This is a genomic window from Cyanothece sp. BG0011, from assembly GCF_003013815.1.
GTDB lineage: Bacteria > Cyanobacteriota > Cyanobacteriia > Cyanobacteriales > Microcystaceae > Crocosphaera.
The window spans coordinates 57,672-107,890 of record NZ_PRLH01000092.1; the positions used below are offsets into that span (position 1 = coordinate 57,672).

At 38.3% G+C, this 50,219-nt stretch carries 52 protein-coding genes and 1 tRNA gene; 30 read left to right on the forward strand and 23 right to left on the reverse strand.

Going from position 1 to position 50,219, the window contains the following annotated elements; all coding sequences use genetic code 11:
- The first annotated feature begins 102 nt into the window (after window positions 1–102).
- The 12 genes from C4E06_RS10990 to scyF all read left to right on the forward strand — a co-directional run bounded on the left by C4E06_RS10990 (window position 103) and on the right by scyF (window position 14,560).
- Window positions 103–1,965, forward strand: a complete 1,863-nt coding sequence (locus tag C4E06_RS10990) for a thiamine pyrophosphate-binding protein (RefSeq protein WP_107668091.1) — start codon at window positions 103–105, stop codon at window positions 1,963–1,965.
- A 113-nt stretch (window positions 1,966–2,078) separates the two neighbouring features.
- Window positions 2,079–3,128 (forward strand): tryptophan dehydrogenase ScyB, encoded by a 1,050-nt coding sequence (gene scyB / locus C4E06_RS10995; protein ID WP_107668092.1) that lies wholly within the window; start codon window positions 2,079–2,081, stop codon window positions 3,126–3,128.
- Window positions 3,129–3,133: 5 nt separating this feature from the next.
- Window positions 3,134–4,105, forward strand: coding sequence for a scytonemin biosynthesis cyclase/decarboxylase ScyC (scyC, locus tag C4E06_RS11000; RefSeq protein WP_107668093.1), 972 nt, complete (start codon window positions 3,134–3,136; stop codon window positions 4,103–4,105).
- 383 nt (window positions 4,106–4,488) lie between these two features.
- Window positions 4,489–5,841, forward strand: coding sequence for a hypothetical protein (locus C4E06_RS11005; protein WP_157951146.1), 1,353 nt, complete (start codon window positions 4,489–4,491; stop codon window positions 5,839–5,841).
- A gap of 63 nt (window positions 5,842–5,904) precedes the next feature.
- Complete coding sequence (locus tag C4E06_RS11010) at window positions 5,905–6,645, forward strand: EboA family metabolite traffic protein (protein ID WP_107668095.1); 741 nt, start codon at window positions 5,905–5,907, stop codon at window positions 6,643–6,645.
- A 49-nt stretch (window positions 6,646–6,694) separates the two neighbouring features.
- Window positions 6,695–7,609, forward strand: a complete 915-nt coding sequence (locus C4E06_RS11015; RefSeq protein WP_157951147.1) for a TatD family hydrolase — start codon at window positions 6,695–6,697, stop codon at window positions 7,607–7,609.
- Window positions 7,610–7,663: 54 nt separating this feature from the next.
- On the forward strand, window positions 7,664–8,578 hold the full coding sequence (eboC, locus tag C4E06_RS11020; protein WP_107668097.1) for a UbiA-like protein EboC: 915 nt from the start codon (window positions 7,664–7,666) through the stop codon (window positions 8,576–8,578).
- A gap of 268 nt (window positions 8,579–8,846) precedes the next feature.
- Window positions 8,847–9,500 (forward strand): DsbA family oxidoreductase, encoded by a 654-nt coding sequence (locus C4E06_RS11025; RefSeq protein ID WP_107668098.1) that lies wholly within the window; start codon window positions 8,847–8,849, stop codon window positions 9,498–9,500.
- Window positions 9,501–9,565: 65 nt separating this feature from the next.
- Window positions 9,566–10,771, forward strand: coding sequence for a 3-dehydroquinate synthase (locus C4E06_RS11030; RefSeq protein WP_107668099.1), 1,206 nt, complete (start codon window positions 9,566–9,568; stop codon window positions 10,769–10,771).
- A gap of 146 nt (window positions 10,772–10,917) precedes the next feature.
- Window positions 10,918–11,769 carry an NAD(P)H-binding protein gene (locus tag C4E06_RS11035; protein ID WP_107668100.1) on the forward strand — a complete coding sequence of 284 codons (852 nt, stop codon included), beginning with the start codon at window positions 10,918–10,920 and terminating at the stop codon, window positions 11,767–11,769.
- A 206-nt stretch (window positions 11,770–11,975) separates the two neighbouring features.
- Window positions 11,976–13,403: a ScyD/ScyE family protein gene (locus tag C4E06_RS11040; protein WP_107668101.1), complete on the forward strand. Its 1,428-nt coding sequence runs from the start codon at window positions 11,976–11,978 to the stop codon at window positions 13,401–13,403.
- A 116-nt stretch (window positions 13,404–13,519) separates the two neighbouring features.
- Complete coding sequence (gene scyF / locus C4E06_RS11045; protein ID WP_198648542.1) at window positions 13,520–14,560, forward strand: scytonemin biosynthesis PEP-CTERM protein ScyF; 1,041 nt, start codon at window positions 13,520–13,522, stop codon at window positions 14,558–14,560.
- 594 nt (window positions 14,561–15,154) lie between these two features.
- On the opposite strand, the gene C4E06_RS11055 is transcribed toward scyF, so the two are convergent.
- Window positions 15,155–15,931, reverse strand: a complete 777-nt coding sequence (locus tag C4E06_RS11055; RefSeq protein WP_107668102.1) for a sulfite exporter TauE/SafE family protein — start codon at window positions 15,929–15,931, stop codon at window positions 15,155–15,157.
- Between the two features lie 32 nt (window positions 15,932–15,963).
- Complete coding sequence (locus tag C4E06_RS11060) at window positions 15,964–16,425, reverse strand: hypothetical protein (protein ID WP_107668103.1); 462 nt, start codon at window positions 16,423–16,425, stop codon at window positions 15,964–15,966.
- 238 nt (window positions 16,426–16,663) lie between these two features.
- Between C4E06_RS11060 and C4E06_RS11065 the strand changes: the two genes are divergently transcribed.
- Entirely contained in the window at window positions 16,664–18,724 is a 2,061-nt protein-coding gene (locus tag C4E06_RS11065; RefSeq protein WP_107668104.1) for a thioredoxin domain-containing protein, read from the forward strand.
- A gap of 9 nt (window positions 18,725–18,733) precedes the next feature.
- On the opposite strand, the gene C4E06_RS11070 is transcribed toward C4E06_RS11065, so the two are convergent.
- The 4 genes from C4E06_RS11070 to ndhL form a co-directional block, all read right to left on the reverse strand.
- Window positions 18,734–19,195, reverse strand: a complete 462-nt coding sequence (locus C4E06_RS11070) for a DUF29 domain-containing protein (protein ID WP_107668105.1) — start codon at window positions 19,193–19,195, stop codon at window positions 18,734–18,736.
- Window positions 19,196–19,379: 184 nt separating this feature from the next.
- Complete coding sequence (gene trpA, locus C4E06_RS11075; RefSeq protein WP_107668106.1) at window positions 19,380–20,174, reverse strand: tryptophan synthase subunit alpha; 795 nt, start codon at window positions 20,172–20,174, stop codon at window positions 19,380–19,382.
- Between the two features lie 91 nt (window positions 20,175–20,265).
- Window positions 20,266–20,565, reverse strand: a complete 300-nt coding sequence (locus C4E06_RS11080; RefSeq protein WP_107668107.1) for a DUF3007 family protein — start codon at window positions 20,563–20,565, stop codon at window positions 20,266–20,268.
- Between the two features lie 40 nt (window positions 20,566–20,605).
- Window positions 20,606–20,863 (reverse strand): NAD(P)H-quinone oxidoreductase subunit L, encoded by a 258-nt coding sequence (gene ndhL / locus C4E06_RS11085; protein WP_107668146.1) that lies wholly within the window; start codon window positions 20,861–20,863, stop codon window positions 20,606–20,608.
- A gap of 184 nt (window positions 20,864–21,047) precedes the next feature.
- Between ndhL and C4E06_RS11090 the strand changes: the two genes are divergently transcribed.
- Window positions 21,048–21,581: an NYN domain-containing protein gene (locus C4E06_RS11090; RefSeq protein WP_107668108.1), complete on the forward strand. Its 534-nt coding sequence runs from the start codon at window positions 21,048–21,050 to the stop codon at window positions 21,579–21,581.
- Window positions 21,582–21,649: 68 nt separating this feature from the next.
- Here the strand turns inward: C4E06_RS11090 and C4E06_RS11095 are convergent, their stop codons facing one another.
- The 4 genes from C4E06_RS11095 to C4E06_RS11110 form a co-directional block, all read right to left on the reverse strand.
- A complete protein-coding gene (locus C4E06_RS11095) occupies window positions 21,650–22,654 on the reverse strand; it encodes a 2-hydroxyacid dehydrogenase (RefSeq protein ID WP_107668109.1) in 1,005 nt (334 codons plus the stop codon).
- Window positions 22,655–22,762: 108 nt separating this feature from the next.
- A complete protein-coding gene (locus tag C4E06_RS11100) occupies window positions 22,763–23,335 on the reverse strand; it encodes a sugar O-acetyltransferase (protein ID WP_107668110.1) in 573 nt (190 codons plus the stop codon).
- Between the two features lie 74 nt (window positions 23,336–23,409).
- Window positions 23,410–25,818, reverse strand: a complete 2,409-nt coding sequence (locus tag C4E06_RS11105) for a phosphoketolase (protein WP_107668111.1) — start codon at window positions 25,816–25,818, stop codon at window positions 23,410–23,412.
- Window positions 25,819–26,091: 273 nt separating this feature from the next.
- On the reverse strand, window positions 26,092–26,706 hold the full coding sequence (locus tag C4E06_RS11110; protein ID WP_107668112.1) for a Uma2 family endonuclease: 615 nt from the start codon (window positions 26,704–26,706) through the stop codon (window positions 26,092–26,094).
- A gap of 499 nt (window positions 26,707–27,205) precedes the next feature.
- On the opposite strand from C4E06_RS11110, the gene gap reads away from it, so the two are divergent.
- The gene (gene gap / locus C4E06_RS11115; RefSeq protein ID WP_107668113.1) at window positions 27,206–28,243 is read left to right on the forward strand and encodes a type I glyceraldehyde-3-phosphate dehydrogenase; all 1,038 of its coding nucleotides are present in this window, start codon (window positions 27,206–27,208) and stop codon (window positions 28,241–28,243) included.
- A gap of 161 nt (window positions 28,244–28,404) precedes the next feature.
- Here the strand turns inward: gap and C4E06_RS11120 are convergent, their stop codons facing one another.
- Together C4E06_RS11120 and C4E06_RS11125 are read right to left on the reverse strand one after the other, a co-directional pair.
- Window positions 28,405–29,688, reverse strand: coding sequence for a serine/threonine-protein kinase (locus C4E06_RS11120; RefSeq protein WP_107668114.1), 1,284 nt, complete (start codon window positions 29,686–29,688; stop codon window positions 28,405–28,407).
- Window positions 29,689–29,700: 12 nt separating this feature from the next.
- Window positions 29,701–31,203, reverse strand: a complete 1,503-nt coding sequence (locus C4E06_RS11125; protein ID WP_107668115.1) for a serine/threonine-protein kinase — start codon at window positions 31,201–31,203, stop codon at window positions 29,701–29,703.
- 143 nt (window positions 31,204–31,346) lie between these two features.
- Here C4E06_RS11125 and C4E06_RS11130 point away from each other — a divergent pair, with 143 nt between their 5' ends.
- Window positions 31,347–32,339 (forward strand): saccharopine dehydrogenase-like oxidoreductase, encoded by a 993-nt coding sequence (locus C4E06_RS11130; protein ID WP_107668116.1) that lies wholly within the window; start codon window positions 31,347–31,349, stop codon window positions 32,337–32,339.
- Window positions 32,340–32,424: 85 nt separating this feature from the next.
- On the opposite strand, the gene C4E06_RS11135 is transcribed toward C4E06_RS11130, so the two are convergent.
- Window positions 32,425–32,497, reverse strand: a tRNA-Glu gene (locus C4E06_RS11135).
- Between the two features lie 346 nt (window positions 32,498–32,843).
- Between C4E06_RS11135 and C4E06_RS11140 the strand changes: the two genes are divergently transcribed.
- Together C4E06_RS11140 and C4E06_RS11145 are read left to right on the forward strand one after the other, a co-directional pair.
- Window positions 32,844–33,443 carry a hypothetical protein gene (locus tag C4E06_RS11140; protein ID WP_198648543.1) on the forward strand — a complete coding sequence of 200 codons (600 nt, stop codon included), beginning with the start codon at window positions 32,844–32,846 and terminating at the stop codon, window positions 33,441–33,443.
- Between the two features lie 76 nt (window positions 33,444–33,519).
- Complete coding sequence (locus tag C4E06_RS11145) at window positions 33,520–35,256, forward strand: NFACT family protein (RefSeq protein ID WP_107668118.1); 1,737 nt, start codon at window positions 33,520–33,522, stop codon at window positions 35,254–35,256.
- A 168-nt stretch (window positions 35,257–35,424) separates the two neighbouring features.
- Here the strand turns inward: C4E06_RS11145 and C4E06_RS11150 are convergent, their stop codons facing one another.
- Together C4E06_RS11150 and C4E06_RS11155 are read right to left on the reverse strand one after the other, a co-directional pair.
- A complete protein-coding gene (locus C4E06_RS11150) occupies window positions 35,425–35,721 on the reverse strand; it encodes a helix-turn-helix domain-containing protein (protein ID WP_107668119.1) in 297 nt (98 codons plus the stop codon).
- Window positions 35,714–35,899 (reverse strand): hypothetical protein, encoded by a 186-nt coding sequence (locus tag C4E06_RS11155; protein ID WP_107668120.1) that lies wholly within the window; start codon window positions 35,897–35,899, stop codon window positions 35,714–35,716. Before C4E06_RS11155 ends, C4E06_RS11150 begins: the two co-directional genes overlap by 8 nt.
- Window positions 35,900–35,985: 86 nt before the next feature.
- On the opposite strand from C4E06_RS11155, the gene C4E06_RS11160 reads away from it, so the two are divergent.
- The 4 genes from C4E06_RS11160 (at window position 35,986) to C4E06_RS11175 (ending at window position 38,371) form a co-directional block, all read left to right on the forward strand.
- Window positions 35,986–36,204 carry a type II toxin-antitoxin system HicB family antitoxin gene (locus C4E06_RS11160; RefSeq protein WP_107668121.1) on the forward strand — a complete coding sequence of 73 codons (219 nt, stop codon included), beginning with the start codon at window positions 35,986–35,988 and terminating at the stop codon, window positions 36,202–36,204.
- Window positions 36,204–36,422: a type II toxin-antitoxin system HicA family toxin gene (locus C4E06_RS11165; RefSeq protein ID WP_107668122.1), complete on the forward strand. Its 219-nt coding sequence runs from the start codon at window positions 36,204–36,206 to the stop codon at window positions 36,420–36,422. The genes C4E06_RS11160 and C4E06_RS11165 overlap by 1 nt, the downstream gene beginning before the upstream one ends.
- 246 nt (window positions 36,423–36,668) lie before the next feature.
- A complete protein-coding gene (locus C4E06_RS11170; protein ID WP_107668123.1) occupies window positions 36,669–37,316 on the forward strand; it encodes a type IV pilin protein in 648 nt (215 codons plus the stop codon).
- 413 nt (window positions 37,317–37,729) lie between these two features.
- Window positions 37,730–38,371 (forward strand): type IV pilin protein, encoded by a 642-nt coding sequence (locus C4E06_RS11175; RefSeq protein WP_107668124.1) that lies wholly within the window; start codon window positions 37,730–37,732, stop codon window positions 38,369–38,371.
- Window positions 38,372–38,449: 78 nt separating this feature from the next.
- On the opposite strand, the gene C4E06_RS11180 is transcribed toward C4E06_RS11175, so the two are convergent.
- Both C4E06_RS11180 and C4E06_RS11185 read right to left on the reverse strand, forming a co-directional pair.
- Complete coding sequence (locus tag C4E06_RS11180; RefSeq protein ID WP_107668125.1) at window positions 38,450–38,776, reverse strand: type II toxin-antitoxin system PemK/MazF family toxin; 327 nt, start codon at window positions 38,774–38,776, stop codon at window positions 38,450–38,452.
- Window positions 38,766–38,978, reverse strand: a complete 213-nt coding sequence (locus C4E06_RS11185; RefSeq protein ID WP_107668126.1) for a hypothetical protein — start codon at window positions 38,976–38,978, stop codon at window positions 38,766–38,768. Before C4E06_RS11185 ends, C4E06_RS11180 begins: the two co-directional genes overlap by 11 nt.
- A gap of 87 nt (window positions 38,979–39,065) precedes the next feature.
- On the opposite strand from C4E06_RS11185, the gene C4E06_RS11190 reads away from it, so the two are divergent.
- Window positions 39,066–39,410, forward strand: coding sequence for a toxin-antitoxin system HicB family antitoxin (locus C4E06_RS11190; RefSeq protein WP_107668127.1), 345 nt, complete (start codon window positions 39,066–39,068; stop codon window positions 39,408–39,410).
- Here C4E06_RS11190 and C4E06_RS11195 read toward each other — a convergent pair.
- Window positions 39,390–39,680 carry a hypothetical protein gene (locus tag C4E06_RS11195; RefSeq protein WP_107668128.1) on the reverse strand — a complete coding sequence of 97 codons (291 nt, stop codon included), beginning with the start codon at window positions 39,678–39,680 and terminating at the stop codon, window positions 39,390–39,392. The two genes, C4E06_RS11190 and C4E06_RS11195, sit on opposite strands and share 21 nt — an antisense overlap.
- A 363-nt stretch (window positions 39,681–40,043) precedes the next feature.
- Here C4E06_RS11195 and C4E06_RS11200 point away from each other — a divergent pair, with 363 nt between their 5' ends.
- Window positions 40,044–42,752 carry a tetratricopeptide repeat protein gene (locus tag C4E06_RS11200; protein ID WP_107668129.1) on the forward strand — a complete coding sequence of 903 codons (2,709 nt, stop codon included), beginning with the start codon at window positions 40,044–40,046 and terminating at the stop codon, window positions 42,750–42,752.
- Window positions 42,753–42,858: 106 nt separating this feature from the next.
- Here the strand turns inward: C4E06_RS11200 and C4E06_RS11205 are convergent, their stop codons facing one another.
- Complete coding sequence (locus C4E06_RS11205; RefSeq protein ID WP_157951148.1) at window positions 42,859–43,590, reverse strand: FkbM family methyltransferase; 732 nt, start codon at window positions 43,588–43,590, stop codon at window positions 42,859–42,861.
- Between the two features lie 434 nt (window positions 43,591–44,024).
- Between C4E06_RS11205 and C4E06_RS11210 the strand changes: the two genes are divergently transcribed.
- From C4E06_RS11210 to C4E06_RS11225, 4 genes are all read left to right on the forward strand, one after another.
- Entirely contained in the window at window positions 44,025–44,495 is a 471-nt protein-coding gene (locus tag C4E06_RS11210; protein ID WP_107668131.1) for a PIN domain-containing protein, read from the forward strand.
- A complete protein-coding gene (locus C4E06_RS11215) occupies window positions 44,482–44,676 on the forward strand; it encodes a hypothetical protein (protein ID WP_107668132.1) in 195 nt (64 codons plus the stop codon). The genes C4E06_RS11210 and C4E06_RS11215 overlap by 14 nt, the downstream gene beginning before the upstream one ends.
- 250 nt (window positions 44,677–44,926) lie before the next feature.
- Window positions 44,927–45,199 carry a ribbon-helix-helix domain-containing protein gene (locus C4E06_RS11220; RefSeq protein WP_198648549.1) on the forward strand — a complete coding sequence of 91 codons (273 nt, stop codon included), beginning with the start codon at window positions 44,927–44,929 and terminating at the stop codon, window positions 45,197–45,199.
- On the forward strand, window positions 45,199–45,540 hold the full coding sequence (locus tag C4E06_RS11225) for a type II toxin-antitoxin system PemK/MazF family toxin (RefSeq protein ID WP_107668134.1): 342 nt from the start codon (window positions 45,199–45,201) through the stop codon (window positions 45,538–45,540). The genes C4E06_RS11220 and C4E06_RS11225 overlap by 1 nt, the downstream gene beginning before the upstream one ends.
- Here C4E06_RS11225 and C4E06_RS11230 read toward each other — a convergent pair.
- Window positions 45,537–46,244: a response regulator transcription factor gene (locus C4E06_RS11230; RefSeq protein WP_107668135.1), complete on the reverse strand. Its 708-nt coding sequence runs from the start codon at window positions 46,242–46,244 to the stop codon at window positions 45,537–45,539. The genes C4E06_RS11225 and C4E06_RS11230 overlap by 4 nt on opposite strands.
- A gap of 72 nt (window positions 46,245–46,316) precedes the next feature.
- Here C4E06_RS11230 and C4E06_RS11235 point away from each other — a divergent pair, with 72 nt between their 5' ends.
- Entirely contained in the window at window positions 46,317–47,090 is a 774-nt protein-coding gene (locus C4E06_RS11235) for a Uma2 family endonuclease (protein ID WP_107668136.1), read from the forward strand.
- A gap of 377 nt (window positions 47,091–47,467) precedes the next feature.
- On the opposite strand, the gene C4E06_RS11240 is transcribed toward C4E06_RS11235, so the two are convergent.
- From C4E06_RS11240 to C4E06_RS11250, 3 genes are read right to left on the reverse strand one after another with little or no spacing between them, the layout of a single operon-like run.
- Complete coding sequence (locus tag C4E06_RS11240) at window positions 47,468–48,319, reverse strand: oxaloacetate decarboxylase (RefSeq protein WP_107668137.1); 852 nt, start codon at window positions 48,317–48,319, stop codon at window positions 47,468–47,470.
- 8 nt (window positions 48,320–48,327) lie between these two features.
- Entirely contained in the window at window positions 48,328–48,873 is a 546-nt protein-coding gene (rfbC, locus tag C4E06_RS11245) for a dTDP-4-dehydrorhamnose 3,5-epimerase (protein ID WP_107668138.1), read from the reverse strand.
- 28 nt (window positions 48,874–48,901) lie between these two features.
- Complete coding sequence (locus tag C4E06_RS11250) at window positions 48,902–49,555, reverse strand: L-threonylcarbamoyladenylate synthase (protein ID WP_107668139.1); 654 nt, start codon at window positions 49,553–49,555, stop codon at window positions 48,902–48,904.
- 4 nt (window positions 49,556–49,559) lie between these two features.
- Here C4E06_RS11250 and larC point away from each other — a divergent pair.
- On the forward strand, window positions 49,560–50,219 hold a 660-nt coding region (gene larC, locus C4E06_RS11255), incomplete at its 3' end, for a nickel pincer cofactor biosynthesis protein LarC (RefSeq protein ID WP_107668140.1).

Genomic DNA, 50,219 nt, shown 5'->3' on the forward strand with positions numbered 1-50,219 from the left:
TTTGCAACCAGCTAAGCAAACCGCCATTTTTCTCAATCCTACGCTCTAGTCGTTAAGCTCCAGCTTTCTCTCACCCTAAGTAACTGACAAGTCTATAAGAAAATGACACAAAACTACTCTCAACCAACTTCTCCTAAAGCAGTCTCTGCTAAAACTAACAGCAACAGGAATCATCACAGCGAGCAACTTATCGCAAAACGGATTGTATTTCAGCCTTCCTCTAAGGATGGCCAAAAAAAGGATGATGTTGTTTCACTAACGGTTGCTCAGGCCATTGTCAAAGTCCTAGAAGATATCGGTGTACGCCAAGCTTTTGGGGTTTCTGGTGGCGCAATGGCAACCTTGTGGGCTGCGCTTTCTAATAGTCCGTTAATTGATGTCATTCACTGTCGCCATGAAGGAGGAGCCGCCTTTGCTGCAACAGAAGCTTACTTTAGTAGTGGGCGTCCGGTGGTAGTTTTCACCACTGCTGGCCCTGGCATTACTAATGCCCTCACCGGACTGTTAGCAGCACGGGATGAAGGGGCTAAAGTGATTCATCTTTCTGCTTGTACCTCGGCCCCTCAACGGGGACGTTGGGCAATCCAAGAGACGAGTAGTTACACCTTACCTACGGGGGGAATTTTTACCTCTGGTGCGCTGTTTCACTACGGGACAGTTGTGGAGTCTCCTAAAGAACTCCCTCAAATTGCTCGGAGACTAGGGTTAGGGTTAGCTCAACCTGGTGGTTTTGTCGCTCATATTAGCATTCCGACACGAATGCAATCAACACCGATTGAAACCCCTTTACCCCTGGTTAATAGTGCTGTTGCTTTGCCTGTTCCTAGCCAACATACCGTCACGAAAGTTGCCGAACACCTCTGTGAAGGGCCTTTCGCCATCTGGGTTGGCTTTGGGGCGCGTCATGCGGCGGATTCCATTCGTCAACTGGCTCAGAGAACAGGGGCAGCGGTGATGTGTTCCCCTCGGGGTAAAGGGATTTTTCCAGAAACTCATCCCCAGTTTATCGGGGTCACAGGATTAGGGGGTCATGACTCGGTGGCTACCTATATGCAGCAGCATCGTCCTTTACGAACCTTGGTTTTAGGGACTCGTTTGGGTGAGCCAACTTCTTTTTGGAATGAAAAGATGATCCCTCCTCAAGGGTTTATTCATGTTGACGTTGACCCGAAAGTGCCTGGGGTGGCTTATCCTTTTGCCCCAACCCTTCCTATTGTTGCTGATGCTGATATTTTTGTGAAAGCATTGTTGGAGGTACTTCCCGAAACTTCAGGGCAAACTATTAATTATCCTAATCCTGAATCTATCGAAGTTGAAGGAGAGTCCGACAATGGCGTTCGTCCTGAAATTTTGATGGAAATGGTTCAAAAGGTGGTGATTGATGGCAGTGATGCTGTGGTTTTGGCTGAGTCGGGTAACTCTTTTACCTGGTCTACCCATTTATTGCGCTTTAATGAGGCTAAGCGTTACCGTGTGAGTACCGGAGTGGGTTCGATGGGACACAATGTTACGGGTGTTATTGGTGCAGCCATGGGACGAAAAGGCAAGGCGGTTACTATTGTCGGTGATGGAGCGATGTTGATGAATAGTGAAGTCAGTACGGCGGTTAAATACCAAATTCCGGCGGTTTGGATTGTGCTAAATGATGCCCGTTATAATATGTGCTATCAAGGTATGTCAATGCTCGGTTTGACCGGGGCTGATGCCATGTTTCCTCAAACGAATTTTAGGGCGATCGCTAATGGCATGGGTGCAAAGGGTATTACTGTCGAAACAGAGTCTCAACTTGAAGAGGCACTTAAAGGTGCAATGGCCTTGGATGAACCGGTTGTCATTGATGTCTATATTGATGCGACGCGACTGGCTCCTTCTAAAGGACGAAATAAGGGGTTAGGAGCGCAAGGGGTCAAATTTCGCCGTCAAGAGCCGAAAAAAGGATCTCAAGTTTCTTTTCCTTTAGTTTAGTTCGAGACTGGAGGACTGGGAGAAAAAAAGCCATTAATTGACTTTTTCCATGGGTGCTTGTTTTATCACCCTGTCACCCCAAAATATATTTTTTAACATTGAGGAAAGCAAGAGTGAAGCTTTTTGAAACAGTCACGCAAATGGGTCATGAGCAAGTGCTTTTTTGCCATGACAAAGATCACAATCTTAGGGCAATTATTGCCATTCATAATACAAATTTAGGGGCAGCCATGGGAGCAACCCGTTTGTTCCCTTATCAGAGCGATACAGATGCTTTAAATGATGCTTTGCGCTTAAGTCGAGGCATGACTTATAAGGCGGCTTGTGCCAATCTTCCTGTGGGAGGAGGGAAAGCGGTTATTATTGCCCATCCTCAAGATAAAACTAAGGATTTATTACGAGCTTATGGACGATTTGTTGATCGTTTAAATGGTCGTTTTATTACGGGTCAAGATGTTAATTTATCCCCTGATGATGTCCGAGAAATTAATAAAGAAACGTCCTATGTTGTAGGAACCCAAGAAAGATCAGGGGGACCGGCTCCAATTACGGCTAGAGGGGTTTTATTAGGGATTAAAGCGGCGGTTTCTCACCGGTGGCAACAGGAAAATTTACAGGGTTTAAGGGTTGCTGTACAAGGGTTAGGCAATGTGGGCAAAAATCTTTGTCAACATTTACATGATCACGGTGCAAAACTTTTTGTCTGCGATCTTGATCCGAAGAAAACGGCTGAAATGAAACGTCTTTATGGGGCAACAATTGTCGAACTAGAAAAGATTTATGGTTTGGATGTGGATATTTTTTCTCCTTGTGCTATGGGGGGAATTTTAAATGAGTTTACTATTCCTCAGTTACAAGCTTCTATTGTAGCTGGAGCAGCGAATAATCAGCTTAAAAATGAAGGGTTAGATAGTTGTTTATTACAGGAAAAAGAGATTCTTTATTGTCCCGATTATGTGATTAATGGAGGAGGTTTGATTAATGTTTATAATGAGATGATTGGTTACGATGAGATCAAAGTTTTTCAACAATTGAATAATATTTATAACAGTTTGTTGGAAATTTTCAATATTGCTAAAACTGAAAAAATCACTTCTTTTGAAGCGGCTCAGAAATTAGCAGAAAAAAGAATCATGAATGTCAAAGTTAAACAAGTAGCGTAAAAAAAATGGAAGAAAATACTTTTGCAACTTCAGCTTACATTGCAAATTCACCCGAAATCGTTTTTAATTATCTCTGTAGCCTGGAAAATCTCAATGATTGGACGCTTTACAGTCGCATGATTGAAAAAATTGATGATCAGACTTGGTTAGGTACAGCTTCAGGCTATCAAAATAATCTTTATTATCACGTTCGACCCATTGAAAATGCTTCTTTTCGGGGCATAGAATGGCATTGTGGGTTTGAATATCAAAAATATTTTCAAGTTTATCCTGTGTTACTATTTCCCCCTGAGTATATTGAACCAGGTACGGAGGAAAAAGGGGTTTACTTCCATTGGTTGAGTTTTATTGACCCAAAACGACGGACACCGATGATTATGCAAGGTATTGAAACGGTGCATACATCTGAATGTCGCTCTCTTAAAGCTATTTTAGAACGTCAAGCAGGACAAACTCAAGCTATCTCAGGACGTTATCGTATTGAAACTGATACGATATATGTTAATGCACCGGTAGAATTAGGTTTTGAGTATCTCAAAGATTTACGTAATATGGACGACTGGGCGCATTTATTACGGGCTAAGGGTAAGATAAATCCTACTCAGGGGACATTTTTGGATGAATATGACCAAATTGTCGAAGTTGAGTTCATTAGTCACGATTTAAACAATTATTATTTAATTGAACAAAATTTCTTTTATCCTCAACAGAACTTTATGCAACGTTGTCCGACGCTCTTAGTTCCTTGTTTCTATGCGTTTGGTGATGATGATGCACAAGGGTTTATTCAACACCGTATTACTTTCTGGCCGATAGGTCAATCTTTCTCTCATGGAAAGTTGCAAATTCAGGATTATGGTGCAGAAAGCATGAATATTAAGCGATTGTTGGAAGCAAAAGCAGGAAATACGGACAGTTTTGCTAAAGGAATGAGCTATCAGCTTGAATCTCCCTCTCCTTCTTTGGCTTCTGTTTAGTGACTCCCTTCCTTTACCCCCCTCTTAAAGGGGGAATAACTCTCTAACTTATCAATATGTACAACTCATATCTTGCACCTTCGATAACACCCCCCACACCCCCCTTTATAAGGGGGGCAGGGGGGGTAGGCAAGAGGCAAGAGCGGTGAGACCCCGCGCCTTCGCATCTGCGCAAGGAAACGCTCACCAAGACAGGCAAGAGTGTTTTATTTTGACGCTAACTTATTACAAATTGATTGCCTTCTCGGTAATTATTAAGTTTACTTGTTCTGGTGCAAGATGTCAGTTGTATTGATTGTTAATTAATGTTAGTTAAAACAGCAAAAAATTTAATTTTTAATTGTGAAATGAAAAAAAGGATCAAAAGGTTATTTATTGTTTGTTTGACTTCTAGTTCAATAATATTAGCACCCGCTTCTCAAGTAACGGCACTTAATTTTACTTATTCTCAAACGTTTGATAGAAATGAGCAAGGACAACTTGAAATTAAATCAAATTTAGAGATTAATAATGCTAGAAATATTTATATTTTAGATGGGATTAACAACAGCGTTGAAATCTTTTCTCAAGTTGATGAGTTAAAGGCTTTTCAATCTAATTTTTTATCAACTAATGATAAAATATTTAGTGATTCTGAAAATAATGTCTATCTCATTGACGGAATTAATAACAGTTTAATTGTTAATCCAATAGCCAATAATAATCAAGGGGTTAATGGTGGGGGAAATATCTACTATATTAATGGTTTTAATAATTATTTAGGGGAGATTAGTTTTAGTGAAAGTTCAGGGGGGGTTATTGAGACATTTAACTGGTCTAAAAACTTAGTATCTGGACAATCTTCTCAGCCTTATTGGTCTAGCGAAATGGCAACAGAAGGAGCTAATAATATCTATGGAGTTGATGGGATTCATAATCGATTACAAGGAATTTCTTTTTCTTCTAATGAAACAGGAAACTTTTATGTTGTCGATGGATTAAATAATTCTTTTAATGTTTTTAATTCTTATCAAGGATTGAATAGAGATGGACAATTAAATTGGAATAAAAATTTAGTCTCAGATGGCGAAGGTAATCTATCTTGGTTGAATGAAGTAACGTCTAATGCTACAAAATCTCTGTTTCAACTTGATGGTATTAATCAAACTGTTCAGCGTTCTCTACTTAACCAAAATTATGATTATCTCTATTCTTTAGATGGCATTAATAATCAACTACAAATTTTACCGCCTGAGCCTTCTCTTTTTTCTTTATTTAATATTTTAAATCAAAATAATGATAATCAATGGCAATGGTTTACTGATGAAGAAGTTCCTGCTTGGGATGCAGGGAATGAATCAGAATTTGAAGTTGAGCCTTCTTTGATCTCTTTTTTCTCAAATTTTGCTAGTAATAATCAATCTATTTCTTTTCCTGAAAATTTAAGTTTAGAAGAATTAGAAACGATTTTCGGTAGTGCTTTCGGGGAAGAAAATTCTTTTAATTTACAATTTTTTGAGTTACTTACATTACTGTCTAATAATGAACAATTGAGTTTGACAGATTTTTTGAATAATGATTCGTTATCATCCTTTAATTTTAATGATATTTTTATCACTGAAGAAACTCAGAATTCTCCACCACAAACATTGGTGTCTGTGCCTGAACCATCCTTTAATTTTGGCTTAGGATTTTTCGGATTACTCAAACTAATTTATCTTTTTAAAAAATACCATGAACCCAATCAAAAAACATAAAATACTTGGCTTTTAACACAAACAAAATCTTCTAAAACTTTTGAAAAATTTGAGAGAATAAACATGGACAAATCTACTGAAAATGTGATAAATTTATTAGAGTATTGGTTATCACAACAACTAGAATTTGATAGCTGGCAATGGCTTAACCAAAAAAGACAACAAATTACTAAAGGTGTCTCTAAAAAAATCTTATTTTTGACCTTTAGTTCTGTGTCTCGTTATATTGGTAAAACAGATTTAAAATTATTACCCAACGATTGGCAAGCCATAGAAAAGGTTCGTTTTGGATGGTTTCCTGGACATTGGAGCCTTGATCAAACGGCTCGAACCCTGTTAATTTTATCTTTTGCTCATGAAAGTCCCCAAGACTATTTTTACACCCTTGAGCAAATCTTTAACACGGCTGATATGGAGGAATTAGTAGCTCTTTATCAAGCTTTACCCCTTGTTCCCTATCCTCAACAGTATCGTCTTCGTGCTGCAGAAGGGCTACGATCTAACATGGTTGCTGTTTTTAATGCAGTAGCTTTACATAATCCTTATCCTGCCGAATATTTTGATGATTTAGCTTGGAATCAAATGGTCTTAAAAGCCCTCTTTGTTGAAAGTCCTTTGCGCCTTATTAATGGTTTAGAGCGTCGTGTTAATCCTCAACTGTTGCAAATGTTAATTGATTATGCTCACGAACGTCTAGCAGCGCAACGCTCTGTCTCTCCTGAACTGATACATTTAGTCAAAAAGTTTGGAAATTCAACGATGATGGCTGATTTAGAGCAGAATTTTTCCACTGTCAGCCACTAACCAACCTCAAACATTAAAAAACTTTTGATCACTCACCCATATTAATGTCATGATGTATATCGATCCTCATATTCATATGTCTTCTCGCACCACTGATGATTATCAAGCCATGCAAAAAGCGGGAATTGTAGCCGTTATTGAACCTGCTTTTTGGTTAGGACAACCGCGCACTAGCGTTGACTCTTTTCGAGACTATTTTAGTAGTTTAGTGGGTTGGGAAAGATTTCGCGCTGGACAGTTTGGTATTCGCCACTACTGCACTATCGGACTCAACTCCAAAGAAGCGAATAATGAAGCCTTAGCTGAGGCGGTGATGGAACTGTTACCCCTCTATCTCTGTAAAGAGGGAGTCGTCGCTATTGGAGAAATTGGCTATGATGATATGACCCCCACAGAAGATAAGTATTTTCGAGCGCAACTCGAACTCGCCAAAGAAACCGATATGCTGGTTCTGGTACATACCCCTCACCGCAACAAAAAAGCAGGGACTAGCTACAGCATGAATGTTTGTCTCGAACACGGTTTAAAGCCTTCTCAAGTGATTATTGACCACAATAACGAAGAAACTGTTCAAGAAGTCCTAGATCGTGGCTTTTGGGCTGCTTTTACCATTTATCCCCATACCAAGATGAGTAATGCTCGCATGGTTGAAGTGGTGCGTCATTATGGTTGCGATCGCATTATTGTTGATAGTAGTGCTGACTGGGGAGTTAGTGACCCCTTAGCGGTTCCCAAAACTGCACAATTAATGATTGAGCGAGGCATTCCTAAAACCCATGTGCAAGCGGTGTGTTATCAAAATGCGTTAACCGCTTATGGTCAAAGTGGTCAGATAAAGGAACAAGACTGGTTAAACCCTCCGGCTGTGGACCAACGTCAGCTATTTAGTGGTAACTCGGTATTACGGGGACAAACGCCAGTAATAAGCAATGAACAGCCTCGTAACCCTGTTTTAATTGAATAGCCTTTTTATTTAATCTTTCTCCCTCTGCTCACGTCTGATTTCTAAATGATAAACATGATACAACTATCAACGACAAGGGAAACATTAAAGTTCCCTCAGAAAATTTTAGCCTATGTGCAGTTAATGCGTCCTGCTAATATTGTGACGGCATGGGCTGACATTTTAGCAGGATTAGCGGTTTCTGGCATTTTATTTGATGATTTTGCCATTTTAGCTTGCTTAATGATAGCGACAACTGGACTTTACGGCGGCGGAATTGTTTTTAATGATGTATTTGATGTCAAACTTGATTCCCAAGAACGTCCCGAACGTCCTCTTCCTAGTCACCGCGCTTCTTTGGGGGGTGCCATTACCCTTGGGTGTTCTCTATTTTTGTTAGGTATTGGGGCAACAGTATATGTATCTTTTATAAGCACAATTTTAGCGGTTTCTGTTGCCGTCTTAGCCCTCATTTATGATACTTGGGGCAAACATCATCCTCTACTAGGCCCTTTGAACATGGGTTTATGTCGCGGTGGTAATTTATGGTTGGGCATGAGTGCATCTGTTTCTATTGTGCAAGAGAAATGGTATCTGGCCTTAATTCCTATTACCTATATTGCGGCCATAACGGCTATCTCTCGAGGAGAGGTTAAAGGAGGTCAACGAATCACTGGAATTGTCTCTTTAGGACTGTTAACAGGGGTTTTAGGGGGATTACTTAGTTTAAACTGGATTTTTGCAGATTATTCTTTAGCAATGTTGCCTTTTTGGGTTCTTTTCGCTGTCATGCTCTTACCTTCTTGGATAAACGCAATGAGTCATCCTGATGCTGAGAATATTCGCCGAGCGGTCAAAATGGGGGTTATTTCTCTGATTATTCTCAATGCCACCATTGGGGCCATATTCGGTGGTCTGACGGCAGGATTATCAATTTTGCTATTATTTCCCCTTTCTAAGTCCCTTGCACAGTTATTTAGTGTTACCTAACGTCTTTTACCCATATCTTGCACCTTCGATAATCCCCCCACACCCCCCACACCCCCCTTTCAAAGGGGGGCAGGGGGGGTAGGGGGCAGGGGGGGTAGGGGGCAGGGGGGGTAGGCAAGGGTTCTCCCCCTCACAAAAGGGGGAGTTAGAGGGGGTGGCAAGAGTATTTCATTTTGACGCTAACTTGTTCACAATTGATTACCTTCTCATGATTATTAAGTTTTCTTGTACTGATGCAAAATGTTACTTTTACCGAGTTTAAAAAACGATGATTGTTGATATTTTTTATGATACTGCTTGCCCTTGGTGTTGGATTAGTTTTCAACATTTATTGACGGCACTACAACAATGGCAAGGTGAACCTATTACCTTACAATGGCATCCCTATCTACTTAATACTAAGATTTCCCCTAAAAAACCTGAATTTCATCAACTAATGAAAAAACGAAAAATACTACAAACAGAAGAACTGAATCAATTATATAAGTGTTTGCAACAACAAAAAATATCAAGGAGAATCAGAGTTGATTTTAATAAAATTCGGTTAGGGGTTAATACAAAACTGTCTCATCAATTAGTTATTTTAATGCCAGAAGAAAAAAAAGCGAGCATGGTTAAAAAGATTTACCGATCTTTTTTTGAAAAGGGGTTAAATATTGGAGATCGTGATATTCTACTGTCAATTGCCGAAGACTTTGGACTGAATATTGATGAAGTGAAAAGAAGTTTATTCAATCAAGAACTTGAAAAACAAATTATTAAAGATACTACCTTAGCTCGTCTCAGGGGTATTATGAATGTTCCCTTTTTTATCATCAATAAGCAGTTTAAAATATATTTTTCTCAATCTCCTAATATTTTTATTCGTTCCTTAAATCGAGCGTCTTTCATTTCTTCTTTAAACCCTCCTTACTATCATTAATTATTGATACCTGTTCAACCAAGTCTCTTAATCTATCCTCTAGAAAATTACTTTTTTTAAAACCGATGACTTTCAGCATTTCTTCTAATACCCAAAAAAGCAATAGTTTTCCTGCTATTCAACAACAAATTCCCGTAACCTTTAAGTATGCAGTTCATTTTACCCAAGATATTTTTAATATCAAAAATCCTTTATTAGCCCAAACCATTGCCGCAGACGGAACCGCAACCGTTAAAAAAGCGATCGCAGTGGTAGATTCTGGATTATTATGTCATTGTCCCCAACTGCTTAACCAAATTAAAGACTATGCTCAGTGGTATCATCAAGATATACGGCTCTCCTTAGACCCAATTCCAGTAACAGGAGGAGAACAAGCAAAAAATGAAGCAAAATTTGTTGAAAATCTGCACGCTTGGATAGAACGCGCTCACTTATGTCGTCATTCTTACATTTTAGCCATTGGTGGGGGTGCTATCCTAGATATGGTAGGTTATGCTGCAGCAACAGCCCATCGAGGTATTCGACTGATTCGTATTCCAACAACAGTATTGGCTCAAAATGATTCGGGTGTTGGGGTGAAAAATGGCATCAATGCTTTTAATAAAAAGAACTTTTTAGGGACCTTTGCTCCTCCTTATGCAGTGATTAATGACTGCAATTTTTTGACAACCCTCGATGAGCGAGACTGGCGTTCTGGCATTGCAGAAGCGGTCAAGGTGGCCTTAATTAAAGATAGGGCTTTCTTTGAGGAGATTAAAACTTATGCTGAGCAACTCGCTGAGCGTAACCTAGTCATCATGCAAAAAATTATCTATCGTTGCGCTCAGTTGCATTTAGCCCATATTGCCAAGGGAGGCGACCCTTTTGAAATGGGTTCATCCCGTCCCCTTGATTTTGGACATTGGGCAGCCCACAGATTAGAGTATCTCACAGATTATCAATTACGTCACGGGGAAGCGGTGGCTATTGGTATTGCTTTAGATAGTACCTATTCTTATTTACTGGGTTTACTCTCTTGGAAAAAGTGTCAGCAAATTATCAATACTTTAAAAACTCTAGGATTTGAGATTTCTATTCCTCAATTAGCGTTAAATAAAGAGACTGATTCTTCTATTAGTTTATTTCAGGGGTTAAAAGAATTTCAAGAACATTTAGGGGGAGAACTTACCATTACTTTATTACAAGATATTGGCCAGGGATTAGAAGTTCATGAAGTTGATATTTCTTTGTATAAACGGGCAGTTTCTTTGTTACAAAATTGGGATAATTAATCGTTAATTATTTATTCACTCATTTTCAGTAGATCACAAAGATCCTCGTCTCCCTGCTCCCCTGCCCCCTGCTCCTCCGCAAGCTTTTATCAGTAAGTTTTCGATCTACTCATTTTACAATATTTATTTGATGCCTAAAAATTAAAATGTTAGTCATTGGTGCTACCGGAAATGTCGGACGAGAAGTTATTAAAACTGCCTTGAACCAAGGACTCAAGCCAGTCGCTGCCGTGCGAAATATTACCAAAGCAAAGAAAGACTTTGGTGAGGATTTATCAATGGTAAAATTTGACTTCTATGACCGTAACACCTGGTTTAAAGCCCTCGAAGCACAAAAATTCCTATTTCTACTACGACCTCCCGCCATTTCAGAGGTTGAGGAGACGTTAAACCCGTTTATTGATGTTGCTAAACAAGCAGGCATTGAACATATTATCTTTTTATCCGTTGCCGGAGCCGAAAAAAATAAATTTATCCCACATCGCAAAGTTGAGGATCATCTTATCTCCCTTGATGCTCATTATACTATTCTCAGACCAGGCTTTTTTGCTCAAAACCTCCAAGATGCCTATCGACTCGATATTATAGAAAGCGATCGCATTATGGTTCCTGCTGGCCATACTCCCGTCAACTGGATAGATGTGCGGGATGTGGCCGAGGTAGCCACATTAATCTTGAGAAACCCCTTTGCTCATGCTGGAAAAGCCTATACTCTCGCTGGGCCAGGACCCGTCCTCTGGGAAGAGGTTGTAGAGAGCCTCAGTGACGTTTTAGGGCGCGATATTCAATACCAAGCCGTTTCTATCCCTCGATATATTTTTCACCTGAAAAAGCGGGGGTTATCAAGGGGTGCGATCATCGTTCAAACGATTATTCATGTTTTACTACGATTGGGTCAAGGTGCGATAGAAGATAATACCCTTGAGCGTCTACTGGGTCATCCTAGCCGAACTATTGAAACTTATATCCGCGAGAATGCAGAGATTTGGCAAATTTAATCACTAATTTTTCTAATAACTAAAAAATCGTCACCCCAAACCAAAAATAGTTCATAGTTTTTTAACTTTTATATCTTCTATCCTATTTTAAGAAGCTGATGATTTGGCTACTAAAATCCACTTTTAACAAGAAAAAACTTAAATTTCTTTTGTTAGTTTGTGGTAATTGCAATTAAAAGATCCAGATATATTTAGTCAAGGGACGAATGAAACTTAAGCAATTTATTTTTACATTTTTGTCAGGTTGTGTGGCGATGGTTTCGGGAACTCAGGTAGCACAAGCTGCGAGTTTTGAAATATTAGCCAGTAATCTTAACAACCCCAGAGGACTCAGTTTCGGCGCTGATGGTAGTATCTATGTCGGAGAAACAGGAACAGGAGGGAATGGTAAATGTCAGCCCTCTCCGAGTACCATGTTTGCTGAGATTTGTGCAGGAAACACAGGTTCTGTTACCAAAATAGGTATTGATGGAACTGTCTCGCGAGTTGTCAATAACTTTGATTCTCTCGCCCTTCAACCGACTCAAGAACAAGGGGCAGGACCACAACAGTTACAATTTGATTCTGAAGGCAATGCTTATCTGTTAACTGGTTATGCTGGTTTTCCGGGCAACCGTGACTTAGAACTTAACCAACTCTCCCAAGGTTTAGAACTGCCCCCCGATCAAGCCTTTATTGCTCCACCTTCAGATCCAGAGGACGTTTTAGGAGCAGACAACTTAGCTAAATTATTTCGCGTTGATCTCGCCACCCAAGAATTGACAGAAATCTTCGATTTTGGTGAATACGAAATATTAAACAATGTTGATGGGGGAGATTTTATCACTAATCCCTACGACTTAGAAATTGCTAACAATCGAGCTTATGTCGTTGATGCGGGTGCTAACGTCATTTACGACTTTAGCTTAGATGGCACCGATGTCAATGCTGTGGCCTCCCTCACTCAGCTTGTGGAAGATGTCGAATTTCCCCCTGGAACAATGATTCCCCCAGAGGAGTTACCGGAAGGAAACCCTGGGGGTATGTCTCCTGATGTGAGAGACTCTGAACCCTTACCAGGGACAATTCTACCAACGACCTTAGAATTACAATCAGTTCCCACAGGGGCAACTATTGGCCCTGATGGAGCTTACTATTTCGGCGAACTCACAGGTTTTCCCTATCCTGAAGGAGAAGCAAGGGTTTTTCGTCTCAATGAAGAGGGGGTTCCTGAAGTCTTTGCCGAAGGATTTACCCAAATTGCTGATATTGTTTTTGACCAAGACGGCAACTTATTAGTCTTACAGTTTGCCGACCTAGCCCAATGGCGGGAAAGTGTTAATGGTAGTTTAGCGGGTTTACCGGGTTCAATTCTTCAAGTCACCCCAGAAGGGATGATTTCTACCTTACTTGATGAAAATATTTTCTCTGCCACTGGGATAGAAGTCGATAATAACGGAGACATTATTTTAGTCAATAACGGGGTAGGAACTCAAGGTGAGGTAGTTCGCGTGACTATGACCCCACCGCCAGGGATAGAGCCTGAATCAGTTCCTGAACCCACTTCTGTGTTGAGTTTGGTGGCATTTGGTGTCGGCTCTCGTTTCCTTTTTAAAGGTAAAAACAAGCAAGTCAGTGACAAAGATTCAGCTTAGTTACCTTTTTTGTGTCGGGTATTGGGTGTGTTCTTATTTCTTTTTATCACCCAATTCCTAATCTCTATTAAAAATTAAATTTCAATCTTTATTAACTGACTTAATTTAGAATTATCATGATCAAAATAGCAAAAGGTTTGTTAGTCGTTTTAGCCAGTGTTGGTTTTTTAGAGATTACCTCTGATGAGAAAGTTCACGCATTATCCTTAGAGTTTGACCGTCAAATTGGTACCCCCGGTTTTGGGCCAGGACAGTTATTTGTGCCTCAAGGTATTGCGGTGCAACCAGGAACTGAAAATGTTTTTGTCAGTAATGGTCGAGGTCTTAACCCTGATGGTTCGTTTAATCCTAATTTAGGCAACCGCATTGAGGTTTTTAGTAATGATGGGATGTATTTACGGTCTGTAGGCAGCGGTGTCTCAGGGTCTCGAGGTGAGGGGTTAGATGAACCAGCTGATATTAAATTTGACCCTATAACCGGAAATGTTTATGTTGGAGACGTTTTCAACAGTGAAATTGATGTCTATAATCCTAATACTGGGGAATTTGTCACCTCGTTTGGCTCTTTTAGTGATCAAGGCCCTGGAGATATTTTCTTTGGCCCAGGGGGTATGGATTTTGATGCAGAAGGCAACCTCTATGTAACTGATTTTAGTGGTGACTTTGTTAATATTTACAACCGAGAAGGGGAATTAGTTGAAGTCTTAGGGGAACTGGGAACCGAATTAGGTCAGTATAATGGCCCTGCTGGAATTGCGATTTCTCAAAATACTGGCAATATTTATATTAATGACCAGTTTAATAATCGGATTCAGGTACTCGACTCAGACCATAATCCTTTATTTGCTTTTGGAACCGAAGGAACCGCTCCTGGACAGTTTAACGAACCTATTGGTATCGATGTTGATCAGTTTGATAATATCTATGTGGCTGACTCCCAAAATAACCGTATTCAAGTTTTTGATGCTCAAGGCAACTTATTGACTATTTTTGGAGACCCTGTTGCCCAACCTGGCCCCCCAATGCCTGGAGATTTGCCTTTTTCTACGAACCCTGCTGATCTTGAACCTGGCGTGTTTAATTGGACTGCGGGGTTAACTTATGTCGAGGGTGAAATCTATGTGGGGATTTCTTTACGGGTCGAGTTCAAGTTCTAGAGGTATCAGAACAACAAGAACAGATCCCCTCTACCCCTGAACCTTCTACTATCTGGGGTTGGGTTTTGCTGGGATTAGGCGTTGTTGTTAACCGATGGAGAAACATGACTGAAACGTAATACTTATATCTTGCACCTTCGATTACACCCCCCACACCCCCCTTTGAAAGGGGGGCCGGGGGGTAGGCAAGAGGCAAGAGGCAAAAGTATCTTATTTTAAGACTAACTGCTTGAACATTGACTGTCTTCTTTTTAGCTATTAAGTTATTTTGTAAGGCGTGCAAGATGTCAGTAATAGTTACCGCGCCCTTTCGGGCAAAGTAAAAAGGCTTTCATGCAAAAATTTAGCCCGAAAGTGAGGTCTAAAGTCTCTTCAAAAAATCCTTTTTTATAATTAAAGGACTTTCCGTTATTCCTCGGTTAACATATTCTATAAAGGAGTCTGACTTAATATGAGGAAGTATCTGACTAGATTTAAGGACAATATAACTATTATTCTCTAAATAAGTGTAGTTTGGCTAAAAATATGTATAGTTAATTAGTTAATCTATGATACTTATTTTTCAATGACGATGTAACTATTTTTTTCTAAATATTAATTGGTGTTATAAATATTCCAAGCTTCCCAAAAGGTATAAACCGATAAGATAGCTAACATGAAATAGAAGCAAAAACGAACAACTTTATCTGGTAATCTGGGTAAAAATCTAGCACTAATTTGCACCCCAATTAATCCCCCCAACCCTAAAATAATTCCCACTAACCACAAAACATTATTATTTAACGCATGACCCACACAAGAGGAAATAGAGGTAATTACAATCACTCCTAAACTGGTTTGAATGGCAACTTTTATCGTTTCTTTTAACAATAACATTTGCAAAGGAACCATAATTACACCCCCTCCAATACCAAATAAACCGGCTAAAAATCCCCCGATTCCTCCTGTACATAAACAAGCTATTTTTTCAGATAATCGACTGCCAGATTCTAGATGAGATGTCGTAACTAATTGACGACGAACATTACTTAAAAAGATATTAAAAATCAATAAACAACCAAAGGCAGTTAATAACACAAATTCAGGAATATAATTAGCCACAATCACGCCAAATTGTGCCGTTATAATAGCAGGAATTCCTAATAAAATAACTCTTTTAAAATCTAAATATCCCATGCGCCAATTTTGAATACTTCCCGAAGAAGAAGTAATAACAATGGCTAAACTACTGGTAGCAACTGCTTGTAATGGCGTATAGTTTAAAATCAGTAAAAGAGGCACTAAAACAACCCCTCCTCCAATACCTAAAATACCTGCTAGTAGTCCCGAACCTAAACCACTAGCAATTAAGATTAAAATTTGATCTAACATAGTTGATTCATCATAAATTTTCCTCTAATCTTTTAGTTTGTTTCCCCATTAAAAGGTTCAACCTCGATAGGAATTCCCACATAACCCTCTTCTCCAGACGGAACAGAATTATCTACATTAACATCAGGTTTTTCTTTAGGAATACGAGACAATTCTTCAACGGAAATAAACTGACTATCGGATTCAACACTTTCTCCTACAGAAGATGTATTATCTTTGAGTTGAGAATTTTCAGGAAGTAAAGTTTCAGCAGATTTAGCATTTAAGGAGGGTTGGGGTTCTACTTTCTCTTGATGATTAGAATCGCTATTTTTGGTCACTTCTTGATTTAAGATAGAGTCATCTTTATTGGGTGAGGTTGACTTAATTTCTGGTGCATCACAAGCAGCAGACACTAACCCTAAATAACATCTAAATTCTTCTCTAGCTAAAGACACGCCAATTCCTGCTACAGACACCATTAACGCTGTCATGGATAGAAAATATTTAAACATACTGACCACTCCTCCCCAGTACCAGAAAGTTAATTCTTACCTATGTTATCTTAACCCAATCTGAAACGGTTTTCTTATTAGTCTGTTACTTTATCGGTTCATAAGGGAGCAAAAAATAGAGAGTAGAGATATTTTCAGCTTTAAGGATTATGGTGATCTGATTTTATATTTCATTTAGAAACAGGACATAAAGAAGATGATAGGATAAAAAAAGTTAGATTTTTATCAACTAAACATCATGCCCAATCGTCTGGCCAATACCCAAAGTCTCTACCTCCGTAAACACGCTGAAAACCCTATAGATTGGTGGTATTGGTGCGAAGAAGCCCTAGAAATTGCCAAAAATGAAAATAAACCCATTTTCTTATCTATTGGCTATTCTAGCTGTCATTGGTGTACGGTGATGGAAGGGGAAGCTTTTTCTAATCCGGCCATTGCCACTTATCTGAATGATCATTTTTTACCCATAAAAGTAGACCGAGAAGAACGTCCGGACCTCGATAGTATTTATATGTCTTCTCTACAAATGATGGGAATACAAGGGGGTTGGCCGTTAAATATTTTTCTCACACCAGGAGATTTAGTTCCTTTTTATGGAGGAACCTATTTTCCTGTTGAACCCCGTTATGGTCGTCCGGGTTTCTTACAAGTCTTACAATCAATTCGTCGTTTTTATGACGTAGAAAAAGAGAAATTAAACGGGTTTAAACAAGAAATTTTAAAAGGGTTACAACAGTCCGCCACTCTACCTATGAGTGAAATTGATGTTAATAATCCTCAATTAATTTATCGTGGCGTTGATGTTAATACAAAAATTATTCAAGTAACGGCTGAAGATTTTGGCCGTCCTTGTTTCCCCATGATTCCATATAGTAACTTAGCCTTAGAAGGGACTCGTTTTTTATTCGGAGAACCGAAAGAACGGGAAACATTAGTAATACAAAGGGGACAAGATTTAGCCTTAGGGGGAATTTTCGATCACGTCGGGGGTGGATTTCATCGTTATACGGTAGATTCGACGTGGACGGTTCCCCATTTTGAAAAAATGCTCTACGATAACGGGCAAATTGTCGAATATTTAGCTAATCTATGGAGTAAGGGACAACAAGAACCGGCTTTTGAACGAGCGATCGCTTTAACGGTACAATGGTTACAACGGGAAATGACCGCCCCGGAAGGTTATTTTTATGCAGCCCAAGATGCAGATAGTTTCCTAACCAAAGAAGAAAATGAACCGGAAGAAGGGGCCTTTTATGTGTGGGACTATCAACAGTTAGAACAGTTATTAACCCCCACTGAATTAGAAGCAGTAACGGAAGTTTTTACCATCACATCAGAGGGAAACTTTGAAGGAAAAAATGTTTTACAACGACGCAATGGCGGTGAATTATCTGATAGCATCGAAAGGATTTTAGATAAATTATTTAGGGAAAGATACGGTACATCTAGAAGTCATTTAGACACATTTCAACCGGCCAAAAATAATCAAGAAGCGAAAGAAATTACCTGGCCAGGACGCATTCCAGCAGTAACAGATACTAAAATGATTGTGGCGTGGAATGGCTTAATGATTTCGGGTTTAGCCAGGGCTTATGGCGTTTTTAACAACCCTTTATATTGGCAATTAGCTTGTAATGCGGTTCAATTTATATTAGAAAAACAATGGGTTGATAGGCGATTACACCGTATTAATTATGAAGGAAATCCTTCAATTTTAGCCCAATCCGAAGACTATGCTTTTTTCATTAAAGCCCTTTTAGATTTACAAGCAGCTAATCCTCAAAACAGCCAATGGTTAGATAAAGCCATCGAAATTCAACAGGAATTTGACGAATTATTCTGGAGTATAGAAATGGGAGGTTACTATAACAATGCAGGGGATAATAGTGATGATTTATTAGTTCGTGAACGAAGTTATATTGATAATGCTACCCCTTCGGCCAATGGTATTGCTATTAGTAATTTAGTGAGATTAGCGAGATTAACCGATAATTTAAACTATTTAGATAAAGCAGAACAAGGATTACAAGCGTTTAGTCACGTTTTAAGCGAATCTCCTCGCGCTTGTCCGAGTTTATTAACCGCTTTAGATTGGTATCATTTCGGCTGTTTAGTCAGAACAAATCCAACCCTATTACCTCAATTAATAACTCAATATTTTCCCACCACAGTTTATCGTTTAGATGATAATTTACCCCATAATGCTGTGGGTTTAGTCTGTCAAGGTTTATCTTGTTTAGAACCAGCTACCACCGAAGCAAAATTATTGAGTCAAATCGTAGAAATTGGTCAAATTTAACTCATATATTTAATGGTTAAGCCAATTTTTATCGACAAGTTCTTCTAATGAATAACAACATTTTTCAGGTAAGACAGATTTATTTAATCCAGTTTTCTCAATAACAATAAAAACAGCATCTTGATAAATACTTTCTAATTCTTCAGACAGATAGTTTTTTAGATTCGTTGTTAAATATTTATTGAGTTGCACCCTAAAAGTTGCGATTTTTCCTCGCCAATGTCGATAATTATAATCATATTCTTCTGTCCAATACTGCAATAATAAAAGATGGATAATAATTTGTCTTAAGAAACTTTCGACTCTCTGTTTATCTCGTCTCCCCAAACTTTCTAACTCCTCAATTAAATTCTCTAAATCTAAATCCTCTAAACAGTTTTCTCTTAATAATCTGATTGTTTCTTCTAACCAGAGATTTTCATCAGTTTCGTATAGCTGTTTTAGCTGTATCTTTGTCTTTATATTAACCATCTTCAAAAAAAGAAAATTTTGGGCTTGACAAACTCGCTCTATTTATTTTATTGTAGATAATGAAATATGTTTCATAATGGAAATCTTGACTCAAATTAAAAAATTGCACGAATTATCATCATGAACCTTACTTTTTACATTTTATTTTTATAAGGCAGGATTTGTCAATCCTTGTTTATTAATCTTATTGAATTGCTTGTTTGAGACTTTGACAAAACGCTGCAACCGCTTTTAACCCTTCTTCCGGGGTTCCTTCTGCCAAGCGTTTAACGCAAGCACTGCCTACAATAACCGCATCAGACCCCCAATTTTTGACCTTTAGGGCTTGTTCAGGGTCAGAAATGCCAAATCCTACCCCAATGGGCTTATCCGTTGTGCTACGAAGATTTTTGAGTAAGTCTTCCACTCTCGTGCCCACTTGGGTTCTCATCCCCGTTACCCCTGTGACACTGACGAGGTAAATAAACCCTTGAGACTGATGAGCGATCGCCTTTATCCGTTCCATGGGACTGGTTGGGGCCACCAATAGGGTCACTTCGATCCCTATCTCAGCAGCCGGTTTAAGCAACGTTTCGGCTTCTTCGAGGGGTAAGTCAGGAACCACTAACCCTTGCACTCCGGCGGACTTAATTTGTTGCAAAAAAGCTTCTACCCCCCGATAAAAAATAGGGTTATAGTAAGTAAATAAGATAATCGGGGCTTTAATCTCCGGTTGAACCTCTTTAACGATGGTTAAGACATCCTCTAACTTGACCCCTCGACGTAACGCACGAGTAGCGGCCGCTTGAATGACTGGCCCATCGGCCAAGGGATCAGAATAGGGAACCCCTAACTCAATCATATCAGCCCCTGACGCATCAAGAACCCGCAACGCCTTAGCAGTGGTATCGAGATCCGGATCACCTGCTGTAATGAAGGGAATAAGGGCGCATTGGTTGCGATCGCGTAGGGATTGAAAACACTGAGAAACCGATGTCATTATTGTCAGACTCAAGCTAGATTACCATATCTCAATTTACCCTGAGTTGGACTTGATTGGCTGATCTTTAAGATTTATCCCCATTTTATAATTATTGTTCTTCTTGAATTTCTTGTTGTAATTTTTCGAGTTCTTCGGGGGTCATTTCCTCGAGGCGTTTTTGTAACACTGCATCTTCGTAGTCTTTCAGTTGTTGATTGTAGGTCATATCTTTGTTCGCCACCCGAAAGAGATATGTGAAAGTCCAACCTAAGACAACCACTACTAATAAAGCTTGACTCCACACCCCTGCCGAGAGGCCATCAAACCCAATGGCTTGAAATACAAGGTACATAATGCCCCCGGTTGCAAATATTCCTAAGCTAATGGTGATAACATCAATTCGTCTCATGATGGCCTATTGGGTGTTCGTATGTGTATTTTAAACGGATTTAAGAGTTAACGGTACGGCGTTTGGGGCGAAAGTTCAAAAAGGGACTCAACAGAAGAACCCCAGGGAAGAAGAAGAACATGAGAAAGTACATAAAGGCCCGTTCAAAGGAACTGGCCACATACCAACGACTATTCAGGTAAAAATAGACCACGCCAGGGATAATTAAGAGATAGAGAAGACTTAACCCCAAATATAAAACAGCCACAATGAGGGTGTCTTGAGGGAGTGAGGCGATCGCGTCAATAATTTTATCCATAATATCAGTCATAAGTAACGATGCAAGGTTTCTGCTTTCTATAGTAGAGGGTTTCCCTAAAATAAGAAACCAATGAGTTTCATGAGATCATCATTTTTAACTTCCCATTAACGTAAATTTTTTGTTAAAATCATGAAATGTTTGCCTTAAAAATGTTAACAATCTATGATCACTCTTAAGAAAAATGTCTTCTCCTATTACACCCTTATTACTCGTCGACGGCTATAATATCATTGGTTCCTGGTCTCCCCTGAAAAGTACCCGCGATCGCCACGGTTTAGAACAGGCGCGGTACGAATTAATAGAGACGTTAATCAACTACACCGTCCATAAAGGCTTCAAGACTCAGGTTGTCTTTGACTCTCAATACCAAAAGACTCCCTCTTCAGTCGAACATCATTCCACTCATCTGTCTATTTGTTTTACGGCTTGGACCCAGACGGCAGATACCTACATAGAAAAGGTTTGCGCTACTTTTTTCCGTCGTCAACAAATCAATCATAATCGTATTATTGTGGCCACATCGGACCGAGATCAATATTTAACGGCCATGGGTTATGGTGCAGAATGGATGTCAGTAGAAGTCTTAGCCAAAGATATCGAATCTTCTCGTTCCCAAGTGAAACGCAAACAACGCAGTAATAAACGGAGTCGAGGCCGTTTATTATTCAACTGTCTTGACGCTCAATCTCAAGAAAAATTAGCCCGTTGGTTATGAATTTTACCTACAATTTTCAACATTAACCCATAGGAAATTGATCCTATGGGTTATTAATATTGATCGTGTTACGAACGTTTCACTTCATTATTTAACTCATTCCCTTGTTCCCAATTGGTAATATTAGTGATAGTGGTTTGAGCAATGGAGGTCAACGCTTCTTGGGTAAAAAATGCTTGATGAGCGGTAATGACTACGTTTTGAAAAGATTGTAATAATTGAAACGTATCGTCTTGGATAACATTGTCAGAATAGTCTTCAAAAAACAGATCATCTTCTTCTTCATAGACATCTAAACCGACATAACCAATCTTACCGGTTTTGATCTCATCAATCACCGCGCGAGTGTCTACTAATTGCCCCCGACTGGTATTAATTAACATCACACCTGGTTTCATTTGTTCGATGGTGTCTCGATTAATTAAATGATAAGTTGAGGGAACTAAAGGACAGTGAAGAGAAATGATGTCAGACTTCGCCAATAATTCTGGTAAATCCACATATTTAGCCCCTGGTATCCCTGCAAATTCATCATTCGGATAAACATCATATCCTAATAAATGACAACCAAACCCTTTCATAATTTGAGAAAAAATAGTGCCAATGTTTCCCGTACCAATGACCCCTATAGTCCGTTGATGTAAGTCGAATCCTAATAAACCATCTAGGGTGAAATTATCGTCTCTAACGCGATTATAAGCTTTATTTAATTTGCGATTTAACATCAAGATTAAACCCACTGCGTGTTCTGCCACTGAGTAAGGAGAATAAGCAGGAACTCTAACAATTTTTAACCCGAATTCTTCGGCTGCTTCGAGATCAACCATATTATAGCCAGCGCAACGTAGGGCAATTAATTTAGTTCCTTGTTCGGCTAACTTTTTTAAAGTGGCTGCATTGGCTGTGTCGTTAACGAACATACAAACACAAGGAAATCCCTCAGCTAAAGGGGCTGTTTTGTCATTTAATTTGGTTTCAAAGTATTCTAAATCGTGGGGAGAGTTAGCAGCTATATTCGCACGGTCTAGAAATTTACGATCATAGGAACGGGTACTAAAGACAGCAACTTTCATAATAGATAAAGTTAAAAATTAGTTGATAGCAATCATCCTTATATATTATTAACAAACTTATTGTAAATGTCAACTTTATTAGGTTAATTAATTAAGGGTTATCAGTTATTAAATTTGTTTGATAACACGACAAGGGTTTCCCACTGCCACAACATGGTTAGGAATGTTTTTAGTAACAACACTTCCTGCACCAATCACACTATTATTACCAATAGTTATCCCAGGAAGAATAATAGAACTTCCCCCAATCCATACATTATCACCGATGGTAATAGGATAGGCCATTTCTTTGCCTGAAATTCTTTCTTTTATATGAATTGGATGAGTAGCTGTATAAATTTGTACATTGGGTCCTAACTGAACATTATTACCAATTTTTACAAGATTACAGTCAAGAATAACACAGCCGAAATTAGCATAAAAATTATCACCAATCATGATATTGTAACCGTAATCGCATCTAAAAGGGGATTCTATCCAAATGTCTTTCTTCGTTTGCAATAATTTTTGAAGGATTTTTAATCTTTTTTTGTGACTACCATCAGGTATATCATTTAATTTCTTACATAATTTTTGAGCTTTTTTTCTATCTTTAAGTAAACTTTTTTCAAAGGCGTTATAATACTCCCCTCGAAGCATTTTTTCTTTTTCTGTGATGAAAATAGCATGAGTATTATTCATAGAAAATAAAGAGCCTTATATAATGATAGGGGCAGATGATGCCCCTAGGAATTTCTGTCACTAATTAACCGAATCTATAACGGCCATTTCCAATTAGACATTTCGGGTTTATCAAGGCCATGTTCATAAGCATAGGCTTTATGTTCAATAATGGCATTTTTCATTCTTTGCTGAACATAAGCTGCTGCTGAGCCTAATTTATCGACCCGATCAATCACATCTATCACTAAGTTAAAGCGATCAATTTGGTTATTAATGGCTAACTCTAAAGGTGTATTAATATTGCCCTTTTCTTTGTAGCCACGAACATGGAGATTATGGTGATTAGTGCGACGATAAGTCAACTTATGAATTAACCAGGGATAGCCATGAAAATTGAACATAATTGGCTTATTAGTAGTAAATAAGGTGTCAAAATCTTTATCAGATAAACCGTGAGGATGTTCTGATTCGGGTTGCAATTTAAACAAGTCTACTACGTTAATAAAACGGACTTTTAAGTGCGGAATTTCCTCCCGTAAAATAGCCGTGGCCGCCAATGCTTCTCTAGTAGGAATATCCCCACAAGAAGCCATAATGACATCGGGTTCATCCGGCTCTTTCCCACAGTCATCGTTACTGGCCCATTCCCAAATACCAATCCCTTTGGTACAGTGTTGAACGGCTTCTTCCATGCTTAAATATTGCAGATGTTTCTGTTTATCGGCAACGATAACATTAACGTAGTCTTTGCTTTTTAAACAGTGGTCAGCAACGGATAATAAACAGTTAGCATCTGGGGGAAAATAAACCCGAACCACTTCAGGACTTTTATTGGTTACTACGTCTACGTACCCTGGATCTTGGTGAGAAAATCCGTTATGATCTTGTCGCCAAACTGTCGAAGAAAGGAGAATATTTAAAGAAGGAATAGGGGCGCGCCAAGGCACTTCATGTTTACAAATATCTAACCATTTTGCGTGTTGATTAAACATTGAATCAACCACATGGGCAAAGGCTTCGTAAGTGTGGAAAAAGCCGTGACGACCGGTTAATAAATAGCCTTCTAACCATCCTTGTAGGGTATGTTCGCTTAACATTTCCATCACCCGGCCATCGGTGGTGATTTCTGTCCCATCGGCATCTGCATCAATAATCTCACCCATCCAAACTTTTTTACTCGCTTCATAGATGGCACTGAGACGGTTAGAAGCGGTTTCATCGGGGCCAAACACACGGAAGGTGTTCATATTATTGGCCATGACATCCCGTAAAAACATCCCTAAGTGTTGGGTATTTCCTGCTTCTACTGCGCCGGGTTGGTCTACCTCTACCCCATAGTCCCGAAAATTGGGCAGTCGGAGGTCTTTTCGTAATAAACCGCCGTTAGCATTAGGGTTGGCACTCATGCGACGGTTTCCGGTGGGGGCTAAGTCTTTTAACTCAGGAATGAGTTTGCCTGTATCGTCAAAGAGTTCTTCGGGTTTGTAACTTTTTAACCACTCTTCTAGGAGTTTGAGGTGTTCGGGGTTGTTGTGCATTCCCGATAAAGGGACTTGGTGCGATCGCCAGAAGTCTTCGGTCTTTTTGCCGTCAACTTCTTTAGGTCCTGTCCAGCCTTTCGGAGAGCGTAACACAATCATGGGCCACATGGGACGCTTGGCTACCCCACTGTCACGGGCTTCTTTTTGAATGGCTTTGATCTCGGAAATCACGGTTTCGAGGGTAGCGGCCATTTTTTGGTGCATCTGTTCAGGGTCAGACCCTTCGACAAAATAGGGTTTATAACCGTACCCTTTAAAGAGACATTCTAATTCTTCGTGAGAGACACGGGCTAAAATGCTAGGATTGGCGATTTTATAGCCATTCAGGTGCAAAATAGGTAAAACCGCACCATCGCGGATGGGATTGAGGAATTTGTTAGAATGCCAAGCAGTGGCCAATGGACCGGTTTCCGATTCTCCGTCGCCAACCACAGCAACGCTAATGAGATCCGGATTATCGAACACAGAACCGTACGCATGGGATAAACTATAGCCTAATTCTCCCCCTTCGTGGATTGATCCGGGGGTTTCTGGGGTGCAATGGCTACCAATACCGCCAGGGAAAGAAAATTGTTTGAAAAAGGCTTTCATTCCCGTTTCATCTTCGCTTTTATCGGGGTAAATTTCGGAATAGGTTCCTTCTAAATAAACGGGTCCTAATACCCCAGGCGCACCATGACCAGGACCAGCAATATAGATAGTATTTAAATCGTATTTTTTGATGAGTCGGTTAATATGAACGTAGATGAAACTTAATCCAGGACTTGACCCCCAGTGACCTAATAAACGGTTTTTGATGTGTTCTTCTTTTAGGGGTTCTTTGAGTAAGGGATTATCTTGTAAATAGATCATGCCAACGGCTAAATAATTACAGGCAGACCAATAAGCATGAATTTTTCTCAATTCTTCTGAAGATAAGGGCGTTTGCTCAACTTTGGGTTTATCCGGGGTGGCAACCATTTAATATAACTCCAATTGCGTCTTTTTTTACTTAATAACAGGATTCACTACGAGGTTTTTTCCTGTTTAATAAAGTCAGATTTGAGACTTTGCCAATTATTATAATAGTTAAAATTAGTAACTGCAAATTTATATTTATATTTGTTGATATTATACCCATAGATTATGTCCATAATTCTTATTCAGCTAATCATTATTTCTTTACTTGGACTTAAACTTTATTTTACAGCCTGAAAATGATTAAAATAGGGTAATTCATTGATAAACCATAGATTATTGATTATTAATAATTAATTCTCTAAATTGTTTCATAGCTAAACGAGGGTTAGGATGATCAATAAATTGACAGAGTAAATTAAGATCCAGACTGGGTAAAAGTTGGCTGTTTTCCTGGGGAGAATATTGATCATTTTCTAAACAATAAATCTCAAGTTTCTCATCTTGCCATAACCAAACTTCTTTAATTCTTAAACGACGATAAACTTCTAATATTTTAATATTTCCACTGGTAACAATAACTTCAATGGCGAGATCGGGTAATTCTTTATCTGTTTGTAAACAATAACATTCATCAGGTTCTTTTCCGGCTTGTCCTTTTTCTATCCATAATGTTGTTGAACCTAGTCCCCAAAAATCAATTTCTGCTACTTCTAAGTAAACTTCTAATAATCTTCCTATATTTCTTTTACTTACTTCATGACCACGACTGGGTGACATAATTTCTAATACTCCCTCTAAATAAATGGTTCGATAAGTTGCATCATCTCCCAATGAATCTAAAAATTGTTGGTATTCTTCCCAAGAAATACCCGTTAGAATTAAACGTTGCTCACTGTCATAATGGGATGTTTTAAAACTAGCGAGTTGGGGTAAAGCAATTAAAGACATAATGAGAAGGAATCAATTAATATATGCCTATTTTATTATATTAATCACCAAGGATGAAAAAAAGAAAAAAAATATCTCTGTTCTTCTTTCTCTTTCTTCTGAATGAAATATTTTTATCTCTATTGATAGATGACTAGAATCTTTATTCCCATTAGCTTTTATAAGCTTTTGACAAAAACTTGTCATTTATAGTAAATTAAAAAAACATAAGAAAAACTTCTGAGAACAGAAACGATTAATGGCGTAAAATTAAGATTTTTTTAATTGTTATTTTGTTTGTTTTAAGTTAAGATGCCCCATACAGTTACCCGTCAACAAACATTGAACAATCTAAAAACTTTGTTGATATTGAGAGAATTAGCAGAAAAAATCATAGCATATGAGTAATTAATCTTCCCTAAAGGGGATAGATGTTCTGGGAATATCGCAGAGAATAAAGAAACATTATTTTTTCTTTCCCTTCTAGTTGAGAATTGTTGATTTTTAAGGAGTTTCTCTCATGGCAAAAATAAAAGTAGGTATTAACGGTTTTGGCCGTATTGGTAGATTAGTTTTCAGAGCAGGTATTCATAACCCTGATTTTGAATTTGTCGGCATTAATGATCTTGTCCCTGCCAAGAATATCGCCTATTTACTCAAATATGACTCGACTCACGGACGTTTTGACGGAACCGTCGAAGCAAGAGAAGATGGGATCGTTGTCAATGGTAAATTTATCCCCTGTTTTGCCATTCGTAACCCTGAAGAATTGCCCTGGGAACAACTCGGAGTCGACTATGTGGTAGAGTCCACCGGTCTATTTACCACCCACGAAACCGCCAGTCAACACCTCACTGCTGGAGCGAAACGGGTGGTTATTTCTGCTCCCACCAAAGATCCTGATCGGGTCAATACCTTTGTTGTCGGCGTTAATGATGACCAATACGACCCCAACAAAGATTATATTGTCTCTAATGCTAGTTGCACCACTAACTGTTTAGCCCCCATTGCCAAAGTGATTAATGATAACTTTGGCTTAGCCGAAGGGTTAATGACCACAGTCCACGCCATGACAGCCACTCAGCCCACCGTAGACGGGCCTAGCAAGAAAGATTTACGGGCTGGACGGGGTGCTGCTCAAAACATCATTCCGGCTTCCACAGGGGCAGCTAAAGCGGTAACTCTGGTCATCCCGGCCTTAGATGGTAAGTTAACCGGAATGGCCCTGCGGGTTCCCACTCCCGATGTTTCTGTGGTTGATTTAACGTTTAAAACCGAAAAAGCTACCAGTTATGAGGCCATTTGTGAAGCGATGAAAGCAGCCGCGTCTGGTGAGTTAAAAGGCGTGTTAGGCTACACTGATGAAGACGTGGTATCTATGGATTTTGAAGGAGATTATCACTCTAGTATTTTTGATGCTAAAGCCGGCATGGAGTTAAATTCTAACTTCTTTAAAGTAATTTCTTGGTATGATAACGAATGGGGTTATTCGTCTCGGATGTTAGATTTAATGAAAGTAATGCAAGCTAAAGAAGCAGAGGCTATGACCACTGTTTAATTAGTTGCTGAAAAATTGATAAAGTTAATGATCTAGGGGTTAACATTGGTTAGTCCCTACTTTTTTTTAGAGCAGTTACCAGTTATTAATTATGGTTAAAAATAGACTAACGTAAAATCTCTTTTGCCTGTTGCCTGTTGCCTGTTGCCTGTTGCCTCTCTTTACTGATGATAATATAACCAATCTTGAATTTCTTTCGCCAACCAAGCGCATTCTTCTTCTTTTAGATTTTCTCCTATAATATAACTTTTGTTTCTCGTTCTAATTTTAACTTGATGATTATTAGAACTGCCATATAAGAAAACGCCAACAATGTCGTCATTGGGAGCATTTATAGACTGATAAGTTAATCCGAAAATAGTACGCTGAATTTTAAAAGCTTTCTCTAAAAAGATAACCCTCATATCTTTACAATATTGATAAACAAATAATAAAACTAACAGAGAAAAAGGAAAAAAGGTTAAAGTTACCGCAGCGATAATAAAAAGTGTCACAAATAAGCTAGTATTTCCCATTTTATAAGTGATTTTAGGCGGTAAATATAAAGATAGTTTATTTTCACTTTGAGTCAGCAGGAAACGACTATAAGTCGGTTGCAGTAACTTTTTATTAAATGTTTCGGACTGAATAATTGTCCGTTTCTTTTGTAACCCTTCTAAAGCTTCTTTCGCGGTTGAAAAGCGTTTTTCAATAGAAATATTAGTGGCTTTTTCTAACCAATGGATAAAATAGTTAGGAAGATTAACTTTATCAGAAAATTGAATTTGAGAGTCTTTATGAGGTAAATTAACTGGGGAGGTTCCTGTCAATAAATGAATCAAAGTTGCCCCTAATGCGTAAATATCTGAAGCAGGAACGGCCCTACCCCAAAACTGCTCTAAGGGAGCATAACCACTACTTCCTACCACGGTAAAGGTTACACCAGTGACCGCTCCTTGTGCTTGTACTGCGCCAAAATCAATTAAATAAATATGATTATCTTCTCCTAAAATTAAGTTACTGGGTTTAATATCTCGATGAATAACTAAAGGGTTTAATTCATGTAAATAAATCAAAATTTCTAAAATTTCTACAGCAATATTATAGGCTTCTTTTTCAGTAAAAATCTTGCCTCTATCGACTAAGTCTTGTAAGGATGAACCAGGAATATACTCTTGTACTAACCCAAACCAAGCTATCCCACCCCCTAAGTCTTTATTTAAGTCAAAATAGTCTCTATATTTAGGAATTCTCTTATGTTCAAGAGACTGTAACACTTCTGCCTCTCTTTCAAATAATTTTAACTCTTCCCATTGCATTTGAGGACTGAAAGCTAAGAGTTTTAGGGTAACATTTTCTTGGGTAAGTTGATCAATAGCTAACCAAGTTTGATGGCCCGTTGCGGTGTTTCCTAATCTTTGTTTAAGTTGGTATTTCTCGACAATAATATCGTCAGTTTTAAACATAATTATACTAAGTTAATTTAACCAGTCTTCAATCTCTTTTGTTAAAAACAGTGCTTCTTCTTCTGTAAATTTATTCCCTAAATGATAAATCATCTTTCTGGTATTAAGGGTAACATTATAGCGATGACTTAATTCATGAATAAAAATTCCTAGGATGTTCTTTTTTGATTCTTCTTCTTGATGATACTCGAAACCAAAGATTTTTTCTTGTATTTTTAATGTTTCTTTATCAAAGATTAAATGAGTTTTTGAACTCATACTACTCATGAAATAAACTAATAATAGTATTAAAATTGTTGTAAAACTCATTCCTCCCATTATTTCTAAAGATGCCATAATAAAGGATGGATTTTTAACCATCATTCCCGTAATAATTAAAGAAAAGGGAATTAAAAACAGTCCAGAAACAGTCATTAATGGAACAACTTTATTAAAATCTAAACCTTGATTAATTAAATTTGTTTCCATTTTCAACAATTTTTTCATTAACTTAAATTGAGATGAGGGAACAATAATTTGTAAGGATTGCTCTGTTTTATTTAATTTAAGCTTTGTTCGTAATTCATTATTTTTACTTGATTTAATTAAATGATTTTTTCGCTTTTTCTTCTGTGCTATTTTCCCCGTTTGTAAAGCTTGTAAGGCTTCCCGTGCCGTTTGATACCGTTGCGATAGTTTGATTTGGGTTAATGTTGTTAACCAATCCTTTAAAGCAGGGTTAATCTTTCCCTCATCTTCAAACTCAATTTGATAATCTTGGTTATGTAAATCCGTGGGAGAAATCCCGGTTAAAAGATGAATTAATGTGGCTCCCAATGCATATAAATCCGAAGAAAAAACCGCTTTACCCCAAAATTGTTCTAGGGGAGTATAACCACTGGTTCCTACCACCGTAAAACTAATATTAGTGACTGAAGTTTGATCTTGAACTGCCCCAAAATCGATCAAATAAATGTTATTATCTTCCCCTAAAATCAAATTACTCGGTTTAATATCTCGGTGTAATACAGGGGGATTTAATTCATGTAAATAAATTAAAATTTTGAGGATTTTAAGGGCAATTTTACGAATTTTAGCTTCCGAAAATCGCTCTCCTTGTTCTAATAAATCCTGTAATGATTTCCCTGGAATGTAATCTTCGACTAAGGCAAACCAAGGAACTCCATTACCGAGTTCTTGAGGAATTTCAAAATAGTTGCGATAACGAGGAATAAAAGGATGATCTAACCCTTGTAAAATTCTAGCCTCTCGTTCAAACAGTTTAAATTGTTCCCAGGATAGTTGGGGATTAAATGCCAATAATTTAACCGTTACTTTTTCATAAATATTAGGCTGAAATACCTGATTGAGATGATAAAACCATTTTAACCAAGGGAGTTGCTTTTTTTTGTCAGCGTATACGTCAATGGGAGAAAGTAAATCATCAGCTAACCAAGTTTGATGACCAATAGCGGTTTTTCCCAAAGATTCTAGAAGTCGATAACGTTTACAGAGAATATCCCCAACCTGAAACATAACATTGATAATTATTTTAGAATTTATTATCTATTTATATATTAATTGATCCCCAAAAAATTTAATTGATTGATGAAAATTTATATTTCTTGTTACCACAACCTCTCATAATAGAAAAAGATAGTTATAAGAGATATTGACCAATGAGTAGTCATCAGACCATGAAAGTCGGTATATTAGGCTTTGGAGGACTCGGACAAGCAGCCACCAAACTTCTCGCCCCAAAACAAGAAATGACCTGGGTTGCAGCAGCCGATCTCAAAGGTTATGCTTACTGTGAGACAGGATTAAACCCTCAAACGGCGATCGCTACTTATGGCCAACAGGGATCGATCGGATATTTAGACCCCTACGGAACCCTTAGCAACCATAGTATCAAAGACCTCCTGGAAACGGCCAAGGTAGATGGTTATTTTCTGGCCCTTCCTAACCTTCCTAACACCTTCATGGCCGATGTGGCCAGAGAGTTTATTGCCTCTGGATGGAAAGGGGTGTTAGTAGATGCCCTCAAGCGGACCAGTGCCGTTGAACAACTGCTAGAATTACAGGGAGACTTACAAGCTGCCGGTATCACCTACATGACCGGTTGTGGTGCCACCCCTGGCTTATTAACCGCAGCCGCAGCAGTGGCAGCCCAAAGTTATCACGAAGTCCATAGTGTTAAAATTACCTTCGGGGTGGGTATTGCCAACTGGGAAGCTTACCGCGCTACCATTAGAGAAGATATTGCCCATTTACCAGGGTTTACCGTGGATAAGGCTAAAGCCATGAGTGACGCTGAAGTGGAAGCTTTCCTCGATAAAACTGACGGCATTCTCACCCTAGAAAATATGGAACACGCCGACGATATTATGTTAGAGTTGGCTGGTATTTGTTCCCGCGATCGCGTTACCGTTGGGGGTGTGGTTGATACTCGCAACCCGAAAAAGCCTTTAAGTACAAATGTTCAAATTACCGGACGCACCTTTGAAGGGAAAATATCCACCCATACCTTTACATTAGGGGATGAAACTAGCATGGCAGCCAATGTTTGCGGTCCAGCTTTCGGTTATCTCAAAGCCGGGTTATCCTTGCATCGTCGCGGTATTCATGGTTTATTTACCTCTGCTGAGGTGATGCCTCACTTTGTGAAGTAAAGCTAAAAAGAGGATAGGTTATCAAAACACCTATCCTTAATTTCTCAATGACAAAGGAGCAAGCTTTGACACTTGCTCCTCTGAGTACCCCCAAGGGAATTTGAATCCCTGTCGCCTCCGTGAAAGGGAGGTGTCCTAGGCCACTAGACGATGGGGGCTTGTTTTTTCTAGACCTTTATAAATATAACAAGGGTTTTTGTCTGTGTCAATAGTTTTGAGAAATTTTTTTTCCCTAGTGCTACGCACGCTTAGAATGGGCAAGGGTTCTCCCCCTCACGAAAGGGGGAGTTAGAGGGGGTGGCAAGGGTTCTCCCCCTCACGAAAGGGGGAGTTAGAGGGGGTGGCAAGGGTTCTCCCCCTCACGAAAGGGGGAGTTAGAGGGGGTGGCAATGGTCGGCTGTCAAAGTAATTTTGTGAGGAACTGATACTGGCTTAGCCGTCACATTTAAAGTCTATAGTATTATCATTGATACCACCATCCTCTGTTGTTGTTGAGGCGTTTTTATGATGAAACCCCTTTTATCTACCATACTAATGAGTGCCATTGTAACCGTTCCTAACATGGCTTTAGGTACTCCAATCTTAGCGTCTTTACTCCTGTCTCAGCAAGACAAACAAGAGACCCTTAAACAACAAATTCAAGTAGCTTTTCCTGATTTTGTTGTTGTGTCTTTAAAATCAGGAAATCTCACCACAGGAAACTTTATCGATTTAAATAACCGTAGTTTAATTGTTAGTTTTAAAGGTTATACCACTGGGATTCCTTTAACTGACATTCAATCCATTGAGTTTAAAGATAAAGTCTTAATTCCTGCTGATGAAACGGTAATTTGTCAACGAAGCAATCCTCAATGTCGTCAAGTTCCTTTTAATCAAAATCAAGCCCAAGAACCCACGATCCTAGAAAATATTCCTATGACTAATTTAAGTTTATTCCAAGGGGCAAAAACAGCCTTATTAACCCTTCCTGAACAGTCAGACTCTGAAGACAGAGAAAATACCAACGATTTATCTAAGGATAAGATTAATATTATTAATTATCTAGAAATGGATGAATCAGGAGAAAATATAACCCTAATATTCATTCCCACTGAGCGCAAATAAAAAAACAGTATCTTATCTTTAATTTAAGCTAACATTTAAGATAAAATAAAAGATAATAAGTTATCTCTTAACTCCTATGCAATCCGTTGATGTCACCACCTTAACCGCCATTTGTCATGATCTACAAAGCCATTGGATACCGGCTAAAGTTGAACAAGTTTATCAACGCGATCGCTATACCATTTTTATGGCTTTACGAACCCTAAAAAAACGCAGTTGGTTAACCCTTTCTTGGCATCCTCAAGCGGCTAGATTATGTATAGGAGATCCCCCACCCAGAACCCCAGATACTTTCACCTTTAGTGATCAATTACGTCATCAATTAAATGGCTTTGCTCTCATCGATTTAAAGATGATTTCCCCTTGGGAAAGGGTAGTAGACTTACAATTTGCTAAACGTCCGGGAGATGACCCGGTTTGGCATCTTTTTGTAGAAATTATGGGAAAATATAGTAATGTTATTCTAACGGATAATAAGCAACAAATTGTCACCGTCGCCCATCAAGTTAACGCCAATCAATCCACCGTTAGAACCGTACAAACCGGTCAACCCTATGAATTTCCCCCTGCCTTAACTGGGACATTTCCAAAATTAGAAGAAAGCCAAGAAAGATGGCAAGAAAGAGTTAGTTTAATCCCTGGTTCTGTTAAAAAGCAATTATTAAATAGTTATCGGGGTTTAAGTCCTGTGGTTGCGACTTCTATGGTTAAACAAACGGGTTTAGATCCACAACAATCCACAGAAACCCTAACGGAAAAAGACTGGGATAACTTATATTCCCTTTGGCAATTTTGGCTTAAAAGTTTAGCCACAAAAGAGTTTAAACCGGGTTATACAGAAGAGGGTTATACTGTTTTAGGTTGGGGAATAATTGATAAACCTATCAATATAGAAACCCTAATTAATGATTATTATAACAATAAAATTAATCAAGAAAAATTTAAACAACTCAGACATCAACTGCAACAAAAACTAAAATCTTCCTTGAAAAAACTATCGAGTAAAGCGAATAACTTTCAAGAAAAAATGCAACAATCTTCAGAAGCAGAAGACTATCGTCAAAAAGGGGATTTATTAATGGCCCATTCTTATTTATGGGAACCCGGTATGAAGTCTATAACCTTAGAAGATTTTGAAACCCAACAACCCATAAAAATTCCTTTAAACCCCGAAAAAAATGCCATCCAAAATGCCCAACTTTTCTATAAAAAACATCAAAAACTAAAACGGGCAAAAGGTGCAGTGGAACCCTTATTAAACGAAGTTCAAGCAGAAATTAACTATTTAGAACAAGTCGAAGATAGCTTACAACAAATCGATGATTATCAGTCCCCAGAAGACTTACAAACCCTAGAAGAAATCAAAGAAGAATTAATACAACAAAATTATTTACCTTCTCCCTCTCAACCCACCCAAAGTCATTCTGATGAGTCCCAACCCTATCAACATCGAACCCCATCCGGGTTTGAAGTGTGGATTGGTCGTAATAACCGACAAAACGATCGCTTGACCTTTCGCACGGCCGGAGACTATGACCTATGGTTTCATACCCAAGAAAGTGCAGGGAGTCACGTCTTATTAAGACTCGAACCCGGTGCCGTTCCCAACGAAGCGGATCTTCATTGTGCTGCCGACTGGGCCGCTTATTATAGTCGCGCTCGTCAAAGCGAACAAGTTCCCGTGGTCTACACAGAACCCAAATACGTCTATAAACCCAAAGGAGCTAAACCTGGAATGGTTATTTATAAACGAGAACGGGTGCTTTGGGGAAAACCACATAAGATACAATCTTATCTAAAAAATCACGATTGAGACAAATATTTTAAATTTTATTTACAAAAATTCGTGCTTGATGTTACAATCTACCTATAGAAATCGACTGGTTAGCCAATTTGGGAACGTGCTACCGGATTTCCTCGAAAAACAACAACAATATTTTTATTAGGGTATCCAGCGATCGCGATCGCTGGTTTTTGCTTCTTACTGCTCACTCAACGGATTTTCTTCTTGAAAAGAAATTTTGAGAGTTGTGCCGGTGGCCTCAGCAATTCTTTTTAGTGTTCTGAGGGTAGCATTTTGTTCTCCGCTTTCCCATCGAGCTATTTGGGACTGTTTAGCGCGCATTCGTTGAGCAAGTTCTTCTTGAGTTAATCCTGCTTGAGTTCTTGCTGCAATAATGGCTGACGCTATTTCAAACTCCATGGCCATTTCTTCATAAGCAGTTTTATATTCTGGATCTTTTAACCATTTCTGGTGTAACTGAGAAATTTTAGTCATTCTTCAATCTCCTCAGCCCGTTTGAGGGCAAGCTTAATTTCTTTTCTGGGGACTTTCTGGCCTTTCTGATATCTCGAAGGGTCATCTCTTCTATCATTAGTTCTTGAGTTCGCACTTCAATTTTTTTCTGACGTTCTTGAGATAGGTTTTGCATGATATGTTCGAGGTTTTTCGCCATTCCTTTATTCTCCTGTGTTTTTCAACTCACTCAGATAAAAATCAATTAGCTATGATAAATTTACAAGAAATGTGAGGGCATTTTTAATGAAATTTCAGGTTATTTTTACTTACGATCCAGAATATAAAGGTTATGTTGCTGAAGCCGTATCCTTACCCGGTTGCGTTAGTCAAGGTAAAACGATGGATGAAGCGATCGCCAATATAAAAGATGCCATTCAAGGTTATCTTTATGTGGAAGAAAAGCATGGTAATTATAGTTTTTCTGTTGAATCTCAATCATTTGTGGGAGAAGTGGTGATTTAATGGGTAGATTGTCCAACATATCCGGGAAAAAAGCCATTAGGATGTTTGAGAAGTTGGGTTATATTCAAGACCATCAAACTGGTAGTCATATAATTCTCTGGCATCCCGAAAAATCAACCTTATCAGTCCCCAATCATAAAGAATTAGCTCCTGGTTTACTCAGAAGTCTCATTCGACAAGCAGGAATCACCGTTGATGAGTTTTTGAGTTACAAATAACAAACAAGTGAAACCATTCCCCCCTTTCCAAAGGAGACTTTAAAGCTTTTCACCAATCAATCCAATCAACCCACCAACAAACATTCCCCCCTTTCAAAAAGGGGGGTTAGGGGGGATCACAACCCTCCTCAAAAAAAAATAAAAAAAAATTTTTCAGCCAAGTGATATGTTTCGTGATCGAGGTGGGTATGTTCTATCTAGAAGCGAAAAACACACTAACCTCTACCAAAAAGGAACATTAAACCAATGAATAACAAATTTAACTCTACCTTCAAAGCGAACTTACTCAAAACTATCGCTAACAAAAAAGGTAATAAAGGTTTCACCTTAATTGAATTATTAGTTGTTGTTATTATTATCGGTGTATTAGCCGCCATCGCTCTTCCCAACCTCTTAGGTCAAGTGGGTAAAGCGCGTGAATCTGAAGCGAAGAGTACCCTCGGTGCAATGAACCGCGCTCAACAAACTGCTTTTGCAGAAAGAGGCGAATTTGCTGACAGTATCGCTCAGTTAGAAGTCCCCGTGGGTAACGAGAAATTCTACGGTATCTTTGTGGATAGTACCACAGGTGGAATTATGGGAGCCGTTGGTATTAACAGAAACGATGATGGAACCATTTCTGACGTTGGTGGTGTTGCTAACGGTCAAAATGGAACCCGTGACTACGCTGCAGCCATCAACTACGACGATGTAGCTCGTACCTTCTCCACCGTTGTCTGCCGGGCTAATAATTCTGATGGTAACCAAACTAATCAGTATGCTATTCATACTAGTCCCACTGCTAATGGTAAAGTCATCGATCCCGCTGGTGTTGGTGGTATTAACAGTGGTGGTGTCACCGATGCTAATGATTTAGCAGCTTGTGACACAGGCATCACCGAAGAAGTCAAGTAAGACTAGGCTGTGTTAACACTGACGTAATCTTAGATAATTTCAGGTGGTTTGCTTAGGGTTGCCACCTGTTTTTATTAGGGGACATTGTAGGGGTCAACTCACATCTTGCACCAAAACAAATAAACTTAATAATTATGACAAGGTAGTCAATTGTGAATAATTTAGCATCAAAATTGAACGCTCTTGCCTGTCTTGGTGAGCGTTCCCTTGCGCAGATGCGAAGGCGCGGGGTCTCACCGCTCTTGCCTCTTGCCTCTTGCCTACCCCCCCTGCCCCTTACCCCCCACACCCCCCACACCCCCCTTTCAAAGGGGGGCAGGGGGGGTTAGGGGTGTTAGCGAAGGTGCAAGATATGAGTCAAGGGCCGTTGACCCCTACGCAACTGTAAAATAAACCATCAGAATTTTAAAGCCATGAATAACCTATTTAAAGCCAACCTGGTCAAAACCCTCGCCACCAAAAAAGGTAACCAGGGTTTCACCTTAATTGAATTATTAGTGGTTGTGATTATTATTGGGGTATTAGCAGCTATTGCTCTTCCCAACCTCTTAGGACAAGTGGGGAAGGCCCGTGAATCTGAAGCTAAAAGTACCCTCGGTGCCATGAACCGCGCCCAACAAACTGTTTTTGTTGAAAGAGGTGAATTTGCTCAGAACTTAAACGAATTAGAAGTACCTGTGGGTAATGAGAAATTTTATGGTATTTTTCTTGATACTAGCACCCCAGGAATTATGGGGGCTGCTGGTATTAACCGAGATCCGGCTACCAGTAACGTAATCGATGGTAGTTTTAATGGAGATGCCAATGGTCAAAATGGAACCCGTGACTACTCTTCTGCTGTCAACTACGATGATGAAGCTCGGACTTTTTCCTCTGTGGTTTGTCGAGCCAATGCTGCCCAAAGACCTACTCAATACCGACTGAGTATTGTCAGTGTTGATGGGACGAACCCAAAATTAGTTACAGGGACTACCAATGGTATTCTTAGTGGCGGTGTTACTAATTTACCGACCTTGGCTGCTTGTCAGACGAGTAGAACGGATGAAGTTAAGTAGGTTTAGGGTGTACTAATCAGGTGGTTCGTTACGGTTGCCACCTGTTTTAATTGTTTTTGGGGGGTGTGTTTTTTGGGGTTAAAATTCAAGTCTAATGTATAGACTCCATATTTTCTTAATTGTCTGAGCATCACCTTGAGAAACACGACCAATTTTTGTTAACAGTAGGGACTTTTCTAAACAATCCAGTCTAGACAAACGAACTGTGGAAGGGACTCGTAACCCACTAATCGACCAATCTTGAATCAAGACATCAGTTGGAGAACGGGGAGAAGCAGAGGTGACAACTGCAACAACCACATCTTCGCCATCACACCACAATACAAGAACAGGACGTTTCTTAGTGCTAATTCCATTAGTGAAAGGAATTTTCGCCACCCAAAACTCACCTGCTTCAATAGTCATCGTATAACCCCTCATCTTCTGGTGAATAACCATTGAGAAAAGCACTATGACTGCGAATCGTGTCCATTTCCATTGATTTTGGCTGAATGGTAATCACCCAATTTCCTGCCCCTATTTTATCTACTAAAGAAGAGGGCAAAGTTAACTTTTCTCCTGGCTGAATTTCAATTTCATAAGTAATATTGATAATACTGCTTTTCATTGGTTTAATGATGATGTTTAAAATGATAATATTTACCTATAGTATTATAGAATTAATCAATAAATTAGTAAAGTAGAGTGAGGAAATATGAATAAGTTAACTTTAAAGTTGCCAGAAATTCTGCATCAAAAACTAATTAATTTAGCAGAAAAAGAAGGGGTATCTCTTAATCAATACATCATTTCTGCTCTCACTTATCAAGTAGCTTCTAACTATACAATGATTATCAAATCAGAACTAGATAAAGCGAAACAAGAGCAACAATTCAAAGATTTATTAGTTGAATTGGGTCAAACATCGACGACTCAAATAAAAGAAATTTTATCGAAGCGAGAATCAGTAAAACCAGAAAGTGAATTAACACAAGAAATCGTCAATAAATTTGAAACTCTGATTCAAAATAAATCGAAATTAACTGAAACTAATGATTAAAAAATGATAAAGATAACCATCAAGATTGACAGACGCATCTGTTATCGTATCTTCTACCGGATGTTTTCCCAAATCCCAAATAGGATCATTTTCAGGGTCAATATTTTTTTCGTTTTCTTTCTGAGAATTCAGGATAATATTTTGAGCTTGTAAAGCTTGTTTTAATAGAAAAACCGCTTGTGCGTCAACAGATTGATGGTTTTGTTCTGCTAACTGTTGAATTTGGCTCATCATATCATCAGGGATATGGTTTAAATTAAGTGTTGCCATAATTTTTGCTTTAAAACACTATTATTAATACATATCAATAATTATTATAACATAATTTTCTATTCTGATTCTATGATCAATTGAGCTAGAATGAGGGCAGATTGATTTTATTTATTAATTGGTCTAATAATTAACAACAAAACTACCCCTACGCTATTAATCAATCTTTGACTACTAGAATTTTATGTCTAAGTGATAGGTTTCAGGAGAAATGCGGGTACTATATGAATATCCGTAGGAGTTTTCAAGGAAATGAATAAGTATTTTTACACAAGTCAGTCAGGAACTTGTGCAGAAAAGCTTTGTTTTGAAACGGACTCTATTAATTGCAAAACTCGCTCTAAGTTGTAATGGTATTCTAAAATGTCTATACAGTTAACCTCCCTAGAAATAGAAGCACAACAAGCTTTAAATGAACAGCAATATCAAGCGGCCATTTCTCTTTATCATCAATGTCTAGAAACCAAAAGCGATCGCTTAGAAGATTATTGGTATTTAGGGTTAGCCTACTTTTTAAACAAACAAGAAGAAGAAGCGCAAGAAGCGTGGATGATGCCTTTATTATCGGGAGAATTAGACCATCATCCTCACTGGGAACAAGAGTTAATTATTATTTTAGACAGTGCTATTGAGCGTCTTTGTTCCCAAGGGAATTTAATTACAGGAAAACGTTTACAACAAGTGATCCAAGAAATTGATCCTAACTATGAACATTCAAAGTTAACTATAACCATTCAATCCCAAGTCAAACAGCTTTTAGAAGAAGGATTATTAGCGGTTGTCGAGAAGAATTTAGAAGAAGGGAAACAGAAATTTTTAGAAATTATTGAACTTGATGATAATTTGCCCCATGTTTGGCATAATTTAGGGATGCTTTATTATCAATTAGAAGCCTATCCTCAAGCTTACCAAGCCATACAAAAGGCTCTTGAATTAAACCCGAATAAATCTGTTTATTATTATGGTTTGGGGTTAATTCTTGAAGATGTAAACCGAACTGAATTAGCCATTGCTGCTTATCAAAAATGCCTAGAACTTGATCCCAAACATCTTGATACCTATATTTGTTTAGGGAGGATGTTAAAAAGAGAAAAGAGATGGTTAGAAACCGAACAAGTTTATCAACAGGCGATCGCCAATATTCCTGATCATTTTGGCTGTTATTTAAACTTAGGCAATCTTCTTCTAGAGCAAGCCAAATTAGAAAATATCTGTCCCCCCACTCGGTTTAAAGATATCATTAACTACTATAAAAAAGCCTTAGAACTTAGTCCTAATGATCATTCTGTTCTCTTAGGATTAGCGGAAACCTACCAATTAGCTCAAGAAGAAGAACTCGCGTTATTACATTTTGGTGATGCTGCTTTTATCTGTGGTGACTATGAATCAGCCATTGATTATTACCATCAATATATTCAGAAAGATCCGCATAACTTGAAAGTATATTGTGATTTATTTAAAACTTATGAGAAACTGAAAAATTATGATCAAGCCATTGAAGTTGGCAAAAAAGGCATTGAATTAGAGCCTAAGTCTCATCAAATGTATAAACTTTTAATTTATTTATATCATTCCTTGGGAGATATAGAAGCAGCCTTAACCATCATTGCTAAAGCAGAAGAAGCCATACCAGGGAATAGTTTAATTAAACAACTCAAACAATGGCTTCTGCCTATTATCTACGATACCCCTGACGAAATAGAGCGTTATCGTCAGCGTTTTACAGATCATCTCTATGAATTCATTGATAGTTCAGGAATTGATCAACCGGAACAACTTACCACAAAAAAAATAGCTCAACTGACTAACTCTTTAGCACAACACACCAACTTTTATTTACAATACCAAGGCCGAGACGACAAACCGATACAAAAGAAATATGGGGAATATGTACACAAAGTGCTTAGTTTACGCTTTCCTCAATATGTTCAACCCCGTTCCCTAGAACCTGGTTTACCAAATCGAAAACTCAGGATCGGTTACCTCTCAGCCTCAATGTATTATCACACTGTGGGTAGACTCTTTTTAGGTTGGCTCAAACAAGCTGATCGAGATAAATTTACAATTCATAGCTATGCCATCAATAAAACCAGTGATGTTCAAACAGAGAAATTCCAAGTTTTAAGTGACAGTTTTCATCATATCCCCACTTATTACAATCTTTCGGAAGTTGCAGAGACCATTCTGAAAGATAAACTGGATATTTTAGTCTTTCCTGATGTGGGTATGACTCCCATGATGACTTTATTAGCAGGGTTAAGATTAGCCCCGATTCAATGCGTCAGTTGGGGCCATCCCATCACCACCGGTTCTCCTACGATGGATTACTTTTTAACCTCGGATTTGATGGAACCCGAAAATGGAGAAGATCACTATACCGAGAAATTGATCAGACTACCTAATATTAGTATTGCTTACGAAACGCCTTCTATTCCTGATCATCCTAATCCTAGAGAGACATTCAATCTATCTGATGAAGCGGTGGTTTATCTATCCTGTCAGTCTCTCTACAAATATTTACCCCAATACGATTATATTTTTCCTCGTATTGCTCTAGAGGTTCCTAATGCTCAATTTGCCTTTTTAGAATCCAGTAATAGTCCTAAAATCACTCAGCAGTTTAAAAATCGCCTTAAACGAGCATTTGCTGACGTGGGCCTCGATAGTGAACAATATTGTGTTATTGTGCCTCGGTTGAATCGTCATGAGTATCTATCCCTCAATCTCGTTTCCGATGTTTTCCTCGATACGTTAAGTTGGTCAGGGGGTAATACTACTTTAGAAGCGATCGCCTGTAATTTACCGGTGGTGACTTGTCCAGGGGAGTTTATGCGGGGCCGTCATGCTTACGCTATTTTAAAAACCCTCGGAGTCGAAGAAACGATTACCTATTCAGAAGAAGACTATATCGCTATGGCAATCAAATTAGGACATGATCCCCAATGGCGAAAAGAACTCAGAGAAAACATTAAAGCTAATCATCATCGACTTTATGAGGATCAAGTGGCTATGGATGCTTTAGAAAGTTTCTATGAGCAAGCAGTCAAAGATCATCAAGCTAAGGAATCTTAATCTATGTAGAGACGTTTCATGAAACGTCTCTACAAAACAATCAATATGTTTGTAGGGGTCAACGGCCGTTGACCCCTACTCTAGCTATTTTTGAGAATTAATATAACTATCTTCTAATGGCCATTGCATCTAACTGAGGTAACTCTGATAAAAGACGCTGAGATAGATACATAAGATTGCCACGATGTACCATTGAAGCTTTTGACCAACAGAGGCTAAACTGTGGAGCAACTAAATTATCAATTGCCCTTCTATCTTCTTCGCTGTGATACTCTAAATAGAAGATATCAACATTATCTAAATAGTCCTTAATCTCTTCTAGAATAGGAACTTCGCAACCCTCAGTATCAATTTTAAGCACACATCGTTTCCCACTCATAATCTCTTTCAATTCAGTTGATGCAGGTTTGATCGTTGCTATTTCAAAGTTTTCAGTAACTTCGACACTTGAGTAAAGAGAATTTTGTAAACATTGAGCATTTCCGATATATAATTTCAGTTCCCTTGATTCATTACTTAAACCACAGTTAAATATTTTAATTCTGTCAAGAAAACTAGTATTTTTCTGTAAATAAGTAAAGGTAGAGGGACAGGGTTCATAACAATAACAATCTGCATTAGGATAAACATCCGTAAAAAATAAAGCAGTTGCACCGATATTCGCCCCAATATCAATAATACAATCTGGTTGAAAGTGACAATGTAAAACAGGATAATCTTGTCCTGACAATATATTAGTAATATGGTGTTGAGCATTTCCCGAATTAGGGAAACTAACAGGAACTACATTATTACCATGTTTAAAGGATAAACTCGATTCATTTATGGTTTTAGTCATGGTGTTACTTCCATTATTAGGTTTAAGAAAAGAAGAATTATCTTGAGGTTTACCAACAGCTTTTTCAAGAGTTTCTGACCAAGAAAGACCCAAATTTTCAAAGATATGCTTAACTGTATGAGAATTATTGATGTCTTCTAGAGTCGTCTCAATAAATGCTCTACATATCTACGGACTTAAGATACCCAAATTTTCTCTTTAACCGATCACCCAATCAGAAAAAATACATAATTTAAGTATGTTTACTGATAGATCAATCATTCTTTTCAACTTACCTTCTTATTACTATTTTAATGGGGGGAAAAAGTACACGATCTCTGGGGGAATAGAAAGGCGATCGCTTTTATTTCAGATTTTTTTAGAGTCAATGGTCGTTGACTCTTACGGTTTTATTGATTTAAGATAACAAGAAATAAAAATATGTTAAGTGACTTATGAAAGTTTATCTTGATGTTTGCTGTCTTAATCGCCCGTTGGATGATTTGACACAGGAAAGGATTAAACTAGAAGCAGAAGCAATTAATATGATTCTCAATTACTGCGCAAATGGATTATTAATTTTAATTAATAGTGATGCCATTGAATTTGAAATAAGCAAGAATATTGATAATTTTAAGATAGAACAGGTAAAAAATATATTATCATTAGCCAGTATTTACATTAATTCAAATGAAAGAATTAAATCAAGAGCGAAAGATTTAATGAAGCTAAATTTTAAATTCTATGACGCATTACACCTTGCCTTTGCTGAAGTAGCGGAAGCAGATATTTTCCTAACAACAGATGATCGCTTATTCCGCAGAGCCAAACAGCATAGTAGTATAATTAAGATACCAGTGGATAATCCCGTAAGTTGGTTAATCAATCTTTTACAATTGCAGGGAGATAATGATGAAATTAAGTGAACTTAGACAGCAAGGTTATCAAGCTTTGATTGAAGCTTTAGGAGTAGTAGGAGCCATTAAATTTTTACAACAACTAGAAGTAGGTTATGGTGATTATACAAAAGAACGCCATCAATGGTTAGATAAGTTGAATTTTGAAGACCTTGAGAGTTTTCTTGAACAAAAAAAAATTGAATCATAAACTCTAATTTATTCAGCAAAGAAAATGATTAAGTTAAATTTTTCCATTTAGTCTTTAGGGAAATAAAATACAATTTCTGGAGAATGTAATGGGAGCAAGTCTGTTGACGGTTGCTATCAAGTTTGTTCTCTGGAGGTATGAAATGGAATCTTTGGGGGAATAGAAAGGCGATCGCTTAGGGGTGAGCTTGTTATATTCTTATATGTTAAAATCAATGCTAGTTACGACATCAAACTAGGCATTAAAAATGATGGAAAAATCTCTAATTCGTACCACAGTAACTTTGCCTAAAAGTTTACTAGAAGAAACTGATATAAGAGTTAAAGAAGGTAAAGCTAAAAATCGCAATGATTTCATTGCATTAGCCCTACAAAAAGCATTAGAACAGCTAAAAAGAGAAGAAATTGACAGTCTATTAGTAGAAATGGCTCAAGATCCTGAGTACCAAGCCCAAGTATTGCAAATGGAAACGGAATTTGCCCCAGGAAGCTGGGAAGCTTGGGAGATAGGGGAACAATCTTAATGCAACGAGGACAACTCTATGATGCTCGTCTCGAACCCATCGAAGGTTCTGAACAAGGGGGAACTCGCCCCGTCATTATTGTCAGTCGTGATGCTATTAATGCTTATAGTCCGGTGGTATTAGCTGTTCCTTGCACAACTTATCGAGACAATAAACGAATTTATCCGACGCAAGTGCTAATTAGAGCCGGAGAAGGTGGATTAACGAATGATTCTATCGCTATGGCAGATCAAGTTAGAGTATTATCAAAAACTCGTTTTCTACGTCTGAGAGGAACGCTTCAAGATCAGATAATTAAACAATTAAATCAAGCTTTATCAATTGCTCTAGATTTAATTTAACCCTCATCTTCAAATTTATAGCCTACTCCCACAACGGTTTTAATAAAAGTAGGGTTAGCTGTGTCAGGTTCAATTTTTTTACGTAATCTTCTGACATGAGTATCCACCACTCTTTCATCTCCAAAAAAGTCATTACCCCATAATTTGTCTATTAGTTGGGTTCGACTCCAGACTCTCCCTGGATAACTCATAAAGGTAGATAATAAGTTAAATTCTAAGGTGGTTAATTCTAACGGTTCTTCTTTATTCTTATCTGTTTTTTTAATCGCAGAATGTTTATCTAAATCAACCATAAAATGGGGACTTTCATAAACATTATTTTGATTTCCCCCATGTCTTAAACTACGTCTTAATAAGGCGCGAACTCTAGCCACTAATTCGATGGGACTAAAGGGTTTAACTAAATAATCATCGGCCCCGGTTGATAAACCAATGACTCGATCAATTTCTTCTCCTTTGGCCGTTAACATCAAAATATAAGGGTCTTTAACGGTTATTTGTTGACGAATACGGGTACAAACTTCTAACCCATCAAGTTTAGGTAACATTAAATCTAAAACAATTAAATCCGGTTCTTGTTTTTGGAATAAATCTAAAGCAGTTAACCCATCATAAGCGACCATACATTCAAAAGACTCTCTTTCTAATGTGCTTTGAATGAGCTTAGCGATTTCCATTTCATCTTCAACAATTAATATTTTCATCAATATTTTTACTTTAAATTATCAATAAATCATTCTGCTATTATAATTATAAGGTGCAATGATAATATTTTTATGGAAACCCTTTCCCCTTATCTTAATTTACCCAAAGATGAACTCATTTATGATGACGGAGAACCCTTGGAAACGAACCGCCACCGCATTGCAATGAATGTTTTAATTGACTCGGTTTATCAAGCATTGTTACCCCGTGAGGACTTTTTTGCCGGGGGTAATATGTTTGTTTATTATAGTGCCACGCAACGGATGAATCGAGATTTTCGAGGGCCTGATTTTTTTGTTACGTTGAATGTGGATGGGACTGTAGACCGCAAGGCTTGGATTGTTTGGCAAGAAAATGGGCGGTATCCTGATGTTATTGTGGAATTAATGTCTGATTCTACAGCAAATATTGATAAAACGGACAAAAAAAACCTCTATGAGCAAATTTTTAAGACTAGAGAATATTATATTTACGATCCTTATGATGCCACATCGTTGCAAGGATGGCGATTAAATAGTCAGCAAACCTATAGTGAGATTGTAGCCGATCAACAGGGTTGGTTATTTTGTGAGACGTTAGAGTTATATTTAGGGACTTGGGAAGGTAAGGTCTTAAATGAGTCCGCTTTTTGGTTAAGATTTTACGATTTACAAGGGAATTTAGTCTTATTACCCAGGGAAGAGGCAGAAATTGAACATCAACGGGCAGAAATGGAACGGCAACGGGCTGAAACTGAACGACAACGGGCTGAAACTGAACGGCAACGGGCTGAAACTGAACGGCAACGGGCTGATATTTTGGCTGCAAAGTTAAGAGAATTAGGGATCGATCCCAATGAAATGTAACCGAGTTCCCTATTGCTTTGAATCACTAAAACTAATACTAATATCTTACCCCAGTACATAAAAACTAAACAATAAACTCTATTCCCTACCCCCCCCCTGCCCCCTACCCCCCCCTGCCCCCCTTATAAAGGGGGGTGTGGGGGGTGTGGGGGGTGTGGGGGATTAGCAAAGGTGCAAGATGTGAGTAATAGAAATTGAGCTAATTCTATTCCGTTTCTGGTTCAGTATTTTCACCAAAATCAATAAAAGATAAGCTTTATATCATTTCAAATGAAAACAGAACAAACATCGAAACTTCTTAGTATGGTTATCCCATGATAAGAGAACCTCACTGACTAAGGTTTAAGTTACTCTTTATACTGATTTACTGCCTCATTTTAATCTGTCAATTTGTTGTATTTTTCAACTTCAATTAAATCTTTAAAATCATCAAATTGAAAGGTATTATTAGTCATATCTGTGCTTCCTTTTTCTTGTAATTGTTGGAAACAGTGAAGCAGAGCATTAGTCGAACTTAGTAAACCTGATAGGGCATAAGCAACGATTTTAAAGCCCATTGCTTCTAACTCTTCTAATGATAAACAGGGTGTTTTTCCTCCTTCTATAATATTGGCTAATAAAGGAACATCAGGAAAATAATTACTAATTTTTTCTAATTCTTCTCTGGTTTGAGGGGCTTCGATAAAGATAATATCCGCACCGGCTTCTTGATATTTTTTCCCTCGATATAAGGCTTCATCTAATCCATAAATAGCCCGTGCATCGGTTCTACCTATTATAACTAAATCACTGTTATTTTTAGCTGTTACGGCTGCTTTTATCTTCTTAACCATTTCTTCTGTTTCAACCACTTTTTTCCCTTCAAAATGACCGCATTTTTTAGGCCATTGTTGATCTTCAAGGATAATTCCTGCTGCCCCAAAATGAACAATATCTTCTACTGTTCTTTGTACATTTAAAACATTTCCATACCCCGTATCGATATCACAAATCACAGGAATATTAACAGATTTAATAATATTTCTGACTTGATTTAACATTTCTGTTGCGGTTAAAAAACCCAGATCAGGAAGTCCCAATAAAGAGGCAGACATACCGAAACCACTGGTAAAAATCAAAGAAAATCCTGCTTTTTGGGCTAACTTAGATCCGATACAATCATAAACAGCCGGGGCTGCTATAATTCCAGGGTTATCTAATAGTTGGCGTAACTGCTTAGCTGAGTTCATAAACCATTTTATTCAAAGACTTCTGCTTCTTTAAAAGGTAAACCATCTTGATCTTTTTTAGATAATTTGGGTTCTCCTTTTAACTGCCAGTCGATAGCAAGATCGGGATCATTCCATAAAATACTTCTTTCATGTTGTGGAGCATAATAATTAGTGGTTTTGTAGAGAAATTCAGCAGCATCAGATAAGACAACAAACCCGTGAGCAAACCCTTCAGGAACCCAAAACTGACGTTTATTTTCTGCACTTAAAAGACAACTTACCCATTGTCCAAAAGTGGGGGAACTTTTACGAATATCCACCGCTACATCTAACACTTCACCCACCACAACCCGAACTAATTTTCCTTGAGGTTGTTGAATTTGATAATGAAGTCCTCGCAGGACATTTTTTTGTGATCGCGAATGATTATCCTGTACAAAATTTCGTTCTATTCCCGTTGCCTCAGAGAAACTTTTTTGATTATAACTTTCATAAAAAAAGCCACGATCATCACCAAAAACACGGGGTTCGATAATGACAACATCAGGAATTTTTGTTTTAATTACATTCATAGTTAATAACTGATAACTGATAACTGAATTATACTTCCATTGTTACCCAATTTTTTAATTCTTCCCATCCCAAACCTTGACGAATAATTGAAGGGGGATCAGAAGTCATATCCAAAATGGTAGACACTTCAAAACCAGGTTCTAAACTATTATCGATAATGAGGTCAACCTGACTTTCTAATATATCAAACAATCTTGCTTTTTCTAAACCAATGGTGGGAAAGTCTCCCTCTTCATCCGGTAAATGGGCAGAAGTCGAAATAATCGGATTATTTAATTCTGTTAAAATAGCTTGACAAATGGGATGATTCGGTACTCGAATACCTGTGGTTTTCCGCTTAGGACTCATCACTAATTTTGGCACAGCTTTAGTAGCCGGTAACAAGAAAGTATAAGGGCCAGGAATCACCCGTTTCATGATACGATAAGCTTCGTCTGTTACCCCGGCATATTCGGAAATATTGGACAGAGAAGAACATAAAAAGGTCAAGGGTTTATCATTGGATAATTGCTTTAATTGTCGTACCCGTTGCACGGCTGATTTACTATTAAGATCGCAACCGATCGCATACACTGTATCGGTAGGATATAACATGATTGCCCCTTTCTTTAGGGAATCACAGATTTCGTCAATGCGACGGGGTTGAGGGTTTTCGGGATGAAGATCGTATAAAATAGCCATAATTATGACCAAAATAGCTTATTTAGACTGTGTAACAGGGATTGCCGGGGATATGTGTTTAGGGGCTTTAGTCGATAGCGGTGTTCCTTTAGAATACTTGATTGAGCAACTCAAAGGGTTAAAAATTGACCACGAATATACGTTAAGTCAAGAAAAAGTACAACGCAAGGGACAACAGGCTACTAAGGTTCATGTTAAGTTGCTTAAAGATGAGTCTGATGAGCATCACCATCACCATCACCATCATACCCCTGCCCGTCATCTTCCTGAAATTGAAAGGATCATCAAAGAGGCTAACTTACCCTCACGGGTGACACAGTGGAGTCTGGATATATTTCGTCGTTTAGCGGTAGCAGAAGGCGCTGTACACGGGATTTCACCGGAAAAGGTACATTTTCATGAAGTGGGGGCAACGGATGCCATCGTGGACATTGTCGGCAGTTGTCTGGGGCTAGATTATTTAGACATAGATGAGTTATATTGTTCTGCGTTACCCACTGGTGGGGGGACAGTGTGGGCAGCCCATGGCCGTTTGCCGGTGCCGGTGCCTGCAGTATTGAAGTTATGGGAGTCCCGACAAGTTCCTATTTATAGTAACAAGATTGAGAAAGAATTAGTCACGCCTACCGGGGCAGCGATCGCAGTTACCTTAGTTAAAAGTTTT

What these genes read in the sequence shown, in the direction of transcription:
- C4E06_RS11165 (WP_107668122.1), top strand. Translation starts at nt 36,204, where the DNA reads ATGGGTAGATTGTCCAACATATCCGGGAAAAAAGCCATTAGGATGTTT.
- C4E06_RS11175 (WP_107668124.1), top strand. Translation starts at nt 37,730, where the DNA reads ATGAATAACCTATTTAAAGCCAACCTGGTCAAAACCCTCGCCACCAAA.
- C4E06_RS11195 (WP_107668128.1), bottom strand. Translation starts at nt 39,680, where the DNA reads ATGGCAACACTTAATTTAAACCATATCCCTGATGATATGATGAGCCAA.
- rfbC (WP_107668138.1), bottom strand. Translation starts at nt 48,873, where the DNA reads ATGAATGTAATTAAAACAAAAATTCCTGATGTTGTCATTATCGAACCC.
- scyC (WP_107668093.1), top strand. Translation starts at nt 3,134, where the DNA reads ATGGAAGAAAATACTTTTGCAACTTCAGCTTACATTGCAAATTCACCC.
- C4E06_RS11220 (WP_198648549.1), top strand. Translation starts at nt 44,927, where the DNA reads ATGGAAAAATCTCTAATTCGTACCACAGTAACTTTGCCTAAAAGTTTA.
- C4E06_RS11015 (WP_157951147.1), top strand. Translation starts at nt 6,695, where the DNA reads ATGATGTATATCGATCCTCATATTCATATGTCTTCTCGCACCACTGAT.
- C4E06_RS11215 (WP_107668132.1), top strand. Translation starts at nt 44,482, where the DNA reads ATGAAATTAAGTGAACTTAGACAGCAAGGTTATCAAGCTTTGATTGAA.
- C4E06_RS11110 (WP_107668112.1), bottom strand. Translation starts at nt 26,706, where the DNA reads ATGTCTTTAATTGCTTTACCCCAACTCGCTAGTTTTAAAACATCCCAT.
- ndhL (WP_107668146.1), bottom strand. Translation starts at nt 20,863, where the DNA reads ATGGATAAAATTATTGACGCGATCGCCTCACTCCCTCAAGACACCCTC.
- C4E06_RS11105 (WP_107668111.1), bottom strand. Translation starts at nt 25,818, where the DNA reads ATGGTTGCCACCCCGGATAAACCCAAAGTTGAGCAAACGCCCTTATCT.
- C4E06_RS11090 (WP_107668108.1), top strand. Translation starts at nt 21,048, where the DNA reads ATGTCTTCTCCTATTACACCCTTATTACTCGTCGACGGCTATAATATC.
- C4E06_RS11095 (WP_107668109.1), bottom strand. Translation starts at nt 22,654, where the DNA reads ATGAAAGTTGCTGTCTTTAGTACCCGTTCCTATGATCGTAAATTTCTA.
- C4E06_RS11225 (WP_107668134.1), top strand. Translation starts at nt 45,199, where the DNA reads ATGCAACGAGGACAACTCTATGATGCTCGTCTCGAACCCATCGAAGGT.
- C4E06_RS11035 (WP_107668100.1), top strand. Translation starts at nt 10,918, where the DNA reads ATGTTAGTCATTGGTGCTACCGGAAATGTCGGACGAGAAGTTATTAAA.
- C4E06_RS11235 (WP_107668136.1), top strand. Translation starts at nt 46,317, where the DNA reads ATGGAAACCCTTTCCCCTTATCTTAATTTACCCAAAGATGAACTCATT.
- C4E06_RS11060 (WP_107668103.1), bottom strand. Translation starts at nt 16,425, where the DNA reads ATGTTTAAATATTTTCTATCCATGACAGCGTTAATGGTGTCTGTAGCA.
- C4E06_RS11160 (WP_107668121.1), top strand. Translation starts at nt 35,986, where the DNA reads ATGAAATTTCAGGTTATTTTTACTTACGATCCAGAATATAAAGGTTAT.
- C4E06_RS11205 (WP_157951148.1), bottom strand. Translation starts at nt 43,590, where the DNA reads ATGACTAAAACCATAAATGAATCGAGTTTATCCTTTAAACATGGTAAT.
- C4E06_RS11230 (WP_107668135.1), bottom strand. Translation starts at nt 46,244, where the DNA reads ATGAAAATATTAATTGTTGAAGATGAAATGGAAATCGCTAAGCTCATT.
- scyF (WP_198648542.1), top strand. Translation starts at nt 13,520, where the DNA reads ATGATCAAAATAGCAAAAGGTTTGTTAGTCGTTTTAGCCAGTGTTGGT.
- C4E06_RS11025 (WP_107668098.1), top strand. Translation starts at nt 8,847, where the DNA reads ATGATTGTTGATATTTTTTATGATACTGCTTGCCCTTGGTGTTGGATT.
- C4E06_RS11055 (WP_107668102.1), bottom strand. Translation starts at nt 15,931, where the DNA reads ATGTTAGATCAAATTTTAATCTTAATTGCTAGTGGTTTAGGTTCGGGA.
- C4E06_RS10990 (WP_107668091.1), top strand. Translation starts at nt 103, where the DNA reads ATGACACAAAACTACTCTCAACCAACTTCTCCTAAAGCAGTCTCTGCT.
- gap (WP_107668113.1), top strand. Translation starts at nt 27,206, where the DNA reads ATGGCAAAAATAAAAGTAGGTATTAACGGTTTTGGCCGTATTGGTAGA.
- C4E06_RS11155 (WP_107668120.1), bottom strand. Translation starts at nt 35,899, where the DNA reads ATGGCGAAAAACCTCGAACATATCATGCAAAACCTATCTCAAGAACGT.
- C4E06_RS11100 (WP_107668110.1), bottom strand. Translation starts at nt 23,335, where the DNA reads ATGAATAATACTCATGCTATTTTCATCACAGAAAAAGAAAAAATGCTT.
- C4E06_RS11080 (WP_107668107.1), bottom strand. Translation starts at nt 20,565, where the DNA reads ATGAGACGAATTGATGTTATCACCATTAGCTTAGGAATATTTGCAACC.
- C4E06_RS11185 (WP_107668126.1), bottom strand. Translation starts at nt 38,978, where the DNA reads ATGAAAAGCAGTATTATCAATATTACTTATGAAATTGAAATTCAGCCA.
- eboC (WP_107668097.1), top strand. Translation starts at nt 7,664, where the DNA reads ATGATACAACTATCAACGACAAGGGAAACATTAAAGTTCCCTCAGAAA.
- C4E06_RS11170 (WP_107668123.1), top strand. Translation starts at nt 36,669, where the DNA reads ATGAATAACAAATTTAACTCTACCTTCAAAGCGAACTTACTCAAAACT.
- C4E06_RS11140 (WP_198648543.1), top strand. Translation starts at nt 32,844, where the DNA reads ATGATGAAACCCCTTTTATCTACCATACTAATGAGTGCCATTGTAACC.
- C4E06_RS11070 (WP_107668105.1), bottom strand. Translation starts at nt 19,195, where the DNA reads ATGGTTAATATAAAGACAAAGATACAGCTAAAACAGCTATACGAAACT.
- C4E06_RS11130 (WP_107668116.1), top strand. Translation starts at nt 31,347, where the DNA reads ATGAGTAGTCATCAGACCATGAAAGTCGGTATATTAGGCTTTGGAGGA.
- C4E06_RS11150 (WP_107668119.1), bottom strand. Translation starts at nt 35,721, where the DNA reads ATGACTAAAATTTCTCAGTTACACCAGAAATGGTTAAAAGATCCAGAA.
- C4E06_RS11240 (WP_107668137.1), bottom strand. Translation starts at nt 48,319, where the DNA reads ATGAACTCAGCTAAGCAGTTACGCCAACTATTAGATAACCCTGGAATT.
- C4E06_RS11125 (WP_107668115.1), bottom strand. Translation starts at nt 31,203, where the DNA reads ATGTTTCAGGTTGGGGATATTCTCTGTAAACGTTATCGACTTCTAGAA.
- C4E06_RS11040 (WP_107668101.1), top strand. Translation starts at nt 11,976, where the DNA reads ATGAAACTTAAGCAATTTATTTTTACATTTTTGTCAGGTTGTGTGGCG.
- C4E06_RS11180 (WP_107668125.1), bottom strand. Translation starts at nt 38,776, where the DNA reads ATGACTATTGAAGCAGGTGAGTTTTGGGTGGCGAAAATTCCTTTCACT.
- trpA (WP_107668106.1), bottom strand. Translation starts at nt 20,174, where the DNA reads ATGACATCGGTTTCTCAGTGTTTTCAATCCCTACGCGATCGCAACCAA.
- C4E06_RS11120 (WP_107668114.1), bottom strand. Translation starts at nt 29,688, where the DNA reads ATGTTTAAAACTGACGATATTATTGTCGAGAAATACCAACTTAAACAA.
- C4E06_RS11200 (WP_107668129.1), top strand. Translation starts at nt 40,044, where the DNA reads ATGTCTATACAGTTAACCTCCCTAGAAATAGAAGCACAACAAGCTTTA.
- C4E06_RS11010 (WP_107668095.1), top strand. Translation starts at nt 5,905, where the DNA reads ATGGACAAATCTACTGAAAATGTGATAAATTTATTAGAGTATTGGTTA.
- C4E06_RS11145 (WP_107668118.1), top strand. Translation starts at nt 33,520, where the DNA reads ATGCAATCCGTTGATGTCACCACCTTAACCGCCATTTGTCATGATCTA.
- C4E06_RS11210 (WP_107668131.1), top strand. Translation starts at nt 44,025, where the DNA reads ATGAAAGTTTATCTTGATGTTTGCTGTCTTAATCGCCCGTTGGATGAT.
- C4E06_RS11250 (WP_107668139.1), bottom strand. Translation starts at nt 49,555, where the DNA reads ATGGCTATTTTATACGATCTTCATCCCGAAAACCCTCAACCCCGTCGC.
- C4E06_RS11065 (WP_107668104.1), top strand. Translation starts at nt 16,664, where the DNA reads ATGCCCAATCGTCTGGCCAATACCCAAAGTCTCTACCTCCGTAAACAC.
- C4E06_RS11190 (WP_107668127.1), top strand. Translation starts at nt 39,066, where the DNA reads ATGAATAAGTTAACTTTAAAGTTGCCAGAAATTCTGCATCAAAAACTA.
- C4E06_RS11030 (WP_107668099.1), top strand. Translation starts at nt 9,566, where the DNA reads ATGACTTTCAGCATTTCTTCTAATACCCAAAAAAGCAATAGTTTTCCT.